General features: G+C 62.2%; 54 protein-coding genes (2 of these 54 only partly in view). 42 read left to right on the top strand and 12 right to left on the bottom strand.

Annotated elements, in window-relative coordinates; genetic code table 11:
- Both CXQ94_RS08080 and CXQ94_RS08075 read right to left on the bottom strand, forming a co-directional pair.
- Positions 1-564, bottom strand: the beginning of a protein-coding gene (locus CXQ94_RS08080; protein ID WP_258066849.1) for an alpha/beta fold hydrolase. Its footprint begins 2,181 nt before the window's first position; only the first 564 of its 2,745 coding nucleotides appear in the window; its start codon is at positions 562-564; its stop codon lies beyond the left edge, outside the window.
- The gene (locus CXQ94_RS08075; protein WP_104088528.1) at positions 558-1,583 is read right to left on the bottom strand and encodes a 3-oxoacyl-ACP synthase III; all 1,026 of its coding nucleotides are present in this window, start codon (positions 1,581-1,583) and stop codon (positions 558-560) included. Before CXQ94_RS08075 ends, CXQ94_RS08080 begins: the two co-directional genes overlap by 7 nt.
- Positions 1,584-1,837: 254 nt before the next feature.
- On the opposite strand from CXQ94_RS08075, the gene smc reads away from it, so the two are divergent.
- Positions 1,838-5,479 carry a chromosome segregation protein SMC gene (gene smc, locus CXQ94_RS08070; RefSeq protein ID WP_181034124.1) on the top strand — a complete coding sequence of 1,214 codons (3,642 nt, stop codon included), beginning with the start codon at positions 1,838-1,840 and terminating at the stop codon, positions 5,477-5,479.
- Here smc and CXQ94_RS08065 read toward each other — a convergent pair.
- Complete coding sequence (locus CXQ94_RS08065; protein WP_258066848.1) at positions 5,476-6,492, bottom strand: zinc-binding dehydrogenase; 1,017 nt, start codon at positions 6,490-6,492, stop codon at positions 5,476-5,478. The genes smc and CXQ94_RS08065 overlap by 4 nt on opposite strands.
- A gap of 72 nt (positions 6,493-6,564) precedes the next feature.
- Here CXQ94_RS08065 and CXQ94_RS08060 point away from each other — a divergent pair, with 72 nt between their 5' ends.
- On the top strand, positions 6,565-7,137 hold the full coding sequence (locus CXQ94_RS08060; protein ID WP_104088192.1) for a TetR/AcrR family transcriptional regulator: 573 nt from the start codon (positions 6,565-6,567) through the stop codon (positions 7,135-7,137).
- On the opposite strand, the gene CXQ94_RS08055 is transcribed toward CXQ94_RS08060, so the two are convergent.
- Together CXQ94_RS08055 and CXQ94_RS08050 are read right to left on the bottom strand one after the other, a co-directional pair.
- On the bottom strand, positions 7,134-7,592 hold the full coding sequence (locus CXQ94_RS08055; protein ID WP_258066873.1) for a GNAT family N-acetyltransferase: 459 nt from the start codon (positions 7,590-7,592) through the stop codon (positions 7,134-7,136). The two genes, CXQ94_RS08060 and CXQ94_RS08055, sit on opposite strands and share 4 nt — an antisense overlap.
- 86 nt (positions 7,593-7,678) lie before the next feature.
- Entirely contained in the window at positions 7,679-9,619 is a 1,941-nt protein-coding gene (locus tag CXQ94_RS08050) for an FAD/NAD(P)-binding domain-containing protein (RefSeq protein WP_104088187.1), read from the bottom strand.
- 246 nt (positions 9,620-9,865) lie between these two features.
- On the opposite strand from CXQ94_RS08050, the gene CXQ94_RS08045 reads away from it, so the two are divergent.
- The 7 genes from CXQ94_RS08045 to CXQ94_RS08015 are packed head-to-tail and all read left to right on the top strand — an operon-like array spanning position 9,866 to position 17,279.
- Positions 9,866-10,909 (top strand): amino acid ABC transporter permease, encoded by a 1,044-nt coding sequence (locus CXQ94_RS08045; protein WP_104088184.1) that lies wholly within the window; start codon positions 9,866-9,868, stop codon positions 10,907-10,909.
- Entirely contained in the window at positions 10,906-11,712 is an 807-nt protein-coding gene (locus CXQ94_RS08040; protein WP_104088182.1) for an amino acid ABC transporter ATP-binding protein, read from the top strand. Before CXQ94_RS08045 ends, CXQ94_RS08040 begins: the two co-directional genes overlap by 4 nt.
- Positions 11,713-11,725: 13 nt before the next feature.
- Entirely contained in the window at positions 11,726-12,715 is a 990-nt protein-coding gene (locus tag CXQ94_RS08035; protein WP_104088179.1) for an ABC transporter substrate-binding protein, read from the top strand.
- The gene (locus CXQ94_RS08030; RefSeq protein WP_104088177.1) at positions 12,712-13,878 is read left to right on the top strand and encodes an LLM class flavin-dependent oxidoreductase; all 1,167 of its coding nucleotides are present in this window, start codon (positions 12,712-12,714) and stop codon (positions 13,876-13,878) included. Before CXQ94_RS08035 ends, CXQ94_RS08030 begins: the two co-directional genes overlap by 4 nt.
- The gene (locus CXQ94_RS08025; protein ID WP_104088174.1) at positions 13,856-14,686 is read left to right on the top strand and encodes a DUF1684 domain-containing protein; all 831 of its coding nucleotides are present in this window, start codon (positions 13,856-13,858) and stop codon (positions 14,684-14,686) included. Before CXQ94_RS08030 ends, CXQ94_RS08025 begins: the two co-directional genes overlap by 23 nt.
- On the top strand, positions 14,683-15,828 hold the full coding sequence (locus CXQ94_RS08020; RefSeq protein ID WP_104088172.1) for an LLM class flavin-dependent oxidoreductase: 1,146 nt from the start codon (positions 14,683-14,685) through the stop codon (positions 15,826-15,828). The genes CXQ94_RS08025 and CXQ94_RS08020 overlap by 4 nt, the downstream gene beginning before the upstream one ends.
- An 8-nt stretch (positions 15,829-15,836) precedes the next feature.
- A complete protein-coding gene (locus tag CXQ94_RS08015) occupies positions 15,837-17,279 on the top strand; it encodes an NtaA/DmoA family FMN-dependent monooxygenase (RefSeq protein ID WP_104088169.1) in 1,443 nt (480 codons plus the stop codon).
- Positions 17,280-17,598: 319 nt separating this feature from the next.
- Here the strand turns inward: CXQ94_RS08015 and CXQ94_RS08010 are convergent, their stop codons facing one another.
- Positions 17,599-18,570 (bottom strand): ABC transporter substrate-binding protein, encoded by a 972-nt coding sequence (locus CXQ94_RS08010; protein ID WP_104088166.1) that lies wholly within the window; start codon positions 18,568-18,570, stop codon positions 17,599-17,601.
- 279 nt (positions 18,571-18,849) lie between these two features.
- Here CXQ94_RS08010 and CXQ94_RS08005 point away from each other — a divergent pair, with 279 nt between their 5' ends.
- From CXQ94_RS08005 to CXQ94_RS07995, 3 genes are all read left to right on the top strand, one after another.
- Positions 18,850-20,061: an LLM class flavin-dependent oxidoreductase gene (locus CXQ94_RS08005; protein ID WP_104088164.1), complete on the top strand. Its 1,212-nt coding sequence runs from the start codon at positions 18,850-18,852 to the stop codon at positions 20,059-20,061.
- A 140-nt stretch (positions 20,062-20,201) separates the two neighbouring features.
- Positions 20,202-20,717: a flavin reductase family protein gene (locus CXQ94_RS08000; protein WP_104088161.1), complete on the top strand. Its 516-nt coding sequence runs from the start codon at positions 20,202-20,204 to the stop codon at positions 20,715-20,717.
- Positions 20,714-21,235, top strand: coding sequence for an NADPH-dependent FMN reductase (locus CXQ94_RS07995; RefSeq protein WP_104088156.1), 522 nt, complete (start codon positions 20,714-20,716; stop codon positions 21,233-21,235). The genes CXQ94_RS08000 and CXQ94_RS07995 overlap by 4 nt, the downstream gene beginning before the upstream one ends.
- On the opposite strand, the gene CXQ94_RS07990 is transcribed toward CXQ94_RS07995, so the two are convergent.
- Entirely contained in the window at positions 21,232-22,500 is a 1,269-nt protein-coding gene (locus CXQ94_RS07990) for an MFS transporter (RefSeq protein ID WP_258066846.1), read from the bottom strand. The genes CXQ94_RS07995 and CXQ94_RS07990 overlap by 4 nt on opposite strands.
- Positions 22,501-22,567: 67 nt before the next feature.
- On the opposite strand from CXQ94_RS07990, the gene ftsY reads away from it, so the two are divergent.
- The 4 genes from ftsY to CXQ94_RS07970 all read left to right on the top strand — a co-directional run bounded on the left by ftsY (position 22,568) and on the right by CXQ94_RS07970 (position 26,741).
- Positions 22,568-23,755, top strand: a complete 1,188-nt coding sequence (gene ftsY / locus CXQ94_RS07985; RefSeq protein ID WP_104088151.1) for a signal recognition particle-docking protein FtsY — start codon at positions 22,568-22,570, stop codon at positions 23,753-23,755.
- 199 nt (positions 23,756-23,954) lie between these two features.
- Positions 23,955-25,316, top strand: coding sequence for an ammonium transporter (locus tag CXQ94_RS07980; RefSeq protein ID WP_104088149.1), 1,362 nt, complete (start codon positions 23,955-23,957; stop codon positions 25,314-25,316).
- The gene (locus tag CXQ94_RS07975; RefSeq protein ID WP_104088145.1) at positions 25,313-25,651 is read left to right on the top strand and encodes a P-II family nitrogen regulator; all 339 of its coding nucleotides are present in this window, start codon (positions 25,313-25,315) and stop codon (positions 25,649-25,651) included. The genes CXQ94_RS07980 and CXQ94_RS07975 overlap by 4 nt, the downstream gene beginning before the upstream one ends.
- Before the next feature lie 232 nt (positions 25,652-25,883).
- Positions 25,884-26,741: a hypothetical protein gene (locus CXQ94_RS07970; protein ID WP_146070252.1), complete on the top strand. Its 858-nt coding sequence runs from the start codon at positions 25,884-25,886 to the stop codon at positions 26,739-26,741.
- Positions 26,742-26,857: 116 nt separating this feature from the next.
- Here CXQ94_RS07970 and CXQ94_RS07965 read toward each other — a convergent pair whose 3' ends face one another.
- On the bottom strand, positions 26,858-28,258 hold the full coding sequence (locus tag CXQ94_RS07965) for a glucose-6-phosphate dehydrogenase (protein WP_104088519.1): 1,401 nt from the start codon (positions 28,256-28,258) through the stop codon (positions 26,858-26,860).
- Positions 28,259-28,648: 390 nt separating this feature from the next.
- Here CXQ94_RS07965 and ffh point away from each other — a divergent pair, with 390 nt between their 5' ends.
- Positions 28,649-30,223 (top strand): signal recognition particle protein, encoded by a 1,575-nt coding sequence (ffh, locus tag CXQ94_RS07960; RefSeq protein WP_104088141.1) that lies wholly within the window; start codon positions 28,649-28,651, stop codon positions 30,221-30,223.
- Between the two features lie 205 nt (positions 30,224-30,428).
- Here the strand turns inward: ffh and CXQ94_RS22555 are convergent, their stop codons facing one another.
- Positions 30,429-30,653 carry a hypothetical protein gene (locus CXQ94_RS22555; RefSeq protein ID WP_181034123.1) on the bottom strand — a complete coding sequence of 75 codons (225 nt, stop codon included), beginning with the start codon at positions 30,651-30,653 and terminating at the stop codon, positions 30,429-30,431.
- 7 nt (positions 30,654-30,660) lie between these two features.
- Here CXQ94_RS22555 and CXQ94_RS07955 point away from each other — a divergent pair, with 7 nt between their 5' ends.
- From CXQ94_RS07955 to CXQ94_RS07830, 25 genes are all read left to right on the top strand, one after another.
- Positions 30,661-32,277 carry an ABC transporter substrate-binding protein gene (locus tag CXQ94_RS07955; RefSeq protein WP_181034122.1) on the top strand — a complete coding sequence of 539 codons (1,617 nt, stop codon included), beginning with the start codon at positions 30,661-30,663 and terminating at the stop codon, positions 32,275-32,277.
- An 83-nt stretch (positions 32,278-32,360) separates the two neighbouring features.
- Complete coding sequence (locus CXQ94_RS07950) at positions 32,361-33,305, top strand: ABC transporter permease (protein ID WP_104088135.1); 945 nt, start codon at positions 32,361-32,363, stop codon at positions 33,303-33,305.
- On the top strand, positions 33,302-34,255 hold the full coding sequence (locus CXQ94_RS07945; protein WP_104088133.1) for an ABC transporter permease: 954 nt from the start codon (positions 33,302-33,304) through the stop codon (positions 34,253-34,255). Before CXQ94_RS07950 ends, CXQ94_RS07945 begins: the two co-directional genes overlap by 4 nt.
- 45 nt (positions 34,256-34,300) lie before the next feature.
- Positions 34,301-36,610, top strand: coding sequence for an ABC transporter ATP-binding protein (locus CXQ94_RS22865; RefSeq protein WP_219817001.1), 2,310 nt, complete (start codon positions 34,301-34,303; stop codon positions 36,608-36,610).
- 71 nt (positions 36,611-36,681) lie between these two features.
- A complete protein-coding gene (locus CXQ94_RS07930) occupies positions 36,682-37,461 on the top strand; it encodes an alpha/beta fold hydrolase (RefSeq protein ID WP_104088131.1) in 780 nt (259 codons plus the stop codon).
- Between the two features lie 43 nt (positions 37,462-37,504).
- Positions 37,505-38,017 carry a GNAT family N-acetyltransferase gene (locus CXQ94_RS07925; protein WP_104088128.1) on the top strand — a complete coding sequence of 171 codons (513 nt, stop codon included), beginning with the start codon at positions 37,505-37,507 and terminating at the stop codon, positions 38,015-38,017.
- A gap of 28 nt (positions 38,018-38,045) precedes the next feature.
- Positions 38,046-38,936: a VOC family protein gene (locus tag CXQ94_RS07920; protein ID WP_104088125.1), complete on the top strand. Its 891-nt coding sequence runs from the start codon at positions 38,046-38,048 to the stop codon at positions 38,934-38,936.
- A 64-nt stretch (positions 38,937-39,000) separates the two neighbouring features.
- Positions 39,001-39,453, top strand: a complete 453-nt coding sequence (locus CXQ94_RS07915) for a hypothetical protein (protein WP_104088123.1) — start codon at positions 39,001-39,003, stop codon at positions 39,451-39,453.
- Between the two features lie 229 nt (positions 39,454-39,682).
- Entirely contained in the window at positions 39,683-40,090 is a 408-nt protein-coding gene (gene rpsP, locus CXQ94_RS07910) for a 30S ribosomal protein S16 (protein WP_104088121.1), read from the top strand.
- A gap of 1 nt (position 40,091) precedes the next feature.
- Positions 40,092-40,334, top strand: coding sequence for an RNA-binding protein (locus CXQ94_RS07905; protein WP_104088119.1), 243 nt, complete (start codon positions 40,092-40,094; stop codon positions 40,332-40,334).
- Between the two features lie 147 nt (positions 40,335-40,481).
- The gene (rimM, locus tag CXQ94_RS07900; RefSeq protein WP_104088117.1) at positions 40,482-41,051 is read left to right on the top strand and encodes a ribosome maturation factor RimM; all 570 of its coding nucleotides are present in this window, start codon (positions 40,482-40,484) and stop codon (positions 41,049-41,051) included.
- Positions 41,051-41,851 (top strand): tRNA (guanosine(37)-N1)-methyltransferase TrmD, encoded by an 801-nt coding sequence (trmD, locus tag CXQ94_RS07895; RefSeq protein WP_104088114.1) that lies wholly within the window; start codon positions 41,051-41,053, stop codon positions 41,849-41,851. Before rimM ends, trmD begins: the two co-directional genes overlap by 1 nt.
- 126 nt (positions 41,852-41,977) lie before the next feature.
- Positions 41,978-43,561: a DHA2 family efflux MFS transporter permease subunit gene (locus CXQ94_RS07890; protein ID WP_104088111.1), complete on the top strand. Its 1,584-nt coding sequence runs from the start codon at positions 41,978-41,980 to the stop codon at positions 43,559-43,561.
- A 130-nt stretch (positions 43,562-43,691) separates the two neighbouring features.
- The gene (locus CXQ94_RS07885) at positions 43,692-44,210 is read left to right on the top strand and encodes a TetR family transcriptional regulator (RefSeq protein WP_181034121.1); all 519 of its coding nucleotides are present in this window, start codon (positions 43,692-43,694) and stop codon (positions 44,208-44,210) included.
- A gap of 296 nt (positions 44,211-44,506) precedes the next feature.
- The gene (gene rplS / locus CXQ94_RS07880; protein WP_104088104.1) at positions 44,507-44,866 is read left to right on the top strand and encodes a 50S ribosomal protein L19; all 360 of its coding nucleotides are present in this window, start codon (positions 44,507-44,509) and stop codon (positions 44,864-44,866) included.
- Positions 44,867-44,878: 12 nt separating this feature from the next.
- Entirely contained in the window at positions 44,879-45,538 is a 660-nt protein-coding gene (gene lepB, locus CXQ94_RS07875) for a signal peptidase I (RefSeq protein ID WP_104088101.1), read from the top strand.
- Positions 45,539-45,604: 66 nt separating this feature from the next.
- Positions 45,605-46,507, top strand: coding sequence for a signal peptidase I (gene lepB / locus CXQ94_RS07870; protein ID WP_104088098.1), 903 nt, complete (start codon positions 45,605-45,607; stop codon positions 46,505-46,507).
- Positions 46,507-47,184, top strand: coding sequence for a ribonuclease HII (locus CXQ94_RS07865; RefSeq protein WP_104088094.1), 678 nt, complete (start codon positions 46,507-46,509; stop codon positions 47,182-47,184). Before lepB (CXQ94_RS07870) ends, CXQ94_RS07865 begins: the two co-directional genes overlap by 1 nt.
- Positions 47,185-47,255: 71 nt before the next feature.
- The gene (locus CXQ94_RS07860) at positions 47,256-47,588 is read left to right on the top strand and encodes a DUF2469 domain-containing protein (RefSeq protein ID WP_104088513.1); all 333 of its coding nucleotides are present in this window, start codon (positions 47,256-47,258) and stop codon (positions 47,586-47,588) included.
- A 182-nt stretch (positions 47,589-47,770) separates the two neighbouring features.
- Entirely contained in the window at positions 47,771-48,127 is a 357-nt protein-coding gene (locus CXQ94_RS07855) for a YraN family protein (protein ID WP_104088091.1), read from the top strand.
- Positions 48,127-49,689 (top strand): YifB family Mg chelatase-like AAA ATPase, encoded by a 1,563-nt coding sequence (locus tag CXQ94_RS07850; protein ID WP_104088089.1) that lies wholly within the window; start codon positions 48,127-48,129, stop codon positions 49,687-49,689. The genes CXQ94_RS07855 and CXQ94_RS07850 overlap by 1 nt, the downstream gene beginning before the upstream one ends.
- Positions 49,686-50,936 carry a DNA-processing protein DprA gene (locus CXQ94_RS07845; RefSeq protein WP_104088086.1) on the top strand — a complete coding sequence of 417 codons (1,251 nt, stop codon included), beginning with the start codon at positions 49,686-49,688 and terminating at the stop codon, positions 50,934-50,936. The genes CXQ94_RS07850 and CXQ94_RS07845 overlap by 4 nt, the downstream gene beginning before the upstream one ends.
- Positions 50,937-51,070: 134 nt before the next feature.
- Positions 51,071-53,842 (top strand): AAA domain-containing protein, encoded by a 2,772-nt coding sequence (locus CXQ94_RS07840; protein WP_104088083.1) that lies wholly within the window; start codon positions 51,071-51,073, stop codon positions 53,840-53,842.
- Between the two features lie 118 nt (positions 53,843-53,960).
- Positions 53,961-54,896 carry a tyrosine recombinase XerC gene (locus CXQ94_RS07835; RefSeq protein ID WP_104088080.1) on the top strand — a complete coding sequence of 312 codons (936 nt, stop codon included), beginning with the start codon at positions 53,961-53,963 and terminating at the stop codon, positions 54,894-54,896.
- A gap of 227 nt (positions 54,897-55,123) precedes the next feature.
- Positions 55,124-55,627, top strand: a complete 504-nt coding sequence (locus CXQ94_RS07830; RefSeq protein ID WP_104088078.1) for a DUF3145 domain-containing protein — start codon at positions 55,124-55,126, stop codon at positions 55,625-55,627.
- Between the two features lie 171 nt (positions 55,628-55,798).
- Here CXQ94_RS07830 and fabF read toward each other — a convergent pair whose 3' ends face one another.
- From fabF to CXQ94_RS07815, 3 genes are all read right to left on the bottom strand, one after another.
- The gene (gene fabF, locus CXQ94_RS07825; RefSeq protein WP_104088075.1) at positions 55,799-57,058 is read right to left on the bottom strand and encodes a beta-ketoacyl-ACP synthase II; all 1,260 of its coding nucleotides are present in this window, start codon (positions 57,056-57,058) and stop codon (positions 55,799-55,801) included.
- A gap of 132 nt (positions 57,059-57,190) precedes the next feature.
- Entirely contained in the window at positions 57,191-57,436 is a 246-nt protein-coding gene (locus CXQ94_RS07820) for an acyl carrier protein (protein WP_062006972.1), read from the bottom strand.
- A 100-nt stretch (positions 57,437-57,536) separates the two neighbouring features.
- On the bottom strand, positions 57,537-57,671 hold the 3' portion of the coding sequence (locus CXQ94_RS07815; RefSeq protein ID WP_104088072.1) for a beta-ketoacyl-ACP synthase III. 927 nt of this gene lie beyond the right edge of the window; the window shows 135 of its 1,062 coding nt (coding positions 928-1,062); the start codon falls outside the window, past its right edge — the gene reads right to left on this strand; the stop codon is at positions 57,537-57,539.

The raw sequence follows: 57,671 nt of genomic DNA, 5'->3' as shown, positions 1-57,671 counted from the left end.
GAGAGCCGGGGGCAGCGAAAAACCTGCCGGATGAACGGCGGTGTTGGTCAGCACCACGGCGGCCAGTTGATCGCGGTGGCGGGTGGCCCAGCCCAAGGAGATGAGACCGCCCCAGTCGTGCCCCACCGTGACAACGGGTCCAGAGAGTGAAAGGGCTTCGCTTAGATCACCCAGATCGGTGATCCGGTCCTCCAAACGGCGGAAGGTGCCCGTGCGTTCTGAGAAGCCCATATCCAGCTGGTCGACGGCGATGACTCGCCAAGGGCCGCCGGCGGCAAGTGTGGTCGGGGCCGTTGCCCCGGCCAGGAGTGAACGCCACAGGTATGACCAGGTGGGGTTGCCATGAACGCACAGCAAAGTACCCGCCGGCTCGAGCCCGGTGGCGGCAACATCGTCGGCATTGTCCAAAAAATGCCATTGGTGGCGGGTTCCGGGGGCGTCGACCGCTGCACTGGAAGGCACCGAGAGGGTGCGCCGCCATCTGGCCCGCACACCCGGCCACGGGTCAGCGTAGCCGGGTGTAACCGAAAGCGAGGATTCCCCGGGAACGGCAGGAGCTACCACGCGATTTCCATCATCGCGGTGTTCAGCCCCGAGCCCACACCCATGCACAGCACACGGTCCCCGGGGTTGAGGGTCTGCGCTTCCTGTGCCAGAGTCATGGGCAGCGAAGCCGGCCCCACATTGCCCCACTTGGGGAACGTGATGGGCACCTTGCTGCGTACCAGGTCCACTGCCTTGATGATCGCGTTGGTGTAGGAGTTGGACACCTGGTGGGTGACGTAGCGGTCCATGGTGCGCCAGTCCCACCCGTTGCCGTGGGCCTCATGCCAGGCGTCGGTGACAAGCTCCAGGCCGTTATCCAGCAGGCCCTTAGTGTCGGTAAACATGCCGTCGGGGCCACCAACGCACAGTTCGTGGTGTGAGGTCCCGGCCCGTGAAACACCGCCCAGGATGCGGTGCCCGCCCGGATGCAGGTCGGCAGGGCCGATGACGGCGGCCGCCGCCCCCGATCCCAGGGTCAAGGTGGCAAACTCACGCAGGTAATCCGCGCGGGTGGAAGATTCCTGATTGAGCCGGCGGAAGGTGGTCTCCTGGGTGGCTTGGGCGTCCTCGCCGGCCACAATGAGTGCGTACTGGATTTGGCCGGAGTCGATCATGTTCGCGGCAAGCGTGATTCCGTTGACGAATCCCAGGCATGCATTAGCCAAATCAAAGTTCAACGCCGAGGAGGGCAAGCCCAAACCGTTGTGGATCTTCACAGCCACGGAGGGTTCCAGATTGCGCCGGGTGACGGAGGTGTTGATGAGCAGGCCGATCTGGCCGGCCTCAATTCCGGACTCGGCCAGGGCTTTGGCGCCGGCCTCGATGGCGGCGTCATCAAAGTCTGTTCCGGGAGCCCACCAGCGACGCTCCTGCACCCCTGCGACCCGTTCCAACATGCGCTTTGAAAGCCGCAACCGTTTCAGGCTGGGGGCCAATCGCTCATCGAAATCGGCGGAGGTGACAACTACCGGGGCTTCTACACTGGTGACGGCGAGTAAGGCGGTGTTGTGGTGACGAAATGTTGCGTTGCCGATCAAATTCCAGCCTTTTTCTTCTATGTTCCAAGGGTGCCCGGCGACCGAAAAAACGGTTCCCAAAGGCAACCACCTAAGGACACACAGCGGCAGCGTCCCCGGCCCGACATCTAGTCTCAGCCTTAACTATGCACCTTAGATGGGGTTTCCCGCACATACCCCGCCGCGCATACATGCATGGCGCGACCCCGTCGCGGAGTGATTCCACGATAGATTAACAACTGAAAACCTTTTCGCACGCAGGAGTATAAAACAGTTTGCATCTAAAAAGCCTGACCGTGCGCGGATTCAAATCATTCGCCTCGGCCACCACCTTCGACTTTGAACCCGGGGTGACGGCCGTGGTTGGCCCCAACGGCTCCGGCAAATCCAACGTGGTTGACGCCCTGGCCTGGGTCATGGGCGAGCAAGGCGCAAAAACACTGCGCGGGGGCAAGATGGAGGACGTCATCTTTGCTGGCACCTCGGCCCGCCCCCCTCTGGGCCGGGCCCATGTTGCCCTGACCATTGACAACGCCGACGGCGCCCTGCCCATCGAATACTCCGAGGTCACCATCTCCCGGACCCTGTTCAGAACTGGCGGCTCCGAGTACGCCATCAACGGCACAGGCTGCCGGCTCCTGGACATCCAGGAACTACTCTCGGACTCCGGTCTCGGCAAGGAAATGCACGTCATAGTGGGCCAGGGCCAGCTGGATAAAGTCCTGCACGCCAGCGCGGAGGACCGCCGCGGCTTCATCGAGGAAGCCGCCGGCATTCTCAAGCACCGCCGCCGCAAGGAAAAGACTTTGCGCAAGCTCGAGGCCATGGCCGCCAACCTGGCCCGCCTGAGCGACCTGACCGGTGAAATCAGACGCCAGCTAACCCCCTTGGGCAAGCAGGCCGCCGTGGCACGGCGGGCGCAGACCGTCCAGTTCGACGTTCGCGATGCCAGGGCACGCCTGCTGGCCGATGACATCGTCACCCTGACCACCGCCGTCGAACAGGATGTGGCCGATGAACTTGCGCTGAAGGCCCGGCGCGAACACGTGGAGGCGGAGCTGCTCAAGGCCCGCACACAACAGGCTGTGCTGGAACAGGACGCCGCGGCGGCCGCACCCGTGCTGACCGCCGCCCGTGACACCTGGTATCAGTTGTCGGCCACCCGGGAAAAGTTCAGGTCGCTGGGCGTGCTCGCCACTGAACGGCACCGCCATCTGGGAACCGCGGAAACGGCGGCCGATCCCAGCAGGGACCCCGACAGGTTGGCCCAGCAGGCTCTTCGAGTGCGTGCCGAGGAGGCCGCGCTTGAGATGGATTTGGAGGAACGCCGTTTCGGGTTGGAGACGGCCATGGAGATCAAAGAAGACGTTGAGGCGGCGGTGCGGGCTGAAGAGCAGCGCGTCCGTGAACTATTGAAGGCCACCGCTGACCGCCGGGAGGGGCTGGCCAGGCTCGCCGGGCAGGTTGCCTCGGCACGCTCCAAGGTGGAATCCGCCGAGGCCGAGATCGGGCGCCTGCACCAAGGCAGGGCAGCCGGTTCCCAGAGGCACGGCGCCGCCGCCGCCGAATTTGCCGCGTTGGAGGCAAAAGTTGCCGGCGTAGAGCAGGGCGAGGAGCGCCTCGATGCCGACTACGAGGAGGCCGCCGCCGCCCTGGCCGCCATTGACGCCGTCGTTGAGGAGCTGACGGCCGCGCAATTGACTGCCGAACGTGAGAAGGATTCGCTGTCCGCGCGCAGGGACGCCCTCGCTGTGGGGCTGCTGCGCAAGGACGGCTCCGCGGAACTGCTCGCCTCGGGGCAGCCCGGGGTGCTGCGCGCCATGGCCGATCTGTTGACGGTGGAAGCAGGGCATGAGACGGCCATCGCGGCAGCCCTGGGCGCAGCCGCCGAAGGTGTTGCGGTGGCCGACGCCGATGCCGCCGTGGCCGCGCTGGAACGGGTCAAGGCGGACGACGGCGGACGGGTCACCTTGGTGGTGGCCGGGAATGCCGGCCCCGGGCCGGAGCGTCCCGGAACGGCCAACGGGATGCCTCTGCGGGGGCTGTTCCAGGAGGTGTCCGCCGCCTGCGCGGCAGTGCATGGTGCCGCCGTAGCCCGGGCACAAGTGAGTGGCCCGGCCGAGTTTTCCGTAGCTCTTGACGTTCTCCTCGACGGTGTGGTGCTGGTCCCCGACCTCGCAGGTGCGGCAGAGGTACTCAGGCGCTTTCCGTCCCTCACCGCAGTCACCAGCGACGGCGACGTCCTGAGCGTGTATGCGGTGCGGGGCGGCTCGGCGAGTGCCCCGTCCCTGCTGGAACTGCAGGCGGCCGTGGATGAGACCGAGGCGAAACTTCAGGCGGCAACGGCCGAGGGTGAGCGGGCCCGCTTTGCCCTGGCTGGCGCAGCAGCACAGCGCGTGCCCGCCGCGGCCGCAGAAAGCGCCGCTCTTGCGGCCCTGCACGATTCCGACGCCCGGCTTGCGGCCGTATCGGAGCGGCTGGGATCGTTGGGGGCAACCCTGCGGTCGGCGGCTGGGGAATCCGAGCGCCACGAGTTGGCGCTGGGTGTGGCAACAGCGAACCTGGAGAAGGAATCACACGCTCTCGTTGAGATCGCGCAGAGGCTGGCCTTAGCCCAAGAGGCGCCGGCGGAAATCGACCCCTCCATGGATGACAGGGATGCCCTGGCAGCCCAGGCCAGCGCGGCACGAGTTGTTGAGATGGAATCCCGCCTGTCATTGCGCAGCACCGAGGAACAGCTCAATACGGTGCGGAACCGGGCGGCGTCGCTGGAGCGGGCTGCCGCAACCGAGCGTGTGGCCCGGGAGCAGGCAGCGGTGCGTGCCGAACGGCGTCGTTATCAGGGGCTAAAGGCCGCCGCCGTTGCTCAGGCGGCGGCGACTATCCTGGAGTTCATCGAGGCGTCCATTGAGTTGGCAGAACGCGAACGTGATGCCGCTGAGGAACTGCGTGCCCAGCGCGAGGTGGAGCTGATGGCGGTGCGATCGGCCACCATGGAGCTGGATAAAGAGCTGGCAAAGCTGGTCGACTCCGTACATAAGGACGAGTTGGTCCGGGCCTCCCAGCGCTTGCGCATTGAAACGCTGGAAAACAAGGCCATCGAGGAACTGGGACTCACCGTTGACCACCTCATCAAGGAGTACGGGCCCACGACGCTGGTGCCGCCAAGCCCCGGCGAATCTGGTGACAAGTGGGCTGAGCTGCGGGTTTCCGTCGATGACTCCGGCGCAGAAATCCCGGAAGGCTCCCCGTTTGTCCGGGCCGAACAGGAGAAGCGCCTTAAACGCGCCGAGCGTGACCTGGCGGCGTTGGGGAAGGTGAACCCGCTGGCTCTGGAGGAGTTTGCCGCGCTGGAGGAACGCCACCAATTCCTGTCCACGCAGCTGGAAGATTTGAAATCCAGCCGCAAGGACCTGATGGACATCATCAAGGAAGTGGATGCGCGCGTGGAGGAAGTGTTTACCTCCGCCTATGCCGATACGGCCGTGCAGTTCGAACGTGTCTTTGGCAGGCTTTTCCCGGGTGGAGAGGGGCGGCTGGTCCTGACCGACCCCTCCGACATGTTGACCACCGGCATTGAGGTGGAGGCGCGCCCGGCCGGCAAGAAGATCAAGCGGCTCTCCTTACTCTCTGGCGGCGAGCGATCGTTGACGGCGGTGGCGCTGCTGGTGGCCATTTTCAAGGCCCGGCCCTCGCCCTTCTACGTCATGGACGAGGTCGAGGCGGCCCTGGATGACACCAACCTGGGCCGGCTCATCACCCTCTTTGAGGAGTTGCGCGAATCCAGCCAGCTCATCATCATCACGCACCAAAAGCGCACCATGGAGGTGGCCGACGCCCTCTACGGGGTGTCCATGAGGGGCGACGGCGTCTCCCAAGTGATCAGCCAGCGTCTGGACCGCGCGAACTCGGCTTAGAAGGTCACCACCACTTTGTCCGCGGCGCCGGGAGTTGCTGCCAATGTCAGTGCTTCCTGGACACGGTCAAAGGGCACGGTGTCACTGATGATCAGGGCGTAGCGTTCCCACGCGGCGATGATGTCGTTGGTGACCTCGAAAATCTCGGTGGGATAGCCACGCGAGAGCGTGATGGTCAGTTCGGTGGACAGCAGGGCACCGAAATCAAGCTCGACGGGCTTCTTGTGTACGGCGGGGATGCTCAGCCTGGCACCATGCTTGGCAATCTTCTGCACCGTTTCGATGACGGCCGGGGCGCCGGCGGCGTCGATATAAATGTCAGTTCCGGGCCGGGAGTCTCCCGGTCGCAGGGGGATGTCACCATGTAGTTCGATCAGTCGCGATGCCACATCTTCCTCGGCAGAGTTGATGACGGCACTGGCGCCAACGGCCAATGCCTTCGCCAATCGGGCGGGCTGCACATCGATGACGATAGTTTCTACGCCGCGGAGTGTGAGATCGATGACTGCGCCGAGGCCAATCGGGCCGGCGCCAAAGACCACAGCCTTCTCGCCCGACGTCGGATTGGCTCGGTTGACGGCATGGCGTGCAACGGCCATCGGCTCATTGAGTGCGGCCACCTCCCAAGGGATATGTTTGGGCATGATGGCCAGGCTCTCGCCCACGACGGCGTTTTCGATGAGAAGGTACTCGGCGAGACCGCCACTCGATCCACCATTTCCGATAATGCCGGTCGGTGCCGCCATGGGATTGATGACAACATGGTCGCCAACCGAAAGTCCTGAAACGTCGGGGCCAAGTTCGATGATTTCGCCAGCGATCTCGTGGCCTAGGGGAGTGTGGCCCTGCCTCGGAGGAATGCCACCAATCTGGATGTAGAACGTATCCGATCCGCAGATGCCGCAGGCCTTGACCTGTACTAGTGCATCTGCGGCCTCGATGGTGGGTTTTTCGACATCGAGTACGGTGGTCTGGTTCACTCCGGTCACGACGACCGATTTCATGGTTGGCATGGCTTGCTCCTTTGCGCCAAGCAGTGGGATATATTTTAAGTAGTCGCTCGGCTAGTTAGAGGAGCTTACCTCATGAATATCAACGAAGTGCCGGCAGTTCGTCGTCGGAGTCCACGCGGCCAGGGAAAGTCGAAAGTCATCGAAGCTGCGTCAGGGCTGTTTGCAGAACAGGGCGTCAGTGGCACTTCTCTACGGGAAATCGCCGACCGCATGGGTGTGACAAAGGCTGCCGTTTACCACCAATTCGCCTCCAAGGAAGAGATTGTACTGGCGGTGGCGGAGCCAGTGATCGCTAGGCTGCAGGCGATTGCAGATCACGCCGATTCACTTTCCCCTGGCCCAGCACTCACAGCGACCGTTGAGGGCCTGGTGGACCTTGCGTTGGCCGAACGTGGCACTGCGGCGGTCATCCGGCGGGATCCGGTCATGGCCCGGATACTGGATTCGCATGTGCCGTACAGTTTGCAGATTGCCCGAATTGACGCGCATCTGCTCGGGCATGATCCTTCCGTTGAGCGGCGCGTCGCCATGGCATTTGCTGGTGGCGGCATCATGGCACTGGGTGCCCTGCCAGACTTCGATGTTCTACCGGAGCAACTGCGCGCCGGTCTGGTCTCCGCCATGATCCGCGCACTAGCCGTCTAGGGGAGCAATACCTTACTGAACGCCAGAAAGGGGAGCGTTTCCGGGGCGGCCTCAACGTCGAAGTGTGGTTCGTAGCCGGTGTTCAGGTACAGCCCCCGTGCCTCTGGCTGGCGGGGTCCTGTGGTCAAGTACACGCGGGTGTATCCCAGGGCTGCGGCGTGGGCCTCCAGCTCGGCCAGAACCAGCCTGGCCAGACCACGACGGCGGTGCCCGGAATGGGTCCAGATCCGTTTGAATTCGGCCGTGTCCGCGCCGTATCGGCGGAAAGCACCGCCGGCCACCGAGGCCCCCTGTTCCTGCAGGATCAAGACGGCACCGTCCGGGGCGGTGAACTCGTGGGCAGGGTACTTGTTGAGTTCCTGCGCCGCGGAGCCGCTGCCGAAGAGGTCCGCATAGCGGGTTTCGTACTCAACGGCCAACTCATCGAGCAAAGGTCGCACCCTGGAATCGTCCATGGGCAGGGAGAGCACTTTCAGATCGGCCGCGACGGCGGGATTTGGTGTGGTGGCAGCGCTTGGCTGGTGCCGGGCAGTAAAAAGGGTCATGACTGTGTCCTTCCATAGAGGGCCGAGACGGGGGTTTCATCTGCGTGGGGAACCAAGGCGTGCAGAAGTGATCGCGCCAGTGCGTCGTTTTCTCGAAAGGGCGCGGCGTTGCTGCGGGGCCGGGCGAAAGCGCCAGCACCCCAGGCCGAGGTGCCCGGTCCCACCGCAAAGAGATGCTTCGCGAGTTCACCCCGGGGACCCACCACCTGATGGGTGTCCGAGACTAACAGTCGTCCGGTAGACACTGTACCGTCGGCGGAGAGCAGCTGCTGTTCAGAACCGATCCCGCTTCTCTGCAACTCCTCGAGCACCGGGTTGGCTGAGCGCACCACGGTCGGCTCCGGCAATCTGGCCTCAATAAAGGCGCTGGCCCGGAACTTGACGGTGCCATGGGCGGAGGTCGCGACGAACTGCCCCGTTGACTCATGGGCGGCAACGGTCAGGCCCGGACCAAGAAACTGCAACAGCCCTGCCCGGTGAAGGGCCAGTATCTGGCGCAGACGGTGCGGCGGCGGGCCAGAGTCGACAAAGCTAAAGAAGCCATGCCACCAGCCTTGGAGCGCCGCTTGGGACGCGGCCGTGAGCCGGTCTGCAGGAACAATGGCACCCAGGTCCATGTAGGCGCGCAAGAATCCCAGAAACAATGCCAGCGTTTCGGGGTTGCCCCCACCAGCCCGCAGCCTCAGGTCTTCGGTAATGTAGCCGGCCACGGCGTCCTGGACGGCCGCTTGATCGGCAAAGATGTGCCCGGTCAAGGGGTGATCGAGTCGTTCAAAATCCAGCCACAAGCTCGCCTCCGGAACGGCGGCAGCCACCAGGGCCGCCCGCTCCGGGCTATACCAATCCAGCTCCTGGAATTGGGTAGCGAACGCTTCCCAGCCCATGGAAACTCGATCGGGGCTGCCCGTGAATAGTTCGCGAAAATACGTGTAGGCGGCGTCCTTGGCAATAAGTGGCCACAGCTGCGTGCGGAAATCGAGTTCGCTGTGCCTCGCCAAAAGCTTGGCCACCGCATCGGCGGTGAAGAACAACGGCTCCCCGGGGGCCTCCCCGCGCAAGGTGCCTGTGATCTTTGAATGATAGGGAACCCCGCGGCGTGAGCCGGCCCAAAGCCTGGGCTCCGCTCCGGAAGGCACATAGCCAAGGCCGCCGTCGTCGTTCTCGACAAACCGGCCACCGCGGCCCTCCATCAGCAAGACCACCAGATCAACAAAAGCCAGACCCATACCAGAGACGATCGTGTCCTGGCCGGGAGCCAGGGCGGAGTAGTCCACGTCGGTGGTGTAGGCCGGTGCCGCGTGAAAGAGCCCGTGCCGCTCGGCAAAGTCTGCGTAGAGCGCGGAGGTGCCATGGGTCTGCGCATCCGTGTGGCCTACGGCAAGTACGACGGCGTCGGCGGCCAAGGCGGTGCCGTGGGCCAGCCTTACCGCCCAGGCCTTGCCTGCAGGCGAGGCGTCGATCGAGACGACGCTGTCCTTGTGTACCGTCACGGTGCCGTGCGGTGCCAGGGAAGCAACGGCATGGCGGAAGAACCATTCCAGGTAGGCGCTTTGGAGTTGCCGGGTGGGGAAGGATGCACGCGTCAAGGCGGCAGCCTGCGCCACCAAGTGCTGGGGCAGATTCGGTGCATCGGGCAGCGTACCTGCAACGACTGCGGCGGACCACTGGGCCAGGTCGGGCCCTTCCGCAACGGGCCCTGTGCAGGTCACCGAGGGGTCGGTGAACATGGTCACGTCCCCTGCCATGGAATTGAGCATGAGCCCCGGGTCTTGGTCAAAACGCCAGATCCGTCCGGAGCCGGGTTCGAACGGTTCAACCACATGGATCGATAAGGGCCCGGCAAGCAATTCGGGCAGGTTGGCACCAAGCCGTTCCAAGAGCCCGGCCGTGCGTGGGCCGCCGCCAACAAAGACGACTGTGGGGATGTGTTCTGACATGGTGACTCCTGAACAGGACGGGGTGGAGAACCCCATGTTAGGGCCGGCTCAACGCCACCGAACAGGCGGCTGTCACGCCCTGTCACGGTTGGTCACGGCACGTCAATGAAGGAAATGAGGCGACATGTGACGCCGTGCTACCGACGGTGACGCAGTGCAACGGCCGCCTTTGAATGGGTCAGTGTGGGCACCTAGATTTGCAGCCATCGAACACCCAAAAATCTATGTGAAGAAACGAGGTGGAGCATGAGCACTACATCAACCCACGTGGCGCAACCGGTTTCAAATCCGATGGCCAACGGTACTGTAAGCGACGAGGTACCGGACCCCGGGACGCTTGCAAACCAGCAGCCGGCAACCACGCCGCCGGAGCGGGCAGTCACGGACTACTCCGGCTACAAACTGGTGGCGGCCAAACACCCCTGGCGCTGGGTGGGCACAGCCGTAGTTGCCCTTGGCTTGGCAGCCATCATTTACTCCCTTGCCACCAACCCGCGATGGGAATGGGGGGTGGTGGCACAGTGGTTCACGGCCGAATCTGTGCTCCGTGGACTGGGTGAAACCCTGAAGCTGACAGTCATCGCCGGGGCCCTGGGCTTTGTGCTCGGTTTCATTCTGGCCCTGATGCGCCTCTCCGCATCCCCGCTACTGTCCTCGGTCTCCTGGACCTTTTCCTGGATCTTCCGTTCCACACCGCTGCTGGTGCAAATGCTGCTTTGGTACAACCTTGGGTACCTGTACGAGAAGATCAGCCTGGGCATCCCTTTCACCAGCATCAACTTCTTTGAGGTGCAAACCACCACACTGATCAGCCAATTTGCTGCCGCAGTCCTTGGCCTGACCTTGAATCAGGCGGCCTATTCGGCGGAGATTATCCGCGGCGGCATCCTTTCCGTAGACCAAGGCCAGCTGGAGGCCGCGGCGGCGCTGGGAATCCCGGCCTGGCGGCGGTCCACCCGGATCGTGCTGCCACAGGCCATGCGCTCCATCCTGCCGACGGCGTTCAACGAGATCATCGGCCTGGTCAAGGGCACCTCCATTGTGTACGTGCTGGCCTATTCGGAACTGTTCTACACCGTTCAAGTCATTTACAACCGAACCCAACAGGTCCTGCCGCTGCTGCTGGTTGCCACCCTGTGGTACATCGTGATCACCTCCGTGCTGAGCGTTTTCCAGTACTACATCGAACGGCACTACGCCAAGGGAGCGGTGCGGACCCTACCGCTGACGCCGCTGCAAAGGGCCCGGAAATTCTTCACCCTCCGCACCACCATTAGGGAGCAGCGATGACCATCACCGAAGCCCGCACCGAAACCCGCGGACTGGTCCAAATCACCGACGTCCACAAAAGCTATGGCGCACTCGAAGTTCTTAAGGGTGTCTCGCTGACCGTGGAACCCGGAGGCGTGGCCGTCATCGTGGGCCCCTCAGGGTCCGGCAAATCCACGCTGCTGCGGACCATCAACCACTTGGAAAAGGTCGACGCCGGCTACATCACCATCGACGGCAGCCTGGTCGGGTACCGGCAGCGCGGACGCACCCTGCATGAGCTCCGTGAAAAGGAAATCCTGAAGCAGCGCACCGAGATCGGCATGGTATTCCAGAACTTCAACCTGTTCGGGCACCTGAGCGCCCTCGAAAACGTCATCGAGGCTCCCATCGTGGCATTGCGAGCAAGCAAAGCCGAGGCGCGGCGACGCGGGCTGGAGCTTCTGGACAGGGTGGGGCTCAAGGACAAGGCGGAGGCCTACCCGAGGCAGCTTTCCGGAGGCCAGCAACAACGAGTGGCCATCGCCCGGGCACTGGCCCTTGAGCCCAAGATCCTGCTCTTCGACGAACCCACCTCCGCCCTTGACCCGGAACTTGTCAACGAGGTCCTGGACGTTATCCGCGAACTTGCCACCTCCGGCACTACCTTGATCATCGTCACCCACGAGATGGGATTCGCCCGCGACGTGGCGGACACCGTGATCTTCATGGACCAAGGCCGAATCGTGGAGCGTGGAACCCCGGCGGAGATCTTCAGCAACCCGCAAGAGGAACGTACCAAGAGTTTCCTCTCCAAAATCATCGAACCAGCATTCAACATCTAAAGGAACACCCCCCATGCCACACCACAACTTGGCACTGCGCACCCTGGCCGTGCTGCCCGCCGTCGTCCTCGCAGGAGTAGCGGTACTGACAGGCTGCTCCGACCCCGGGGCCCAGGCCTCACTTAATCAACCGACGACGCCGGCCAACGGCGTCACTTACAACAGCTCGCCCGAGCAAAACCGGATCCGCGCCTCAAAGGACCCTGCGCTTGCTGCCGAGGTACCAGCGTCCATCTCCAAGGACGGGAAACTGACCGTGGGCACCACCGCAGGTTCGGTGCCGCTTTCCTACTACGCGACGGATAACAAAACGCCCATCGGCTCGGAGATTGACATAGCGCAGCTGGTGGCGGACAAACTGGGCCTAACCCTGGACGTCCAGGTCACCTCGTGGGAGAACTGGCCGCTGAAAACCCAGTCCGGAGACTTTGAGGCGGTGTTCTCCAACGTGGGGATCAACAAGGACCGGGTGAAGCTGTTCGATTTCTCCAGCTACCGGGCAGCGTTCATGGGCTTTGAGGCCAAGAAGTCTGCCGGCTATGACATCAGGGGCGCCGATGACATCTCGGGGCTGAAGATTTCGGTGGGCTCCGGAACCAATCAGGAAAAGATCCTGCTGGCCTGGAACAAGGAACTGGAAGCCAAGGGCAAGGCCCCGACCGTGTTGCAGTACTACTCCTCCGACGCCGACACCATCTTGGCGCTGGCCTCTGGGCGTACCGATGCGAACCTGGCACCGTACCCGTCGGCCGTGTACCTGGCCAACACCCGTGAAGACCTCAAGATTGTGGGCAAGGTCAACGCCGGCTGGCCCAACGAGACACTGGTTGCAGCCACCACCTTGAAAGGGAACGGGCTGGCACCGGTCATCACCGACGCCTTGAACTCGGCCATCAAGGACGGCAGCTACGGCAAAGTCCTGGCCCGTTGGGGGCTCAGTGATGAGGCTGTCGCGGCCGCCACCACCGTCAACGAAGCCAACTATGTTCCGGGTGCAAAATGAAATTCCAGGTCCTTGACATCATTCCCCACCTGAAGAACCCGGTGACGGGGGAGATCGTTTCCACCGCAGATCGACTCAACCAGGTGGTTGCCACGGCACGGCTGGCCGAGGAACTGGGATACGACAGTTTCTCGGTGGGAGAGCGCCATGCAGGAGAGTTCATCTCCTCCTCACCCACCACGGTACTGGCGGCCATCGCGGCGGTAACCTCCTCAATCCGCCTGCAAAGCGGGGTCACGGTGCTCTCCGTGCTAGACCCAGTCCGGGTGGCGGAGGACTACGCCACCATCGACCAACTCAGCCGGGGACGGCTGGAACTGGTCATCGGCAAGGGCAATGAGGCACTTCAATACCCGCTGTTCGGGCTGTCACTGGATGACCAGTGGGAGTTGCTAGCCGAAAAGTACGGGCTCCTGCACCGCCTCTGGCGCGAAGAGAACCTCACCTGGTCGGGTCGCTTCCGGGCACCTTTGGAGGATCCAACCACGACGACGCCGCGCCCCTTTGCCGGGGCACCGCGCGTCTGGCACGGCTCGGCAACCTCCCTGGCCTCCGCCGCGCTCGCCGCCCAATGGGGTGACCCACTCTTCACAGCGAACGCCATCCAGCCCCGGGAGAACTACAAGGTGCTCATTGACCACTACCGCCAAGAGTATGAGCGCCATGGCCATGACCCCCGGTATCAATACCTGGGTTCTGGCAGTGGCGCCGGGGGAGTGTTCCTTGCCGACACCACGCAGGAAGCCAAACGCCAGTTTGGTCCCGTCTATGAGGCGCTGACGGTGGGCAGGAACGTGCCGGGTAACAATTCCCCGTACCGCGACATCGACCACGCAGTGGCCCAAGGCCCGTCCCTGGTGGGCAGCCCCCAGCAGGTCGTCGAAAAAATCCTGAGCTATCACGAACTCTACGGACACGATCTGCAGTCGATTTCGCTGCCCACCACGCTGCCCTTTGGTCAGCAATTGTCCCTGCTTGAACGCTTCGCCACCGACGTCATCCCGGCCGTCAAGGCTGCGGCGCCCACAACGCTTTGGGAAGCGGGGGACCCTTACGCTCTGCGCCCGGCATTCGCTGGCGCACAGGAACCGGACGCCGCCACCACCATCGCCACAGACCACGCAAACCATAGGAGTGACCATGTCCTTAGCACCACACACTGAAACAGCTTTCGCCGCCGACTGGCAGCAGTGGCACACAGAGCACGAGGCACAGCGTAGCGACCCCCACGGTTTCCTGGCCGTAACCCACCTGCACTGGCTCACCGAGAACCCCGCAGCGCTCGCAGGTGTCCCGGGCACCTGGCGGGTTCAGAACGACGTCGTTCACGTAGTTTTAGCCGCCGGGGAAAGCCTGCGACGTGACGGTGTGGAACTCAACGTAACAGGGGGCGAGCTCGCTTTTGGCCCCATTGAAGAACGCGACGGCTTCAACCTCTCCGCCGGCACTTCGGTGGTGGAGCTGGCCAAGCGCGGAGGCGAATATATTATCCGCCCACGCGACCCGGACAACGCGCTGCTACGCAACTATCGGGGAACCCCGGCCTACGCCCCGGATGAAAGCTACGCCGTGGCAGCGCACTACGTGCCGTTCAGGCAGCCGCGGGAGACAACCGTGGGGGCCGCCGTGGAAGGAATCCACCATGTGTACCAGGCGCCCGGGCAGCTCCGCTTCCGGCTGGGCGGCCAGGAACAGGAGCTCACCGTGTTCAACGGGCATGCTCCCGGCACGTTCACGGTCTTGTTCACCGACGCCACCTCCGGTGTGAGCACCTACGCGGCCAACCGGTCCCTGACGTTCGCTGCCCCCGAGAGGGGAGGGGCCGTGGTCATTGACTTCAACCGGGCCGTGAACCTGCCCTGCGCCTACACGGACCTGGCCACATGCCCGCTGCCGCCGGCGGAGAACCGCCTCAGCGTTGCAGTTGAAGCCGGCGAGAAGATTCCTTTTGAAAGGGAGGGCTCCCTATGAGCACCAACGAGCAAGAACGGCCGGGCTTCCTTGTCCTTGAGCTGGACGGGGACGGCGCCCACCCTGCCGCCTGGCGAGCCGCCAGACACGCTCCGCGTGAGCTACTGACGGGGGCCAGGATCCGTTCCACAGTCCTAGCCGCAGAATCGGCTGGCTTCCACGGGGCCACATTTGCCGACGGATCGCTGGCTCAGGGAGAAACCGATGTCGGGGGACGCCTTGACGCCATACAGCGGGCAGCGTTTGCCGGCCCACTGACGCGCAGCATCGTGCTGGTGCCCGAGGTGGACACGGTATACACCGAGCCCTTCCACGTGGCGACGCAACTCGCAAGCCTTGACTACGTTGCCGGCGGACGTGCTGGCTGGCTCGTAGCCGCCGCCAACAGTGAGAGCGCGGGCGCCGCCGTCGGACGCGAGACTGTTCACGGAACTGCCCTGGCGTTGGAGGCGGAGGCCTCCGTGGAGGTCAGCCGACGGCTTTGGGACAGCTGGGAGGATGATGCGGTGATTCGCGACGTTGAAACCGGGCAGTATCTGGATGCGGACAAGCTCCACTACGCCGACTTTGAAACCGGCCCGGACTTCCCAGGAGCCGGTTACACCGTGAAGGGCCCGGCCATCATTCCCCGCCCACTTCAAGGCCAGTTGCCCGTAGTGGCTCCGGCATCCCTGTTCGGTGAGCACCTATACGACGCCGGCGCGCTGGCCGGGATCGACGCCGTGCTGGTCACCGCACCCACGGCCCAGGCGCTGGCGGCGTCGGTGGCCAATTTCCGCCACCGACTCGGGACAACCGTTGCCATCATCGCTGAACTGGATGTTGTTGTGGATGCTAGGGGCCAAAGCGCCGAAGAACGGGTGGCTTACCTTGACGCACACACGTCCTGGCTCAGCCCCCGGGCACGTTACACGGGGGGTGCCGACGGCCTCGTGGAGCTGCTCACCGAAGTCTTAGCCGTGGCAGACGGTGTCCGCCTGCACCCGGCCGTCCTGGACGTGGAACTCGACGAGCTGTCTCGGCTGGTCCTGCCCGCCCTACGGCGACGCGGTGCGCTGGCACCGCAAACCCCGGACGCCACGTTCCGGGACCTGCTGGGGCTGGCACGTCCGGCCAACCGGTTCGAACTTGCAGGAAACTAAGGAGAACAATGAGCGAGAATAGCGAGATTGGCAACGGCTTCATCCCCAGCGGGCAGCTGCAATTCGGCGTCTTCTTTCAAGGCGTCAACTCCGGCACTATCTGGAAATCACAGGACTCCGGTTCGCAGACAGACTTTGAAACCTTCCGCACGCTGGCCCAGACTGCTGAACGCGGCCTGTTCGCAGCCTTCTTCCTGGGCGAAGGGCTGCGGCTCCGCGAACACCTGGGGCGTCCCCACACCCTGGATGTTGCCGGCCGGCCCGATGCCCAGACAATGCTGGCCGCGCTCGCCGCCGTGACCACCAAAATTGGGCTGGTAGCCACCCAGAACACCACCTACAACGACCCCGCCCACCTGGCCCACAGGCTCTCCAGCCTGGATCTGCTCTCCGCCGGGCGGGCCGCCTGGAATGTTGTGACCACGGACAACGCCTGGACTGGCGCCAACTTCCGTCGTGGCGGCTACCTGGACCATGAGGATCGATACACCCATGCGGAGGCCTTTGTGGAGACGGCCAAAAGAATCTGGGACAGCTGGGACGACGACGCCATCGCCGACTCCGAGACGGCTGCCGCCTGGCAGACGCCCGGCTCCGTGAGGCGGGTGCTCCATGACGGCCAGCACTACAGAGTTGACTACACGCCGCGGCTACCCCGCAGTAGCCAGTACCGCCCGGTATTGTTCCAAGCCGGGGACTCCCCGGAAGGACGGGACTTCGCAGCCCGGCAGGCGGACGTCATCTTCTCCGCCCACCCGGCCTATGACGATGCCCTGACCTTCCGCCGCGACATTGTCGCTAGGGCTGTCAAAGCTGGCAGGGGTGCCAACGACGTCCAGATCATGCCCGCCAGCGAGTTCATCCTTGCCGCCACGGCGGGTGAGGCGCAGGAGAAGAAGGCCTGGGTGCGCAGCCTGCAGATCGGTCCACAACAGGCCCTTGCCTATTTGGAGCAGTTCTGGGGCCGGGAACTGTCCAGCTATGACCCCGATGGACCCCTGCCAGAGATCGACCCGGTGGTGGCTGAGACCTCCGAGACCCGCGGCAGCGGATTTCATGGGGCCAAAGCCCGCCAGCTCGCCGACCAATGGCGGGCCGAGGCCAAGGACAAAGGGCTATCGATCCGGCAATTCGTGACAGGGAAAACCAACAGGGTCGATGCAACATTTACAGGTTCCTACACCGACGTTGCGGATACCCTGGCCCGCTATGCCAGGACGGGCGCCGTCGACGGTTTCAACATTTCCCCCTGGCTGGTTCCCACGGGGCTCGATGACATTGTCAATCATCTGGTGCCCGCCCTGCAGGAACGAGGCGTGTACCCCACGGAGTATGCAGGCACCACGCTGCGGGAGCATTTGGGGCTGCCTGTGCCGCAGCGGTCCCCAGAAACAATCGCTGACGACGGCGAGATCCGGCTCGAACTGGCCGTTCACCAGCAACAGCTCTAGATAATTTCGAGAAAGGGGCGGGCCCACCAACGCACGTTGGCGGACCCGCCCCTTCTTCTGCCTGGGTGTTGATCCGCCCTGCCCTGACGCCGTATCACTTTCGGCACCTTTTCTGCAGACGCGGTATCACCTTTGGCAGTGAATTCAAGAACGCCGTATCACTTCCTGTAAACCAGCTCGGACGCTGCGTGTTCTGGTGATACTGCGTCGCGGGAAAGTGAACCAAAAGTGATACCGCGTCGGCGGACAAAAGCGCCCGGCTGAACGTTTCAGCCGGGCGCTTGAGCCTGTGATGGGCCCGCCCCATCTTGTGAGGCGGCTAGCTTGCTGGTAGCCCGGGAGGGTTGAGCTCTGACTTTGTCACGGCCTCGCTACTCAGGCCCCAAGTGTCAAGGATTTTGGCATAGCTTCCGTCCGCGATCAGGTGGTTCAGGCCGGCCTGCGCGGCGACGGCGAAGCCGTTTCCTTTCGCCGTGGTCACCGCAATGCTCGCACTCAGCGGCCAACCGCCGTCGACGGTTCCCACCAACTTGGTCTTGCCGTCTGTGGCGGCCTTGTACGCGCCGGTTGGATTGGGTCCGAAGGTCAGGTCTGCACGGCCGGACTGCAGGGCCAAGGTGGAGGCCGAGTCGTCGTCGTAGTACTGGAATTCGACGGGGGCCAACCCCTTTGCCACGTTTTCCTTGTTCCACGCCAAAAGGATGGACTCCTGATTGGTCCCCGACCCGACAATCACCTTCTTGCCAGCGACGTCCGGGGCCGATTGCACCTTGGTGATGGGGCTGGCAGTGGTCGCATAGAAGCCCAATTTGTCTTCTCGGTACGTGGCGAAGTCAAACTTTTGCTTGCGCGCCTCTGTCACTGTCACATTGGTAATGGCGGCCTCATACTTCCCGGAAGAGACACCCAAGGGCCAGTCGGCCCAGGCGGTTGGCACAATGTCCGCCTCGAGTCCCAACGATTGAGCGAGTGCGATGGCGATGTCCACCTCGTTGCCAATGGGCGTCTTGTTGTCGGTGGCGTAAAGGCCGAGCGGGGCGGTGCCCAGGGAGACGGCCACTGTGAGCTTGCCGTCCTTTTTGATCTCCGCCGGAACGAGCGCCGCTGCGGCCGGATCGACGGTAACGGCCACGCGTTGCTGGTTCGGAGCTAGATTGAACACCTTGGCGCTGGAGGCCACAGACGGTGCCGGGGCGGCACTGGCCCCAGGGTCCGAGCACGCGGCCAAGCCGAGTACAGTGCTGGCTGCCAGGGCAACGGTGAGAGCTGATTTTACGGTGAGACTGGCCATGATTTCCTCTTGAGATCGTGTGGGGGTTAACGGTGGTGAGAGCAACTATCCAGTAGCGCACCAGTGCCCTCCAAGGCCCAAGAAATCCGCGGATACATGGGGACATCGCGGTTAGTGGGGCGTAGCACCGCGCAACAAAAACCGGTGCCCTGATGGCCCGAATTTCCGCAACTACGGCACCCGATCAGCGCAGGAACATTACGGTTTGCAACGTCCGTCACAAGGCCATGTGAAACGCTCTAATGATGTACCAAAACCACCACCTTTGAGGAATAGGCCATGAACCACATCCCAGCAGCACCTCGCGGGTTCACACCCACCGGCAGGCTCCACTTCGGCGTTAATCTGGTGGGCCCGGCTGCCGATCTCACGTTCGAGCAACTTCGCGGCCTTGCACAGACGGCGGAGCGGGGACTGTTTTCCCTGTTGACGCTGGATGAACGGTACTGGCTGGGCGACGACCCCGGTGCCTCATCCTCCTCGGATCCTGCCGGGTCAAGCGACGTGGCTGCCCTGCAGGCGGCACTGGCGGCGGTGACCGGCAACATCGGATTGGCGGTAGCAGCCGCGCCGGACTACGACGACCCCGCTTCCTTGGTTCACCGGATCGCCTCCTTAGACAAGATTTCGGGGGGCCGGGCGGCATGGAATCTGCTCGCCGACGGGGCCCGGCACGGTGAAGCCAATTCCGGATCCGCAGACCACAGCCAACGCGAAGAGTTCCTGGCGGCGGCGCAGCGCATTTGGGACACCTGGGGAGCCGCCACCGATTTTTCACTCCCCGCCCGCGGACCGGTGGAAACGCTAGGCGCATTCCAGCGCGACGGCCAGCTATTCAGCGTGGGCGTGGGGGCGCTGCACCAGCCAGGCCCGCGCTACCGTCCCGTCGTCATCCACGCCGGCGATACCCTCGGCGATCGTCGCTTCGGCACCCGTCACGCCGACGTGCTGACCACAGCCCCGGCAGGAATCAGCCAGGCACTTGCGTTGCGAAAAGACATAGCAGCCAGCGTCATGGGCGCGGGCCGCAGCGCTAATGACGTCAAGATCCTCCAGGGTGCAACGTTCATCCTGGCGGAAACAGCGGGGGAGGCGCGGGAGAAGGCGGAATGGTTGAGGGGGCAATTGCCGCAGTCGGCATGGGACGACCAAGCGTTTGTGGGTTCCTATTCGGGCGTTGCCGATCTGCTGCTGGACTTTGCCCGCTCCGGGGCAGTGGACGGATTCAACGTCATGCCGTGGCTGTATCCCACCGAGCTCGCGGAGATTGTGAACCATCTTGTCCCCGAACTGCAGGAACGCGGAATCTATCCCACCGACTATGCCGCCGACTCGCTCCGAGACATTCTTTGCCTGCCCGGTTCGGCACGATCCGCCGCCGCACCAACGGCACATGCCCTGCCTGTCATTGAGGTCGGCGACCTCAATGACATCCATCTCGACCTGGACCTGCGGATGGAACTGATTGTGCAGAAAATGGGCGCTTCCTAGGGCTACGCCCGAGAGGGATTTGTTACGCCCTGTCACGGCATATTGAGCGTTGTTGAGCCGTGTTGCAGAGCATTGCAGCCGCCTTGGAAACCCCGCAAACATGGTGATTGTGTGGCATTACTGCTTCGAAAGGACTTGCCATGACAACCCACCCACCCGTGACCCCGAGCCAACTTCGGAACGTTTTGGGTCACTTCGCCACCGGCCTGACAATCATCACCGCGGCCACGCCTACCGGGCCTGTCGGGTTTACCTGCCAGTCGTTTGCCTCACTATCTTTAGAACCGGCGCTAGTGACTTTCAGCCCCGCCAAGACCTCGGCCACCTGGCCGCTCCTGCGGGCCGCCGGCCGCTTCACGGTGAACATCCTGCCCGCCGAACACCAGCACCTCTCGGGCCAGTTTGCCCGCTCGGGCACCGACAAGTTCGCCGGCGTCAGCTACACCGACTCGCCCTTGGGCAATCCGGTTCTGGATCAATCACTGGCCTGGGTCGACTGCGAGTTCCATCAGGAGTACGACGGCGGCGACCACACCATTGTGGTGGGCGCCGTCCACGCCCTGTCGGCCCGGGCCGAGGCCGAACCTTTGCTCTTCTACAAGGGTGCCTACGCCACAGTCCATCAGGCACCGGCACTGTTGGGAGCACTTTCGTGAAAATTGTTGGTGTGGACGGCAGCCCGTTTGGCCCGGGCAAAACCGCTGCCGCCATCGCGGCAGTCCTGGCCGGGGCGGCAAACCGTGGTGCACAAACCGAGCTGATCCGACACGACGATCCCGCGGCCGTTGACAGGATTGCCCGGGCCGACGCCGTCGTCTTCGGCAGCCCCACTTACAGGGCCTCGCACACGGCAGCCTTGCGCGCCCTGCTGGAGAAGATCGACCGTAAACAGGGCGAGGAACCGTTGGCCGGCACGCCCGTCGCCGTCGTCATGACGGGTGCCTCTAGTGCCCACTTCCTCGGGACAAGGGACCTTGCCAACACGCTGAGCGGCTTCTTCGGCACCCAGGTTTTAGCGCCGGATCTGTTCTTTCAGGGCAGGGACTTCGACGACGCTGGGGCTCCCAGCGGGAGGGCCGCTGAATTGTGTCAGCTACACGGCGCAGCACTTCTTGAACTGGCTGCAGCGGTCCAAGCGTCAACTGCCCTGCGGGCACTAAGGCCTGTTGTCTAACCCTGAGGTCCGCTGGCCGTTTTAGTCCCTGGCACCTTTTCCGACACCAACTCCACTTCCCGGTGGGTGTCCTTGGCGGAGAGCCAGAACGCCATGCTGATCACCGAAACCACGGTGGCCATGGCGAACGCCAGCCCATAGGAGAAGAAATCAACCAGGACGCCTGCGGCAATGGGGCCGATGATTGCACCCAGGTCCGAGCTCATCTGGAAGGTGGCCAGCACCTTGCCCCCGGAGCGTTTGTTGCCGATCACATCGGCCACGCTTGCCTGCTGGGCCGGGCCCATCAACCCGCTGCCCAAGCCAGCAATGGCGGACACCAGGAAGAACCAGAATTCGTTGCCCGTGAACCCCAGCACGCCCATGGCAGCACCATTGACGGCCAGCCCTGCCAGGATCATGGGTTTGCGGCCCCACGAGTCGGCAAGCCTTCCCGAAAAGGTCAGCGCAATAGCGGTTCCGATGGCGAAGACTGCCAGTGAAATGCCTGCCACCTCCGGTCCGGCACCCAAGGCCACGGTGGCAAACAACGGCACAAGCGCCATCCGAATGCCGAAAGCCGACCAGCCGTTGGCGAAGCCTGAGGTCAACACGGCACGGTAGGCGGGTATCCCCAAGGCCGTACTCAAGGGCAACGCTGCGGCTTTGGCTGGTGCGGCGGTCCCAGCACTAACCGCGGTGGCCTTCATGGCAGGGAGCTGTGTGGCCACCAAGATGGCGACCACCAACAGCGCCCCCGCGTACACCAGGAACGGCAATTGCATGCCGAAACCGGCCAAGAGACCACCCACAGCAGGGCCGGCGATATTGCCCAGCAGGAATGATCCCGCGTAGAGGCTGGAAACTTTGCCGCGGGCCTGCGGGGGAGCCAGCCTGATCAGCAGGCCCATGGCGGCAACCGTAAACATGGTGGACCCGATGCCGCCTAGGCCGCGGAAGAGTAGTAGCTGCCAATAATTTTGCGCAAAAGCGCAGGCGGCAGACGACGCCCCCACAATGAGGATGCCCACAACGTAGGTGCTGCGTTCGCCCCACCTCTCAACCAACACACCGCTGAGCGGGGCAAAGATCAAGCGGGTAAAGGCAAACACGCTCACCACCACGGCGGCAGCACTGACGCTGACATCAAAGCTTTGGGCGAATTGGGGCAGGACGGGGGCCACAATGCCGAAACCGATGGCAATCAGGAATGCGGCGGCAATCAGAACCTTGATTTCTCGAGGAACTCTGACAACGGCTTTGTGCGGGAGATTTTTTGCGGACATCACCATCGAGTTTGTCACAGCTAGAGCTCACCCGCCCAGCGCAAACCCCTCGTGAGAGACTGGGGGAGTGAATGAAACTCTTGCCATCATCTTGACCATCGTCGTTGGGCTTGCCGTCATTGGCGGCTTCATCCCCGTCTTCCTGAAGGCACGGCGCAACAGCCAAAACTACACGGGCCCGCGCGACGCCAACGATCCCGCGCCCCTTGATGGGGACGGCTCAGCCGCCTCCGCAACGGGAACCTTGCTTGAGGATCGCCCCGAAACCATTGCTCCGGCGTCGGAGGCTGCCGTTGAAGTGGCGGAAACGGCTCCCGAACTGGAGAAGCCGCTGCCCGTGGAGGGACGCCTGGTCCGCCTGCGCGCCCGCCTGTCCAAGTCAAACAATGCCTTGGGCAAGGGGCTGCTGGCGTTGCTGGCCCGCGACACCATCGATGAGAACGTGTGGGAAGAGGTCGAGGAAACGCTCCTGCTGGCCGACATCGGCACCGACTCCACTATGGAGCTCGTTGATACTCTGCGCGAGCGGGTCAAGGTTTTGGGCACTCGCAGCCCCGAACATGTCCAGGCCATGTTGCGTGAGGAATTGATCAAGCTTGTCGATCCCACCATGGACCGCTCCTTGAACATTGACCGTCACGATGATCGCCCGGCGGTCCTGATGGTGGTGGGTGTCAACGGCGTCGGTAAGACCACCACGGTTGGCAAGCTGGCCCGCGTGCTGGTTGCCGAGGATAAGGATGTGCTCTTGGGTGCGGCGGACACCTTCCGTGCGGCAGCGGCCGAGCAGTTGGCAACCTGGGGTGCCCGCGTTGGTGTGCCCACCGTGAAGTCCGACGTCGACGGCGCAGACCCGGCGTCCGTCGCCTTTGAGGCCGTGAAGGCAGGTATCGACCAAGAAGTAGACGTCGTCATGATTGACACGGCCGGCCGCCTGCAAAACAAGGTGGGCCTGATGGACGAGCTCGGCAAGGTCAAGCGCGTCATTGAAAAGCAGGCCACAGTGGATGAGGTGCTGCTGGTACTGGATGCCACCACCGGCCAGAACGGCCTGACCCAGGCCAAGGTGTTCTCGGAGGTTGTGAACATTACCGGCATCGTGCTCACTAAGCTCGACGGCACCGCCAAGGGCGGAATCGTGGTGGCCATCCAGAAGACCCTGGGCGTGCCGGTGAAACTGATCGGCCTAGGCGAAGGCGCCGACGATTTGGCACCCTTCGATGCCGAGAACTTTGTGGACGCACTGCTCTCCTAAAAGGGAATGGTGCCCGGCGTGTAACGCGCCGGAAACATGGCGGCGACAGGAAGTTAACCTGTCGCCGCTTTTTGTAACGTCACCGAAATTATTGCCGTGTCCGGTCGAAACACTGCTGAACCATCGTTATGAGTGACCAAATTGCCCCAGCCCTTATGAAGCGGTGCGCAACTCCACTCGGAACGAAAGGCCAGAGCACATGAACACTGGCGATACAGCGTGGGTCCTCGTCTCGGCAGCCCTGGTGCTGCTGATGACACCCGGCCTGGCATTCTTTTACGGCGGCATGACCCGGGCCAAGGGCGTGCTGAACATGATGATGATGAGCTTCGGCGCCATGGCCGTCGTCGGCGTCCTGTGGGTGCTATTTGGCTACTCGGCCTCCTTCGGCACCGACATCGGCGGTGGCCTGTTGGGTAACCCGTTTGAAAAGTTCGGCCTCCAAGGCGTCCTGGACACCGGTGAAGGAGCGCCCCTGGTCGGGACCATCCCCGAGATCGCCTTTGTCGGCTTCCAGGCAGTCTTCGCCATCATTACCGTGGCCCTGATCACCGGCGCCATTGCCGACCGCGCCAAGTTCGGCGCCTGGATGACGTTCGCCGCCATCTGGGTCACCGTGGTGTACTTCCCCGTTGCCCACTGGGTCTTCTCCTTCACCAAGGACGCCGCCGGCAACCCGACAGGTGGCTGGATTGGCCAGGGGCTGGGCGTCATCGACTTCGCCGGTGGCACCGCAGTGCACATCAACGCCGGCGCTGCGGCCCTGGCATTGGCCCTGATCCTCGGCAAGCGCAAGGGGTTCGGCAAGGACCCCAGCCACCGCCCGCACAACATGCCGTTCGTGATGCTTGGCGCCGGCCTGCTCTGGTTTGGCTGGTTTGGCTTCAACGCTGGCTCCGCCCTCGGCGCCAACGCGGTGGCTGGTTACGCCTGGATCAATACGCTGGCAGCTCCGTGTGCGGCCATCCTCGGCTGGCTCCTGGTGGAGAAATTGCGTGACGGACACGCCACCTCCCTGGGTGCAGCGTCCGGTGCAGTGGCCGGCCTGGTCGCCATCACACCGGCATGTTCGGCCATCACCCCCATGTGGTCGCTGGTGCTGGGTCTGCTGGCTGGAGCCGTCTGTGCGCTGGCCGTCGGCCTGAAGTACCGGCTTGGCTTTGACGATTCCCTGGATGTGGTGGGCGTCCACCTTGTGGGTGGCATCTTGGGCACTTTGTTCATCGGCCTCGCCGCCGATCCCAATGCACCGGCGGCCGGAAACGGATTGTTCTACGGTGGCGGGCTGGAACTACTGGGTAAGCAGTCAATCGGCGCCTTCGCCGTGATGATCTACTCCTTCACCCTGGCCTACATCATTGGCTGGATCATCAACAAGACCATGGGCTTTAGGATCTCCAACGACCACGAGGTGGCAGGAATCGACGTCTCGGTCCACGCCGAATCGGCCTACGACTTTGGCGGCCGCATCTCCGGTAGCTTCTCGCCGCACAGCGAAACCTTCGCCACGGCGCCAAGCCCGGTCGAAGCCAGCCACCTAGATGAAAAGGTTGAAGCATGAAACTGATCACCGCCATCATTCGCCCCGAACAGCTCGACGACGTGCGGGCAGACCTGGAAAGCTACGGCGTGCAGGGCCTGACCGTCAGCAGCGCCCACGGCTACGGGCGTCAACGCGGTCACACGGAAATCTACCGTGGCGCCGAATACACGGTTGACCTTCACGCCAAGGTCCGGATCGAGGTTCTGGCAACGGATGAGCAAGCCTACGACCTCATGGACACCATCGTGGCCAGCTCCAATACGGGCACTGCCGGTGACGGCAAGGTCTGGATGGTGGAGGTGTACGACGCCGTTCGCGTCAGAACAGGTGAACGCGGCGTAGCAGCCATCTAGTATTTCCCGTTCCGGACGACGCCGGCACCTAAGGTGAGCTATTGACTCGCCTTAGCTGCCGGCGTCGTTCGCTTATGCGCAGGCTGGGCACCCCGGCACTGCGCCAGTGGCCGAGTTGCGCAAGCCACGCCCGGCACGCTCGCGCATAAGAGAACTCCGTTGGCTCCTCCACAGGACATGCCAGGGGCGTAGCCATGCAGAACTTGTCCGCCGTGGCTGCCGCGGACCGGGCTTGACGGGAACACTGGATGGCATGGACATCCAGGGCACACGAAAAACACCTTCAGTTGAGCGCACCATTGCAGAGTTAGGCACGGTGGCGCGACGCAAGGACCTGCTGGAACGCGGGTACACTGCCTGGAATTTGAAACAGGCTGTGGACGAGGGAACCATCAGGTGCGTTGCCCGCGGTTACTTCGCACTGCCGGATGCCGATCCGCTCGCTGTCCTTCTTGCCCAGCACCAGGGACGGAAGACGTGTTTTACGAAGGCAGAGGAACTGGGACTGTGGATTTTGCGGCCTATGCCGATGCCACATATGGCGGTGGCGCACGGCCGGCCGGTGCCTGGATTCGTGGTCCATCGGGTCAAGGGAAAACAGTTCCTGGTAGATATTTTGCGCCAGTGTGTGCGGTGTGGGACGGAGCTAGAGGCACTAACTGTCCTGGAATCCGCCGTCGTGCTCAAGAAATGCACCATTGCCCAGTTGCGGCGTGCCTTCTTGGGGAGTAGCGGCGCGGCTGGAAGGGCCATAGTGGAAATGATCGACCCGCAGGCACAATCAATTGTTGAAACGGTGGCACGCTACACCCTGAAAATGGCCGGCTATAACGTGCAGAGTCAGGCTGCCATCAGGGGTGTAGGGCACTTGGATCTTCTGGTGGAGGGTGTGCTGGGATTGGAAACAGACGGGGAGCGCCATCACAACACGCCACAGGGCTGGGCTGAGGACCTGCGCCGGGACAATCTGCTGGTGATCAAGGGCGTGTGGAAGTTACGGATTCCGGCCAACGTGGTCCTTTACAACCCGGAGTTGATGCTGCGGTGGGTCAGGCAAGCCCTCCAACGGATAGATTCGACGACGAAATGACCGCAGTCCGTTCCCTTATGCGCAGGCTGAGCACCCTGCCACTGCGCCAGTGAACAAGATGCGCAAAGCTAGCAACTTGGCCCTGCGCATATGGGAACGGCGATGGCGCCTCAGCTTCAGTCGTTGCTCGTGGTCCAATTCGCCGGGCCGGTGGAGCCGGCGGCGTATTCTTCCATGGGCACGGCGCCGGACTTCCAGGCTGCAAAGGCTGGTTCCACGATCCGCCAGCATTCCTCGGCCGTGTCACCGCGCACTGACAGTAGGGGGTCGCCGTTGAGCACGCCCTCGAGTACTTCGCCATACGGTAGGAGCGGATCGCTGGCCAGATCGGTTTCCAGCTGAACGCGGTCGAGGGTGAACAAGTCGCCGGGGCCGTTCACATCCAGGTCCAGGGTCAAGGTTTCCGGGCCAAAGCCAATGTGCAGCCGGGTGGGGGAGTCAGTTCCCGTGAAGCCCACAGGTAGGTGCGGGACGGGCTTGTAAGTGATGACAGCTTCCTTGCGGGTGCGGCCCAGGGCCTTGCCCGACCTCAGAATGAAGGGCACCCCTGCCCACCTCCAATTGTTGACGAATACCTCAACCTCGGCGAGAGTTTCGGTGTCATTGACGGGGTCTACGCCTTCCTCGGACAGGTAATCCGGTACGGGACGCCCCTCAATCGCGCCGCTCGTGTACCGGGCGCGGCGGGAGGCGGTGCCCGGGTCCGTGTCTGCGGTGCGGCCCACCGTGCTGGCTCGGAGCACCGCGGCAATGCTGGATCGCACGTCTGTCTCACCCAGTGTGGCTGGTGGTTCCATCGCCACGATCGCCATGATTTGCAGCAGATGGCTTTGGATCATGTCGCGCCCGGCGCCGGCCTGATCGTAGTAGCGGGCGCGGTTCTCCAAGGCCAGGTCCTCGTCGAAAATGATCTCCACCTTGGCAATGTGTTCACCGTTCCACAAAGGCTCCAGCAGCCTGTTGGCAAAGCGGAGGCCCATGATGTTCAGGACAGTGGACTTGCCCAAGAAATGATCCACCCGGTGGATATGGTCCTCGGCCACCAGGCTCGCCAGCGTTTCATTGAGGGCGTGGGCGGATTCGGCGCTGGAGCCAAACGGCTTTTCCATCACCAGCCGGGTGCCGGCAGGCAGTTCCTGTTTCTTGAGCACCTCGCAGGCCTTTTGGCTGATGGCCGGGGGTAAGGCGAAGTACACGGCGACCGGTCCCTCCACCGTGGCCAAGAAGGCTCCCAATGCTCCCGGTGCGGTGACGTCCAGCTGTTGGTAGTGGCTGTTCTTTTGCACCGACGCCAGTTCCTTGATGCCGCCAGCTGTGGATTGCCCGCCGGGGGCAAGCGCATCGGCAAAACTGCCGGTGAGTCGCTCCTGCCACTGTTCCGGCGACCAGTCGTCGCTGCCCGCACCTACCAGGGCCAGCCCCGCAGCCCGCCCCGAGGAGATGAGCCGTCCGACGCCGGGCAGCAACAATCGCCCCGTCAGATCACCTGAAGCGCCAAGGATGACGAGTGTCTTGATCCTCGCCTCGGGGGCCTTGCCGGTGTCAGCGGGTGGGCCGCCGTCGCGCTTTGAAGTGGTGGTGTGATGGCTGGGGAGTCGCGTGGTCTTGGTCACTTCACCAGCATGCCACTTTGGTGCGCACAAATCCTCACCACCGCGCAGCAAAGCAAAACCGGTCCGGGCAAAAAATTATTCTGCGCCGCCGGGCCAAACGTGCACCTCGCGGTGCCTTGCAGTTGATACCCTTGATAGTTGAGTCCCACAGGAAAGGGAGTGGACTGGCCATATTTGGCTGTCCGCCGTTCTCATCCTGCAATTAGATGCCGCACCCGTAGCATGCGGTTTGGTCCATAAGAGGCCAAACCGCGCGGGTGTTGGCGGTACCCAGACGAAAGAAGTACACGGCACGTGTTCAACTCCCTATCTGACCGGCTGACAGCAACTTTCAAGAACCTGCGCGGCAAGGGCCGGCTCAGTGAGGCCGACGTCGACGCTACGGTGCGGGAAATTCGACGCGCCCTGCTCGACGCCGATGTGGCCGTACCCGTCGTGCGCGAATTCACCGCTAAAGTTCGTGAACGTGCTTTGGGTTCCGAGGTCAACGAGGCCCTGAACCCGGCTCAGCAGATCGTCAAGATCGTTAACGAAGAACTCGTCACGATCCTCGGTGGTCAGACGCGCCGCATCAATTTGGCAAAGAACCCGCCCACCGTGATTATGCTGGCCGGTTTGCAAGGTGCCGGTAAGACCACTCTGGCGGGCAAGCTGGCTAAGTGGCTTAAGGGTCAGGGTCACAGCCCCCTACTGGTGGCTGCGGATCTGCAGCGTCCCAACGCCGTCAAGCAGCTCCAGGTCAACGGTGAGCGCGCTGGTGTTCCCGTGTTTGCCCCGCACCCCGGTGTCAGCAGCGAATTCGAGTCAGCTACCGGCGATCCCGTAGCAGTGGCCCAGGCAGGTATTGCCGAGGCGAAGTCCAAACTGCACGACGTGGTCATTGTTGACACCGCCGGACGCCTCGGTATCGACGCCGAGTTGATGAAGCAGGCCGCGGAAATCCGCGCCGCCATCAACCCCGACGAAGTCCTCTTCGTCATCGACGCCATGATCGGCCAGGACGCCGTCAACACGGCCCAGGCTTTCAACGAGGGCGTGAACTTCACAGGCGTGGTGCTCACCAAGCTCGACGGCGACGCCCGAGGTGGTGCCGCACTTTCCGTTTCCTCGATCACCGGCAAGCCCGTCATGTTCGCCTCCACCGGCGAGGCCCTTGACGATTTTGAACTGTTCCACCCGGACCGTATGGCCAGCCGTATTCTTGACATGGGCGATGTTCTGACGCTCATTGAACAGGCTGAAAAGAACTGGGACAAGGGTGAAGCCGAGCGGATGGCGAAGAAGTTCGCCGACCAGGAAGACTTCACCCTGGATGACTTCCTTGCCCAGATGCAGCAGATCCGCAAAATGGGATCCATGAAGAAAATGCTGATGATGATGCCCGGTGCGGCAAACATCCGCCAGCAGCTGGAGAACTTCGACGAGCGCGAGATTGACCGCGTTGAGGCAATTGTTCGCTCCATGACCCCGCACGAGCGCATGGCCCCGAAAATCATGAACGGTTCACGCCGTGCACGTATCGCCAAGGGTTCAGGCGTTCACGTCTCTGAAGTTAACGGGTTGCTGGAGCGTTTCAGCCAGGCTCAGAAGATGATGAAAAAGATGGCACAGGGCGGCGGCATCCCAGGGATGCCCGGCATGCCTGGCCCCGGCGGCTTCGGCAGTGCCCGCAAGGGTAAGACGAATCCCAAGAAGAAGGCCCGCTCCGGTAATCCGGCTAAGGCAGCCGCGGAATTGAAGGCCGCACAGGAAAAGGCCAACGCACCCAAGGCACTTCCTACGGGCGCCGCATTTGGCGCCGGTGCCGAGGACTTCGACCCATCAAGCCTGAACCTGCCCAAGGGTTTTGAGAAGTTCCTGGGTAAATAAGCGAGAAAACGCTTTGCCATAATCCTGGTGAAGGGCCGGTCGAAATCACAAAAAGTGAATTCGGCCGGCCTTTTCCATTTTTCACTCAAAGTTCCTCTTGCGGTCACAGACTTCGGGTCTAGAATGACCCTCGGAGCCACCTGCTGACCAGATTGATCCACGCCGGGGACTCTGCCAGGAGGCGCACGATGAAATTTTTGCGAACTCATGGGGGGAGTCGGAAGCAGATCTTCCGATTATTGGGAATTCTTGCAGTTGCATTCTTGGCCCTGACCGGTTGTTCATCAAACAACGGTTCAGGGTCCAACAGTTCCTCGGACACCGCACCCGGTAAGGCGGCCAATACCGCCACCTTTGCGGAACCGCCGAACACCGTACCAAATTGGATTTGGCCATTCGCACCCATCGCCGATTTTTCCGTTTCAAACATCTCAGATTTGCAAGCTCTTTTATTCCGTCCGCTTTATTGGTTCGGAAATGACGGCAAGGCCGAGGTCAATGATTCTCTGAGTCTGGCTGCTGAGCCAACCTACAGTAATGATGGAAAGACAGTCACCATCAAGCTCAAGGACTACAAGTGGTCCGACGGCACCGCCGTCACCTCGGCCGACGTGATGTTCTGGTTTAACATGGCCAAGGCGGAAAAGGCCAACTATGCCGCGTACGTTCCGGGACAATTCCCGGATAACGTCGTTTCGGCGTCGGCGCCGGATGCTCAGACAGTGGTTTTCAACACTGACCAGGCCTATAGCCAGCAATGGTTCCTTTACAACCAGCTAGGCCAGATCACACCGATGCCAGCGGCCTGGGACATGAGCGCCGCCAACACCAAGGCCGACTGCTCCACCAATGAAGCCAGCTGCCCGGCGGTTTACAACTACCTGATCAGCCAGTCAAAGGACCTTCCCACCTACGCAACGAATCCGCTGTGGCAGGTGGTTGACGGGCCATGGACGTTGAAGAGTTTCAATGCCGACGGGCACATCACCTTTGTCCCCAACACCAAGTACTCGGGGCCGGTGAAGGCTACGCTGAAGGAATTCATTGAGGTTCCATTCACCACCGATTCGGCTGAGTTTAATGTCCTGCGGGGTGCCTCCACTATTGATGTCGGTTACATACCCACTCAAGATTTGGCGTCGCCACGGCCGGCTAGCACCACCCCCGACCAAGCAGGTCCGAACCCGCTCAGCGCCAACTACACGCTGGCGCCGTGGAATCTTTACGGCATCAACTACTTCCCAATCAACTACAACAATCCAACTGTGGGGCCCATCTTCAAACAGCTCTACTTCCGGCAAGCATTGCAGTCGGTGGTTGATCAGAATGGCATTCTGAACTCCGCGGCGAAGAACTACGGCTTTGCGACCACCGGGCCTATCCCGTTGTTCCCCTCTGGACCGCTGATTTCCTCCGTGGAGACCTCCAACCCGTACCCCTTCAACATTGACACGGCCAAGAAGTACCTGACCGACAACGGTTGGAGTGTTACCGCCGGAGCTGCAGCCACGTGCGTGAAGCCGGGGACTGCGGCAGGTGAGTGTGGCGAAGGGATCACCTCCGGAGAGGCCCTGAACTTCACTTTGCAGTATGCCAGTGGTCAGCAGACCATCACCACGGCCATGCAGTCATTGAAGTCCAATGCGGCCGAGGCAGGGATTGTTTTGAACATCACCCCTGCACCGTTCAATACCGTGACCGGGACTGCCATTCCTTGCTCGGGTGCTACGTGCACCTGGGAAATGGGCAACTGGGGCGGTGGCTGGGTCTACGCACCCGACTATTACCCGACAGGTGAAACCCTGTTCCAGACCGGCGCAGGTTCTAATAGCGGAAGCTATTCAAACCCCGCCATTGACAAGCTCATTTTGGACAGCACCACCCAAAGCGGCACTGCCGTGATGCAGGCATACGAGAATGCCCTTGCCAAGGACGTCCCCGTCGTGTGGCAACCGAACTACACGTACAGCCTGACCATGGTTGCCAACGCGTTGAAGGGTGTCACCCCGCAAAATCCCTACGCAAACATCACACCGGAGGCATGGCATTACTGACCGTAGGGAACTAACAATCACCTAAGTGAGCAGGCGGTGAAGGGCATGAAAATACGCAGGGTCCGGACAGGACGGCAGACGTCATGATTGGCTACATCCTTCGCCGCCTGTTGCAATCCATTGTGGTGGTGCTGGTGGTGACGATCATCGTATTCATCCTCCTGCACCAACTGCCCGGCGGGGCCGCGCGGGCCATCCTAGGTCCGCGGGCCACGGCCGAGCAGGTTGCGCAGTTCAACGTACAAAATGGTTACGATCAGCCATTGTTCATCCAGTACTTCAGACAGCTGGGCCAGTGGGCGACGGGCAATTTTGGCTTCTCTATCAAACTGAACCAATCGGTGAGTTCACTGCTGGTGCAGCGCATGCCCAAGACCATCATCTTGGGTCTGCTCTCCCTAGCGCTGACCGTCATTGTGGCTGTTCCGCTGGGCATTTACCAGGCGGTGCGGCGCAACAAGCCCGTTGACTACTTTGCCACCGGGTTGTCGTTCATCTTCTACGCCGCACCGACGTTCTTCATCGGCCTGATCATGATCGAAATCTTCTCTCAAAACCTCGGCTGGTTCCCGCCAGAAGCACCCCAATCGGACGGGGTTGGCCCCATTTTTGAACAATTCGATGCCATGGTGCTGCCTATAGTCACCTTGGCGCTGCTAAGCATTGCAGGGTTCTCCCGGTACATGCGCTCCTCGGTTCTGGACAACATTGATCAGGACTATGTGCGTACGGCCCAGGCGAAAGGTGCCCCGCCGTCGCGAGTTCTCTACCGTCATGTGCTGCGCAATGCCCTGATTCCCATCGTCACACTTCTGGGGCTCTCCATTCCAGCCGTTTTTGCCGGAGCCCTTATTACCGAATCAATTTTCAATTTCCCCGGCATGGGCCTGCTGTTCTGGCAGGCGGCCCAGGCCTCCGACTATCCGGTGGAGCTTGGCGTAGTCATCATCACCGCTTTCGCCACCGTGGTCGGAAACCTTCTGGCCGATATTTCCTTGGCCGTGTTAGATCCGAGAGTGAAGCTATGACCATCATCCGCCCAGGGGCCGGTGAACCGGCTTCGGATACCAAAATTGACGGGCACGGCGCCGCGTTGCCCGCATCGGCAACCGGGCTGCCCGTTGGCAAGGCCAAAAGCATGTTTCGCCTCGGCTTTGAGGTGTTTATCCAGAACAAGTTGGCAATAGTCGGCCTCATCGTGCTTTTGCTAGCCGTGCTGTTCTGTTTTCTGGGTCCCGTGCTGTACCCCACGGACCAGGTCACGGTGAACCTGCTCAACGTCAACCTGCCACCTGGCCCCGGCCACCCGTTAGGCACCGATGAAACCGGCTATGACCAGCTGGGTCGCCTGATGACTGGGGGCCAGGTGTCCTTGATCATTGGGTTCTCCGCGGCCATCATTGCCACGATCGTGGGCACCATCTGGGGCGCCGTGGCAGGGTTCTTTGGCGGCTGGGTTGACGGGGTGATGATGCGCATCGTCGATGCCATCTTGTCCATCCCCATCTTGTTCCTGCTGTTGTTTCTGGTCACCATCGTCAAACCAAGCGTCCCCGTCATGATCTTTGTGTTGGGTCTTACGGCCTGGCTGGTGCCGGCTCGTCTGGTGCGTGGCGAATCCTTGACGCTAAGGGTTCGCGAATACGTTCAGGCAGTGCGTGTGATGGGCGGATCGTCATGGCATTCAGTGCTGCGCCACATCATGCCCAATGTTATTGGGACGGTGATTGTCAATGCCACCTTCCAAGTGGCTGACGCAATCTTGCTGATCGCCTACCTTGGCTACTTGGGTCTGGGAATTTCCCCGCCTGCCACCGACTGGGGCGGCATGCTCAGCAATGGCACGGCGTTCGTGTTCACCAACTACTGGTGGCTCATTTACCCGCCGGGGTTCGCCATCATCATTGTGGTTGTCGCCGTCAATTTGGTGGGTGACGGACTCCGCGATTCTGTTGAAGTCAGGTTGCAACGGCGTTGACGTCCACCGTCCTCAAAAGCCACACCACCAGAAGGAGAAACCGCCATGGCGTTGTTGGAGATTCGTAATCTCACCACGGACATCAGGCTGAGCAAGTCCGTGGTGCATGCCCTCGATAACGTGAACTTGCACGTTGATGCAGGGGAATGTCTGGGTTTGGTGGGAGAGTCCGGTAGCGGAAAAACCATGACAGCAATGTCCATTGAGCGCCTGCTCCCTCCGGGGGGCCACATCACCAAGGGTGAGATCCTCTTTGACGGCGAGGATCTGGTCCAATTGAGTGAACAGCGGCTGCGCGAAATTCGCGGCGGTGACATTGGCATGATCTTCCAGGACCCCATGACCTCGCTAAATCCCGTGGTTACCATAGGCGAACAGGTGGCTGAACCGCTCATCCTTCACAGCGGCATGAGCAAGTCGGCCGCCATGAAACAGGTCGTGGAGATGTTTGGGCTGGTCGGCATCCCCAACCCCACCCAACGCATCAAAGACTTCCCCCACCAGCTCTCTGGTGGTCAGCGTCAGCGCGTCATGATCGCAATGGCCCTGATTTGCCAGCCGAAACTCCTCATCGCCGACGAACCTACCACCGCCTTGGACGTGACGGTGCAAAAACAGATCCTCGAATTGGTGGCACGGTTGCGGGCCGAATTTCATATGGCCATGATCCTGGTGACCCACGACCTTGGGGTGATCGCCGGAAGCGCCGATCGTGTGGTGGTCATGTATGCCGGCAAGGTGGCCGAAATGGCTGATGTGCACACCTTGTTCGCCTCGCCCAAACACCGTTACACCGACGCGTTGTTCGAGGCTCTCCCTGAAAGGGTGGCGGGCACGGGGGAGCGACTGTACTCCATTCCCGGGCTTCCACCTGATCTGACCGAACCCCCGCCGGCCTGTCGGTTTGCCCCACGTTGCCGGTTCGCCGTGGCCACCTGCCGGGCGGAGGTACCGCCCATGACAGCCATCGCCACACCGTACGGGGTGCAGGAGTACGCCTGCTTCGTGCCGCGCACCACGCCCCTGAACATGCCAGAACCCCGCGATCTGCGCACCACCATACCGGAGCTTGCCCGCGTGGAGGCCGCCGACCTTGAGGCCGGCATGGATCTGTCCTTGGTGACGGACGACGCCGAACCCCGGGTTGCGCTGCCCCTCGCCTCCGCGCCCGCAGAGAAGGAGGCGCCGCCGATCACTGTGGGAACGCCGTCGGACGCACGGAGCTGGGTGGCCCCGACCACTTTCATCCCGGACGACGGGGTACCGCTGCTGCAGGTCAAGGACGCCGTGAAAGACTTCCCCGTAACGGCCGGGGCCATCCTGCGCCGCCACGTGGGCGATATCAGTGCCGTGTCCGAGGTGAGCGTCGCCATCCCGCGTGGGAAAACCCTGGGTTTAGTGGGTGAGTCCGGTTGTGGGAAAACCACACTGGGGCGCCTGGTGGTGGGACTGGACACCCCCACTTCCGGTTCGATTCTGTTCCGCGGCAAGCGCATCAGCGCCCTGCGCGGCAAGGAAGCGAAGGAGGGGCGCCGGAACGTGCAGTTTATGTTCCAGGATTCGTACGCGTCCCTTGACCCTCGAATGCGTGTGCGCTCCATCCTGCGCGAACCTCTGGACATCCAGCGCGTAGGCACCCGGGAAGATCGCAACGAACGCGTTGATGAGCTGTTGGCGGCTGTGGGGCTGCCTGCCCGTGCTGCCGAACGGTACCCCCACGAGTTCTCCGGCGGGCAGCGTCAACGGATCGGCCTAGCCCGGGCACTGGCACTGCAACCCGGGCTGATCGTGGCCGACGAGCCAGTCTCCGCGTTGGATGTTTCGATCCAGGCGCAGGTGCTGAACCTGATGAAGGAACTCCAACGCGACAGGGAACTGACATACCTGTTCATCAGCCATGACCTTTCGGTGGTCCGCTATCTTTCCGACATCATTGCCGTCATGTATTTGGGCAAGATGGTGGAGATAGGACCGGCGGCCACCGTCTACTCCCACCCGCAACACCACTACACCCGCGGCCTCATAGACACCATTCCCATCCCCGACCCGGTCGTTGAGAGGGCCAAAGCGAAATTGGGGGTCAGGGGCGAACTGCCCTCAGCGATGAACCCGCCTAGCGGTTGCCGTTTCCGCACCCGGTGTCCCATGGCACAGGAGATTTGCGCCAAGGTGGTGCCGCCGCTGCAACCTGGCGGAGGCTCGGTGCAGGTTCCCGCCGCGGAAGTGGAGGCTGCAACGGCCGCCGCGGCAGCCGCCGGAACGGTCCCGCACTTGGTGGCCTGTCACTTTCCCATCAATGGCCACCGCGCCGTGGACACTCTCCTTGACGAGAGTGTCACGCCCGGACTGGGGTGAGGTGCACTAGAGAGAACGCCGCACCGACCCCGTGGCACCAAGCTGTCAGTGACATCGGATAACCTGCTGAAATGACAAAAACCCGGATTGTGTTGGTGCACGGACTTGACGGCTTCGGGGCCGCTGCTTGGCCTGCCCAGCACCGACTGGCCGGTCGCTACGACGCACTCTTTCTGAAACGAACGGGTTTTGACACCGTGGCACCCCCGCAAGCCACCGACTTTGAGGCCGATACCGCCATTGTCATCAGTGCGCTGGGAACCGGTGGTCACCTGGTGGCGCACGCACAGGGTGCGGTTGCTGCCATGATGGCCGCCGTGGAGCGGCCGGATCTGGTGAAATCGTTGGTGCTGGTGGAACCGGCACTGCTGTCTTTGACAGCCGAGCTGCCGGCAACGCTGGCATACCGTGAACATCTCGAGCCGCTGTATGCCAAGCGGGCCGAGCTGCGCGATACTGAGTTCGCCGTCGAATTCCACCGTCTGACAGCGTCCAGCGCAGGATCGACCACCGGCCTGGTGCCGGGCACCGCATCCGCAGGCACAGCGTCCGGCGCCGGGCTAGCCCACACCCAAGGAGAATCAGCGCAGCGGCGTGCAGCCCGCACCCGCATGCAAGCACCGCCCTGGGAGGCTCCGCTGCACATTGTGCCTGGAGTTCCCACCGTTGTCATCACCGGGGGATGGGAGCCGCTGTACGAGGAAATTGCCGAGTACCTGGTGACGACAGGCGCCCGCCATGTCATTACACGAGGCGGGCACAGGCCCCAGGACGGCCCGGACGGCGCAGCCTTGATCGAGCACTTTCTTGCGGAGTTCGCAGGACGCCCTGGAGAACCCGGGCCGGATTGATACCCGCCAGGACGGTGTCGGTGCCCCCCACTAGACTGGATTTATGTTTGAAATCCGCCCGGTAGCACTGAGTGAGTTTTCGCTGCTACCTTCCTTGGAGGCGGACGCCGACGAGGCGTTCGGCACCCTGGATCCTGCCGTGACGTTCGGGGACTTTCCGCCCCCAGCCACGGCTGCCGAGTATGCCGGGGCCTTTCACATCATGGTCGCCGGGCGTCCACCGGTCGGTTTTGTACGCCTTGAAATTGTTGACGGCAACGCACACCTGGAACAGCTGGCGGTTGCGCCCGAGTATGCGCGGCGTGGAGTCGGGAGGGCCCTGGTGACGGCGGCCAAGGCCTGGGCGCAGGAAGCCGGCTTCCACACCATGACGCTCTGCACTTTTGCCGATGTCCCCTTCAATGCCCCTTTCTACGCCAGTTGCGGGTTCCTCGAGGTGCCCCCGGATGCTTTGACGCCAGGTCTGGAGAGGTTGCGTGCGGGGGAAGCCCTGGCGGGCCTGGATTCCATCGGCAGACGTGTCGTAATGAGGGTCTCCCTGCACTCCCGGGAATAACTTGAAGCTTCAAGTAGTTAGGTGAAGTATGACGACTAATAAAGACCAGCTTTCCGCCAACCTTCGCATGGGTACCGTAATGCTGAAGGTAGGAAACATGAACCTCATGAGCAACTACTACCAGAAGGCACTCGGCCTCGACATTGTGGCCGAAGCTGACGGCGGCCAGTACCTGGGCCGTGGAACCGAGCCACTGGTTCACCTTCAGCCTGCCGGCGGTCTCCACATTCCTGCGCGCGGCGAAGCTGGCCTCTTCCATACCGCCCTGCTCTTCACCGACCAGGCCTCCCTGGCCGCCACCGTCGCCAGCGCCGCCCAGTACGACCCCCAGCTATTTGCCGGAAGCGCCGATCACCTGGTCTCCGAGGCGTTCTACTTCACGGACCCCGAAGGCAACGGCATCGAACTGTACTGGGACCGCCCCCGGGACGCCTGGAACTGGAACGGCTCCTCCGTAGTCATGGATTCCCTGGCCCTGCCGCCACAGCAATTCCTCACCCAGCACCTGACCGAGGAATCGGTGACCGGACAACGCCAGGCCGTGGCCGACGTCGGACATATCCACCTCCAAGTGGGTGACGTGCAAACTGCCGAAAAGTTCTATGTGGATACCCTGGGCTTTGCCAAGACCGCAGGCTGGCACGGGCAGGCGCTGTTTGTCTCCGCCGGCGGATATCACCACCACATGGCCATGAACGTGTGGAACAGCCGCGGTGCCGGACCCCGCAAAGACACCTTGGGGCTAGGTGAGGTGCTCATCCAGCTCCCGGCCAAGGACGACGTCGGTGCCCTCTCCGAGCGCTTGTCCCACCACCGGATTGCTGTCGCCGATGATGGGGCGGAGATTCGTTTTGAGGATCCGTGGCGGAACCAAATTCGCGTTAGTGTTGAAGTAGCGCCCGGCAACGTCCAGAGCTGAGCCCCTTGGCCGAGCTTTGACTGACCGGGATACCCGAATGTTCCCTCCTCCGAAAGGCATCCGCGTGGCCATCTACTCAGAGTTCTTCATCGCCGACCACCATCAGGCCGTAGCCCGCGCCAAGGCCCGCGAGGCCGGCAAGTCGCCCGCCATCGACGTCCCGGTGCTGCCCACGCCGGGGCTGAGCGACTTTGAAATTGAGGTGTTGGGGGAGTTGGCCGTAAAAAAGGTCCACGCCACAGGTGTAGCCGCAGTACTCAGCCTGGTAGACATCGAACTCGATACGCTCTTTGCCATCCCGGACGCCCTCCTGGAGATCTTTGCCGAACTCAACGACCCCGAAGATCCCGAAGACGTTGCCGAACTGGCTGCCGAATGGGCGGCCGCTGAGGAAATGGAGTCGACCCCCGAGGTGACCGAGCCGCTACTGCGCGCGCTCACCGCCATGGCCGCGGCCGCCCTGAAGGCGGCAGAAGGCAACGCGAAGATGTCTCTGTTCTTCTTCTCCGCCTCCTAGCGGGCCACCGCCTCGCGGTTTTTTAGTTCACATGACGCACAACACATGTCATGTGGCGACCGCCGCGTAGCGGGGATGGTGCAACGTCTGGCATAATGAGTGGGTACTCGATCCGCGCGGCCCCTCTCTCCGCGTGATGGTCCTGTCCTTAGAAATCCGTCTATCGGCCCGCCCCACGGGAGCGTGAAACGGAATTCGCCCCTTTTTCGAACCAGGAGTAACCACAAAAGTGGCCGTAAAGATTCGCCTTAAGCGCTTTGGTAAAATGCGTGCACCGTACTACCGCATCGTCGTCATGGACTCACACTCAAAGCGTGACGGCCGTGCCATCGAGGAAATCGGTAAGTACCACCCGACCGAGCAGCCCTCATTCATCGAGGTCGACTCCGACCGTGCCCAGTACTGGCTCGGCGTTGGCGCTCAGCCGTCTGAGCCTGTTGCCAAGATCCTGAAGATCACCGGTGACTGGCACAAGTTCAAGGGCATCAAGGGCGCCGAGGGCACCTTGAAGACCAAGGCTGCAAAGGTTGCTTTCGTAGCACCCGAAGCCAAGAACCTCATTGTCAAGGAAGCCATCACCAAGAAGGCCAAAAAAGCTGACGATGATGCTGCTGTAGAGACCACTGAGGCTCAGTAAGTTGCTGGCTGAAGCGCTGGAGCACCTTGTTCGCGGGATAGTTGACTCTCCCGAGGACGTTAAGGTGAGCGTCAAGAACAACCGCCGCGGGGAATCCCTCGAAGTGCACGTTCATCAAGACGATCTGGGCCGGGTCATTGGCCGCCAGGGTCGCACTGCCCGCGCTTTGCGCACGGTGGTTGCCGCCCTGGCTAACGGCGAGCCGGTTCGTGTAGACGTTGTCGACACGGACCGCCGCCGCTAAGCTACCGGCCGGATACTCGTGATCCGCTTGCGGATTGCGTAGTCTTCAGCAGTGAAGCCAAAGGTTTGGCCCCGGCACCATAATGGTGTCGGGGCCAAATTTTTTTCCAGTGGTACCCAAATTAACAAGCACGTACTAGGAGTTCTCATGCAGGTTCAGGTTGCCCGAATTGGCAAGCCCCACGGCATCCGCGGCGAAGTGACAGCACTTGTCCTCACCGACGCCCCCGATTCCCGTTTTGCCCCAGGCACCGAATTTGTGGTTGAGCCGGCCAGCTTGGGGACTTTGACCGTCCGCAGCTCACGCTGGAACAAAGACATCTTGCTCCTTGGATTTGAAGGCACCAACACCCGCAATGACGCCGAACTGTTGCGCGGCGCCACCTTGTTCTTCGAGTCCGACGACGACGAGGACGACGACGCCTGGTACGAACACGAACTGCTCAACCTTGAGGTTCGGGTTGGCACCAAGAAGGTCGGCAAGGTGACCGGTCTTCGCACCCAGGCGGTCCAGGACCTGCTCATCGTTGAGGACAACGACGGCGATGAAGTTCTGGTCCCCTTCGTTGACGAAATCGTCCCTGAAGTCAACATTGAGCAGGGGTATGTGCTGCTGACCCCGCCAGCGGGCCTTTTCAGTGTCAACAAAGAAGTGAGCGCCAGCGACGAGACCGGCGAGGCAGCCGACACCGACGGCACAGAAGGTGTACAGGACTAATGCGCTTTGACGTTGTCAGCATTTTCCCGGAATACCTGGCCCCGCTGGAGCTGAGTTTGATCGGCAAGGCCCGCACCGACGGCCTGCTGGAACTAAACGTCCACGATTTGCGCTCGTACACGGCCGACCGCCACCGCACAGTGGATGACACCCCATATGGTGGCGGCGCTGGCATGGTGATGAAGCCCGAACCATGGGCGCAATCGCTAAGCGACATTGCAGAAAAGTCACCGGCAACAGCGGCCGGTCGCAAACCCGTCCTCATTGTTCCCTCACCTGCCGGAGAAGTGTTCACCCAGGCATTGGCCTACGAGCTGGCTGAGGAAGAGCATCTTGTGTTCGCTTGTGGCCGCTACGAGGGCATTGATGAGCGTGTGCTTGAATGGGCGGAAGAGCAGTACACGGTGCGCCCCATCAGCCTTGGTGACTATGTACTCAACGGTGGGGAAGTGGCCGTGCTGGCCATGGTTGAAGCCATTGGCCGTTTGGTCCCCGGTGTTGTGGGCAATCCAGAGTCCCTCGTTGAGGAATCGCACTCGGATGGACTGTTGGAGTACCCCGTGTACACCAAGCCCTCCGTATGGCGCGATCGTGAGGTCCCCGAGGTCCTACTCAGCGGAAACCATGGCAAGATCGCAAAGTTCCGCAAGGAGCACCAGCTGCGCCGCACTGCCGCCCGCCGCCCAGACCTCATTGATGCCCTGGATGTTTCAAACTTCAGCAAGACGGAGAAGAACATGCTCTGGGAGCTGGGCTACGCCGTCGTTGATGGTAGGGCTGTGCGCCGGGAAGACGCTTAAGGCTTCGTTGCCGTAGCAGTTTCTTTAGTTTGCCGGCTCTATTGTCCTGGGTAAATTCTGGGACTAACATTCATTTTGGGGGCAACTTCCACTCCGAAGGTTGCCTTCAAAATGGAGGTGACTGTCATGAATGTGACTGCCATTAAGGAAAATCCCGCACGCAAGTGGTGGGCGCTTGGCGCCCTCAGTCTCGCCGTCGTAGCGGTGAGTCTGGACTCCACGGTGCTCAGCGTGGCACTTCCAACGCTTGCCGGGGCTTTCCATGCCTCGGAATCGCAGTTGCAGTGGTTCACCTCGGGCTACCTGCTCGTTTTGGCCGCCGTCATGCTGCCCGCTGGCCTACTCGGGGACACCTTCGGGCGCAAGCGGCTGTTGCTCGTCTCCCTGGCCCTGTTTGGTGTCGGCTCGGCCGCATGTGCTTTCGCCGCCAACGCCACCGAATTCACCGTCGCCCGGCTGCTTCTGGGACTCGCCGGTGCCGCCATCGTGGTTATGGTGCTGGCCGCGTTCACTGTCCTGTTCAACGACGAGGAACGCCCCCGGGCTATCGGCATCTGGGCCGCCGCGAACTTCTTGGCCCTTCCACTGGGGCCCATCCTGGGCGGCTGGATGCTCACCAACTTCTGGTGGGGCTGGGTCTTTTTGATCAATGTCCCGGTGGCCGCCGTGGGAGTAGCCGTCGCCGCCGCGCTGGTGCCGGAGTCCCGTGCAGCCGTGGGGCCTGGCCTTGACCCTGCTGGCATCGCATTTTCCACCGCAGGTCTCGTGTCCCTGGTCTATGGGTTCATTCGCGCCGGTCAGGACGGCTGGGGTGATGTCCCCGCCTTGGCCGCCATGGCCGCTGGCCTGGTGCTGCTGCTCGTGTTCTTCCTGTGGGAGACCCGCCTGGGCCGCCGCCCGGGCGGCCAGCCACTGATCGACGTCGGACTGTTCAAGTTCAGGTCCTTCACCTGGGGTGTGGTGTTGTCAGCCGTCGCCGGCCTAGCCATGATTGGCTCGCTATTCACCATGCCGCAGTACTTCCAGGGTGTGCTGGGCGTGAACGCGCTGGGCTCCGGCTTGAGGCTGCTGCCGCTGGTGGGTGGCCTGCTGATGGGGACGCTCCCCGCGGCCTGGGTGGTCAAGGCCGTCGGTGCAAAGGTGGCTTCCGTTGCTGGCTTTGCGTTCTTGGGCGGCGGAATGGCTGTGGGAACGCTGACCGGCACCGCGTCGAGCAATTGGTTCCTAGGATTTTGGCTGGCCCTGGTTGGCATCGGGATGGGGTTGGTCATGGTTACGGCCAGTTCGGCAGCGCTTTCCCAGCTCGACGCCGACCGCAGCGGCGTGGGATCGGCCGTCCTGCAGGCGGTTGCCAAGGTGGGTGCACCGCTGGGTGCGGCTATCCTCGGCAGCGTGCTGCACTCCCAATACCTGGCCGGGCTCCAGGCCCAGGCACTGACCCACACTGTTTTGTCGCCGGGCGTCTTGACCTCCGCGCAGCAAAGCGTTTTTGCCGGCGTTGCGGCAGCCAGCAGCGTTGGGAGAGGTGCAGTCCAGGCCGTGCGTGAGGCCTTCGTGTCCGGGCTGACCTCCGCCCTGTGGGTCTCCGTAGCCATTTCGCTCGTAGGACTGGTGCTCGCGGCACTGTTTATGCCGCGAGGCGCCACTGAGCGGGATAAGCTCGGAAAAGACCACGGAAAGGGTGCACGCCTTGTCGGATCCGACTCATAAACGGGACAGCCAAAAAAATGCAGCCCACCCGCCTGAAGGGGGCCACCCGCCTGAAGGGGGCCACCCGCCTGAAGGGGGACTGCGCGAACGCAGGCGGGCCAAGCTTCGCCGTGAGATCCAGACCCAGGCATTGCAACTGTTCCGTATTCAGGGCTACGACGGAACCACTATGGGGCAGGTTGCTGCCGCATCACTCGTCTCCGAGAGCACCCTATACCGCCACTTTCCCAGCAAGGCAGATTTAGTGCTTTCGGACGAACTGGATCCGCTGCTGGACGCCGCCTTCGCCGCACAACCCCCGGGGCTCACCACCGCGCAGGCCATTAGCGGAGCGCTCCGATATGTGGCCAGCCAAATCTCCAGCGGCGACATGGAAGACGTGCGTGAGCGGGTGCAACTGTTCTGGACGCTTCCCGAGCTGCGCGCCGCCGCCCTGGAACAGATGCTTGGCGCCTTTGACCAGGTAGCCGCAATGGCAGCAGCCAGGACCGGGAGACCCCTTGGCGACCCTGCGCTCAGAACGCTATCCGGTGCGCTTGTGGGCGTGGCAATGGCGGCACTTTTCACCGTTGATCGTGCCCCGGAGGCGAAGGTCCTTGACGTCGTCTCCACCTACCTGGACGGACTTGAGGCGGCGCTGCGGCTCTGACCCCGGCCCCGGCGTCGTGCTCATCGCCAAGAGTTCATACAAGGCGAGGGACCCTGGCAGCCATATTCGGCTGGCTAAATTAGTTGTTGCACCGCAAGCTGTGGCAAAATAGACAGATGTGTCTACTGGGCGCGTTCCTGCCGCAGGGGGAGCGTTAGTCAACAGAGCGGCACACCGGCAAACCATCCTAGGCAAGCCGGTCTTAAAACTTTCGATTTCCATGACTGGCCAGCGTGCCGTCCATGAAAATCGTGACACAAAGTAAATGACCTGTGGCGTTTACCTGGAGTGAGAAAATGCATCTTCTCGATTCTGTTGACGCAGCCAGCCTGCGCAGCGACATCCCCGCCTTCCGTGCCGGCGATACCCTCAACGTTCACGTGAACATCATTGAAGGTACCCGTTCACGTGTCCAGGTATTCAAGGGCTTTGTCCTTGGCCGCCAGGGCGACGGCATCCGCGAAACCTTCACGGTTCGCAAGGTCTCCTTCGGCGTCGGCGTAGAGCGTACCTTCCCGGTACACTCCCCGGTTCTGGACAAGATCGAGGTCGTTACCAAGGGTGACGTTCGTCGCGCCAAGCTGTACTACATGCGTAACCTGCGCGGCAAGGCTGCCAAGATCAAGGAAAAGCGCGACAACCTTCCTGTCAAGTAAGGTCTTCGCACTTTGAATCAAGTGAAACGCCGGTCCAGGAAACTGGGCTGGCGTTTTGTTGTTCTGGCCGTGGTGACGGTCTTCCTTTTCACCGCAGTGGTTCGCAATGTGTGGGTGGATGTCTACTACATCCCGTCCGAATCCATGGAACCTTTACTGCTCACAGGCGACCGGGTTCTGGTCTCCCGCACGGATTTCGCCACGGCTCCCATTCAACGCGGTGACGTGGTGGTCTTTGACGGCAGGGGATCTTTCACGCCCCTGGATAGCGGCCACGGCGAACTCATGGACGCCGCCATTGGCACCGGACAGTGGCTGGGCATGGTCCCCAACAACAACATCTACGTCAAGCGTGTGCTGGGCGTGGCGGGCGATACCGTTAAATGCTGCTCCGAGGCCGGGCTTTTGGAGGTCAACGGTGTTCCTATCACCGAAAGCTACCTGTATCCCGGGGACGCGCCCAGCGCGTTGAAGTTCGAGGTCACAGTTCCACAGGGTAAATTGTGGCTTATGGGCGACCATCGTGATGTGTCCTTGGATTCACGCTCGTTGCTGGGCATGCCCGGCGGGGGCCTGATTTCCACCAGCAAAGTCATTGGCCGCCCGTGGGCCACCGTGTGGCCGTTGGGTCGGATCCATGTTTTAGAGCGCGACGCCGTTCGCGCCCCTTAAGTTCGGCTGTCCCGTTTTCGGGCGGGCAATGGAATATTACTTTTTTGATGTGAAAGAAGCGCTTTTATGCAGCAGAACGTGCCTGGGGACTCCGGTACAGCCGAACCCGACGACGGCGGTCATGTTCCCAACGTACCGGGTCCGCAACCGCCAGCGGCCAAGGTTCCGCAGGATCACCGCCCCCGCCATTTCCGCGAGCCGAGGCACAGTGAGGAAGGCCCCGAGCCTGGTCACGAGACAACTGCCGTGGAGCGCATCAGCAACGGCGCCTGGGCGTGGGGCAAGGAAATTGTCACCATTTTGGTCATTGCCCTGGTGCTTTCCTTCCTCATCAAGACGTTTCTGTTCCGGGCCTTCTACATCCCGTCCGGATCCATGGAGAACACCCTTCAAATCAACGACCGGATCTTCGTGAACTTGTTGGTTCCCGAGCCGTTCGCACTCAAACGCGGAGACGTGGTGGTCTTCAAGGACACCCAGGGCTGGCTGACCCAGAAACCAGCGGTTGAGGGCCCCTTCAGCTGGGTTGGTGACGTGGCCACGTTCATCGGTCTCGCCCCGGATTCCTCGGAGCAGCACCTGGTCAAGAGGGTTATCGGTTTGCCCGGTGACAAGGTCAAATGCTGCACCTCAGAAGGCAAGCTGAGCGTTAATGGCGAGCCCATTACCGAACCGTACCTGTTTCCCGGGGCGGCGCCGTCGGACACTACCTTTGAGGTCACCGTCCCCGAGGGCCACATGTGGGTCATGGGGGATCACCGGAACAACTCCGAGGACTCCCGCGCACATCAAGCGGAGAACGGGACCGGATTTGTCCCCATCGCCGACGTTGAGGGCAGGGCAGTGGTCATAGCCTGGCCCCTGAGCCACTTTGGCATTCTTGGCAACTACCCCGACGTTTTCAATGACGTTCCGGCACCGCAAAGCACCAGCCAGGGTTCGCCGTCGGCCGTGCCGGCGGCAAAGTAGTGGCCGCGGCGCCTCCCACCTTGGAGTGGGAACGCGAACTCGCCGCACAGGGATACACTCTGGTGGCCGGTTGCGATGAAGTCGGTCGCGGCGCCTTGGCAGGGCCAGTCAGCGTGGGTGTGGTGGTCATCAACGCCGCTACTGCCGCCGAACTGCCAGGGGTCAAGGACAGCAAGTTGCTGCGCGAACCCGTGCGCCAGGCGTTGGTACCAGCCATCCAGGACTGGGCTGTCGCCCATGCCGTGGGACATGCTTCCTCGGCCGAAATCGACGCTGTGGGCCTAGTGTCGGCCCTGCGCCTGGCCGGGACGCGCGCCCTGGCCGCCGTGGCGGCAGAACTGACTCCCGACTTTGTTATTTTGGACGGGAACCAGGACTGGCTGTCGGTTCCGGTGCAGCCCGATCTTGGCTTTTTTGGTGACGGCGGCACCGAGCTGGCTGCCGCGGACCCGTGGCGGATCCAAACCCGAATTAAGGCCGATATGACCTGCCTCTCGGTGGCCGCTGCCAGCGTGTTGGCCAAGGTGGAACGCGATTCCATCATGGCCGCTTTGGCCCTGGACTTCCCGCAGTTCGGCTGGGAGGGCAACAAAGGCTATGCCACGGCCTCCCATCGTGCGGCCATCGCCGCCCACGGGGCCACCGATTTCCACCGAAAGACGTGGCGCCTGGTCTAGTTTTCGGCAAGTTTCCCGCCTACCCATGGCCACGTTGGGTAACAAGGCATCCGGTGATGGATGATGGAAGCATGAGCGCTGAGGACTTAGAGAACTACGAGACCGACATGGAGCTTCAGCTCTACCGCGAATACCGCGATGTGGTGAATCTCTTTAGCTACGTGGTGGAGACAGAACGCCGTTTCTATCTCGCCAACCACGTGGACTTGCAGGCCCGTTCAGCTGATGGGGAGGTCTACTTTGACCTGACACTCCAAGACGCGTGGGTGTGGGACGTTTACCGTACCGCCCGCTTCGTTAAAAACGTCCGGGTGATCACCTTCAAGGACGTCAACGTTGAAGAGCTGATTAAATCCGATGACCTGCAGATCCCCAAGGATGGCGAATTGGGTTCACTGGGTTAGTCACCTACCACCTGTCGGGAGGACGACGGCGGAACTAATGTTCCGCTGTCGTCCTCCTTTTTTGTGCCCAAAAGTCTCTAACGCCCCTCCACAGCCAGTACAGGGCACCAGGCAATCCACAATCTGGGCCCGGGTACTGCCGCCGCCCGGCAAAGTTCGCCACGCTGGAGGAGGAGGTTGCGATGAAGGCGAAAGATGCGCTGGGACAAAGCGGTGAAAGAGTGGCGGCGGACTACCTGGAAGATCACGGCATGCGGGTCATCGACAGCAATTGGCGATGTTCGGCGGGCGAAATTGACCTGGTGGCTCTTGACGGAGCCTCCCTGGTGATTGTGGAAGTCAAGACTCGGCGGTCGCGGCGCTACGGAGACCCGCTGGAGGCGGTGACCGCTGCGAAGCTGCAGCGGCTGCGCACGCTGGCGGTTCTGTGGGCACGCGAACACCGGCACGTGATGGGTGCGTTGCGGGTTGACGCCGTCGGCGTCATCATGGACGGGCATTCGGCGCCAAGCATCGACCACCTCAAGGGCGTGGCTTGATGGGGATGGGGAGGGCGCTGGCGGTGGCCCTGGTGGGACTCAATGGCCACGTGATCGAGGTCGAGGCGGACATCGGCCAGACACTTCCGGCCTTTGTCCTGCTCGGACTTCCCGACGCTGCCTTGAGCGAGGCCCGGGAACGGATCAGGTCCGCCGCGCAAAATTCGGGGATCCCCTTGAGTCGACGCAAGATCACCGTCAACCTGGTGCCCGCATCGCTGCCAAAAAAGGGCTCGGGCTTTGACCTGGCGATCGTCATGGCCGCGCTGAATGCCGCTGGCGATGTGCGCCGCACCGGCGGCACGGTGTTTCTGGCCGAGCTGGGCTTGGACGGGCGGCTACGCCCAGTCCGGGGTGTCTTACCGGCGGTGCTGGCCGCCCTCGCTGCCGGGTGTCAGGAGTTTGTCGTGGCGCAGGCAAATCTGGCTGAGGCGGAGCTGGTTGCCGGCGCCAAAGTACGCGGCTACGAATCACTGGCCCAGGTTGCAGCAGACTTTGACGCCAATCCGGAACATCTGGTGCTCTCCGCTCCGAACGCACCCGGCGCCGAGGGCGGGGGAGTGCCGCGTTCGATCCCGGGGGCCGGACCGCCCGGGGCAGCCCCCGCGGATTTGTCTGAGGTGGCAGGGCAGGGTGAGGCCAGGCTGGCGTTGGAGATTGCCGCAGCCGGGGGTCACCACTTGATGATGGTGGGCCCGCCCGGCTCGGGGAAAACCATGCTGGCCGAGAGACTGCCCGGGTTGCTCCCGGAACTCAGCGATGACGAAGCCCTGGAGGTCACGGCCATCCACTCCCTGGACACCAGCCAAACCGGGATCACCGCCCTCGTGCGGCGACCTCCGTACGAGCGCCCGCACCATTCGGCCAGCACCGCCGCCATCATTGGTGGGGGCAGCGGCATTCCGAGGCCGGGAGCGGCATCCCGTGCGCACCGGGGCGTGCTGTTCCTTGACGAGGCCCCGGAGTTCGACAAGCGCGTCCTCGATGCCCTGCGCCAGCCACTGGAAAGCGGCGAACTGGTTCTGCACCGTGCCGCCGGAACCGCCGCCTACCCGGCCAGGTTCCAACTGGTCCTGGCCGCGAATCCTTGTCCCTGCGGCAAGGCCACGGGAAAGGGCATCGCCTGTGAATGCACTGCCATGGCTCGCCGACGCTACTTCGGCAAGCTATCCGGGCCCCTGCTGGACAGGGTTGATATTCAGCTGCAGGTCGACCGGGTGCAGCTTTCACAATTCTCGGACACCGGACAACGCGAATCCTCGGCTCAGGTAGCGGTGCGGGTCCAAATGGCGCGGGCCATCCAGCAGCAGCGGTTGCGGCCCTTCGGCCTGGTTCACAATGCCGATCTGACCGGCCGAATCTTGCGTGGCCCCCTGCGATTGGGCAGCAAGGACACTCATTTGCTGGACCGGGCAATGGGTGCGGGCACGCTGAGCGCCCGCGGCTACGACCGCGTCTTGCGTCTTGCGTGGACAGTGGCCGATCTCCAGGGCAGGGATACACCAGGGGTTGACGACGTCGGGCTGGCCCTGACGCTTAGACAACGAGGAGAAGGACTATGAACGGAACAGTTGCAGAAAGCTACCAGGGCAAGGCGAGTATCAGAGTTGCCCGGGCGGCTCTGACCAGGCTCATGGAGCCATCGGACATGGCGGGAATGGCCTTGATTGCCGTGGCGGGACCCGAAGACGCACTGGCCTTTATTCGGAGCGGGGCCCAGTCGAGTGCTGTTCTGGAACAGGAGATGACAGGGGTGCTGAACATTTCCGGAACCGGGCGGTGGCCGGGACTGGCGGAGGCTTTGACTCGTTGGCGCCCCCGGCTCGGGGACTTGGCACCGGAGCGAGATCTTTACGTGGTGGAGCGCCTGGGTGGTGGGCTGCTGATTCCGGAGGATCCGCACTGGCCAGCGGCGTTGGCCGAACTGCAATTGGGCGAACCTATAGCCCTCTGGGTGCGCGGGCAGGTGGCCCGCATTCCGGAACAGAATCGCTGCATCGCGGTGGTGGGATCCAGGGACAGCACCAGCTACGGTGCCAATGTGGCGGTGGAGATGGCCGGGTCGCTGGTACAGCGCGGCTTCACGGTGGTTAGCGGCGGCGCCTACGGAATAGATGCCCAGGCGCATCGTGGGGCCTTGGGCGCCGCCGTGCAAGGTGGTGGCCGGATAGGGCCACCGAGGGCCGTGGAGGCCTCACCGCCTACCTTGGCGGTCATGGCCGGGGGAGTAGACAGGTTCTACCCCTCGGGCAACGAGGACCTGTTACGGTCCATCACAGAGAAGGGAGCCATCATTGCCGAGGTGCCCCCGGGTACCAACCCCACCCGGTACAGGTTCCTGCAGCGCAATAGGCTCATTGCCGCTCTTTGCGAGGTGACGGTGGTGGTGGAGGCGCGGTGGCGTTCGGGGGCGCTGAACACTGCGCACCACGCGGACACGCTGAGCAGGTCGGTGGGGGCGGTCCCCGGGTCTGTTTACTCCGCGAATTCGGCGGGTTGCCACCGCTTGCTTCGGGAGGGGGCGGCTGTGTGCGTCACCGACGCCGCCGATGTTGCCGAGCTTGCGGGCGCTGCAGGCACCAACCTAGCTGCAGAACCAGAAGGCGCCCCAGCACTGCATGACGGATTAGGGGTAGAAGATCTGCTGCTCCTGGACGCGTTGCCGATGCGTTCGGCCACCACCGTGGACAAGCTCAGCGTGGTAGCCGGATTAGGAGTGGCGTCGGTGCTGGCCGGACTTGGACGGCTAGAACTTTTGGGTCTGGCCCAGCGGGCAAACAGTGGGTGGAAGCGAAACGGCGCCGGCTAAGCCCCTAGGCACTCGGCGGGCCATAGTATGGAACAAGCTGTCCAGGGTAGCCCTGGAGTCGAGCGCGTGCCGACATTCTAGTACTGACGCACTAAGCCCGAACAGATCATCGGAATGCCACTGGGGGACGTACCATGATTGACCCGCGCCACGAGGCCATTTTTGTCCGGCCCTCTACCGGTGGGGCATTCGAAGACAAGACTGCCGTCGTCGTTAGGTACCGGATGGACCCGAACCACGTTTGCGTCACGTTCAAGTCCGGGCAAGGCGAAAAAGAGTATCGCTACGGCCTGGGAAAGGTGGTGATCGTTCGGGCGCCAGCCCGCATCCAGATCGGCAAGGACACTCAGGTCGCGGTCCGGGGCAACACTTGGGCCAGGGCCACTGAGGCATGGCGTTTCGATGGACCCGACGGCGCTTGGTGGCGGATTTTCTACCCTACCCAGACGGGCCCGGACTCCTATCGAAGCTATCCGGGCTGCGAGGTTGAGTTTCGGCAAAACGCCACCAACTCAACTGGGGCATCGGGCGTTCTGAGCCATTGGAAGGGCGTCGTAGCTGGGTTGTCCGCCGATGACCCACTCCAGCGGTCATACAACGATTTGCACTTCGTCGACAGGGCGAGCGCGTTGGGGAGGTACCTCAATGCAGAACCCATTGAATCATCCAACGGACCCGACCAGTTGATCTTCCCGTTCTCATCAAACCTCAGCCAGCGCGCGGCCGTCCAGACGTGCCTGAGCAACCCTGTCTCGGTGATCGATGGTCCGCCGGGAACCGGGAAGACACAAACCATACTGAACCTGATCGCCAACATCATTTCCACACCTGGGGCAACTGTCGGTGTTGTTTCATTCAACAACGCGGCAGTCGACAATGTCCGAGAAAAACTCGAGAAGGCAGGATTTGGCCATGTGGTTGCGGGGCTGGGCCGCAGCGAGAAGAGGGCGGAGTTCTTCGCCGAGCAGTCGCCAAGGAACGCGCAGGTTGCTGCCCTCGCTAACAGTCCCAAGGTGCCGATGCCGACTGACGAGCAGATCGCCGACGTCGACCGGCGCCTACAACTGTTGCAGGAAACAGAGAGGCAACTGGCACAACTACGGCAGCAAAGGGACGCGTATCAGCTCGAGCTAAGACACTTCAGCCAGCATCTCCTTCGCCATGAGCCGGCCAACCTTGAGGGACTTCCGCTCCTGAAGCAGTCATCGGGTCTCATCCTTGACTACCTGGCCGAAACCGCGCAGTGGAGGGAGGGCGACGGCCCGTTCCGGCGACTATTTCGTCGGGTCAGAGGCTACTTCCGGTATGGATCCACCAAATCTATTGATCCCGGTGACACGGACACAGTGCTTGGACTGCAGCGCGCGTACTACAGCAACAAGATCGGCGAGCTACAGCACCAGATCGAGCAGGCCGAGCGCACCTTGACAGCGGGAGGGCTTGCGTCGCTGGCCCAGGAGCACCAGCTACTTTCAGTCCAGGCATTTCGAGCAGGCCTCCATCAGCGCTACTCCAAGTTGTCGAGGCAGATCTACGAGCCGACTTCATACAAACGCCTTTTCGCAAGTTTCGCCCAGGACTACCCTGTAATACTCAGCACCTGCCACTCCCTGGGAAGAAGTCTTCCAGATGGCTACTTGCTCGATTACCTCATCATTGATGAGGCGTCCCAGGTTGACCTTCTCGCCGCCGGCCTTGCGCTCAAGAGTGCACGGAATGTGATTGTCGTTGGCGATCTTCGCCAAATCCAGCACATCTCCAACCAAAGCGCATACGACGGAGCCGCAGCGGCGCCCGCCCCCGCCTACGACTATCTCCACCACAACATCTTGTCTTCCATGATTGCTCTCTATGGTGACACCCTTCCCAGAACGATGCTGCGGGAGCACTACCGCTGTGATCCGGCGATCATCGGCTTCTGCAATAAGAAGTACTACAACGGACAGCTCGTTCCTTTCACAATGACTGAACCCGGTGAACACCCGCTGCGAGTGGTGCGAACCGTTGCCGGCAACCACATGCGGGCACACCGTGAAGGCGGGCGGTCAAACCAGCGTGAGATCGATGTAGTGGCACAGGAAGTCATTCAACAATTCTTCGCTGAAACAGACCCTGAGGCGATCGGTATTGCGACCCCATATCGGCTCCAAGCCAACAAATTGAACCAGCAGCTGGTGGGGATAGAGGCCAGCACTGTCCACAAGTTCCAGGGCCGTGAAAAGGACGTGGTCATCATGAGCACGGTCCTGGACGAGACCACTGACGGGAGGCAGGGCCTACAATTCGTTGACGACCCCCACTTGGTCAACGTGGCTGTCTCGCGTGCTGCGAAACAGTTCGTGCTGGTCACCAATCGGGCCATGCTGCCCAAGAGCCGACACCTGCGGGACCTGATCGACTACATCCGATATCACGACCCCGAGCAGGAAGTCTTCGACAGTTCCGTCGTCTCCATTTTTGACCTGCTGTACCGCGATTACTCGCCGCGCCTGAGGCCGCTGGCGGACCAGCTGCAGAAGCGGTCCGAATTCGCTTCGGAAAACATTGCCTGGACCTTGCTCAACCGCATCTTGGCCGAGGAATCGTATGCTGACTTCACCGTGGTGGACCAGGTGGTGCTACACAACTTACTGCCGGATCTCTCCAAGCTCACTCCCGAGCAGGCCGCCTACGTCAAGCGCCGTGCAACGATCGACTTTGTCGTTTACAACCGCATCTCCAACAAACCGGCCTTTGCCGTTGAGGTCGATGGGTTCGCTTTCCACGAAAACAACCCCGCGCAGCTGATTCGGGATGCACTCAAGAATGCAATCTGCTCCACTCACCAGATTCCCCTACTGCGATTAACCACCACTGGCAGCGGGGAAGAAGACCTGATCCGCAAGTGGCTGGACTCCAGCGCCTAGAGTAAAACGCCGCCGAGGTGGCGTGTGATCGGTAGCTGACGGGCGTTCGACGGGCGCCTTACACTCCCCTCCGGCGGGTCAACTTGCCCTAGTACCGGCAACAGCGCACAGTGGGTGTGTGGATCATGAAGAACGTACCCGGATACCGGGGGAACTGGCGCAGGCGGCCGACGGTTTTGAGCGCTACCTGCTCGCCGAACGCGGGCGCTCTGCCCATACAATTCGGGCCTATCGTGGCGATGTAGACGCCCTTCTCATCCACGCGCTCACGGAGGGTGTCACCACACTGTCCGGGTTGGATCTCAGTCTGCTGCGGCGTTGGCTCGGTGATCAAAGCGCCGCGGGACTCTCCCGCTCCACTCTTGCCCGGCGTGCCGCCACCGTCCGCAGTTTCACCGCCTGGGCAATGCGGGAAGAGCTCCTGGAACTAGATCCTGCTTTGAGGTTGAAGGCCCCGAAACGGGACCACACCTTGCCTGCGGTATTGCAGCAACAGCAGATCCAGCGCCTCATGGAAGCACTAGAGGACCACGCCGGTGACGGGGATTCGATAGCACTGCGCGATCACGCCATGGTGGAATTGCTCTATGCCACCGGTATTCGAGTCGGGGAACTGGCCGGAGCGGACATCGACGGACTCAACCAGGAACGGCGGACGCTGACGGTGTTAGGCAAAGGCAACAAGGAACGGGTGGTCCCCTACGGGGTGCCCGCCGAACAAGCCCTTCAGAAGTGGCTCTCGGCCGGACGACCGACCCTCGTCAAGTCAGACAGCGGACCCGCGCTCTTCCTGGGTAAGCGCGGTTCACGGATAGACCAGCGGGCCGTACGGACCGTCGTCCAACATGTATTTGGAGACCTGGGAGACACCTCCGCCACGGGACCGCATACGCTGCGCCACTCGGCCGCCACGCACCTTTTGGACGGTGGTGCCGATCTTCGCGCAGTTCAAGAAATACTGGGTCACAGCTCACTGGCCACCACGCAGCTGTACACGCACGTCTCCGTTGAAAGGCTGCGCGAAAGCTATAAGCAAGCGCATCCACGAGCCTAAAACAAACCGTTTAGCTCAAGTTTGGCTTTACGGTGGCGCAATTGCCCCAGCTACGGCACAATGAGAGGGAGTCAACGCACCGTCGAGTTAAATCAGCGGCGCCGGCTATATCTGTCTAAAAAATTGGCCAGACATTTTGGGACGGTTCACACCCGCTCCGCGCAACACAAATTTTCATCCGTTTGAAGGTCGTTGGGGAAGACGCACCTACTGCAATGGAGGATGGAATGAAGGTCGTTTTGACGCGCGGTGTCTTGTTTGTGCACTCAGCCCCGGCTGTCATGTGCCCACATATCGAATCATCCATCGCAGGCGTGATGGACCAGCGCACGAGCTTGCAGTGGACTGCACAGCCCGCGGCGCCCAATGTGCTGCGCACAGAATACGTGTGGCATGGACCCGCAGGTACGGGCGCACGCCTTGCCTCAGCTCTTCGAGGCTGGGCCAATGTCCGCTATGAAGTCACCGAAGAGCCCAGCGCCGGGGTCGACGGATCACGCTGGTCTCATACCCCCGAACTTGGTATCTTCCACGCCGTGACGGATGTCCACGGCAACATCATGGTCTCCGAGGACCGGATCCGCTACGCCTACGAGGCTGGCAAGGGTGAACCCGCCGCCGTCTATCAGGAACTATCTTTGGCACTCGGTGAGGCCTGGGATGAAGAACTTGAACCGTTCCGTCACGCCGCTGCCGGGGCCCCTGTCCGCTGGCTCCACCACGTGGGCTAGCCGCAAAAATCTTCCACTATGCGCCGGACTCAGTGTGGGTTTTCCTCATCTTGCTTGGTGGCAGCAGACTCGCAATGAGTTATGCGCATGACGGCATCAGAAAAATTGAGCGCCAGAGACAAAAGAGCGGCGCCCACCAAAGGTGGGCGCCGCTCTTTTAGGCAACCAGTCCTAGCTCATTTCGACCTTGGGGCCAGTGCTGCGGATGGCAACAACGGCATTGTGGCCACCGAAGCCAAAGGAGTTGTTCAGGGCCATGATCTGCCCCTCGGGCAGTTCACGCGGGGTGCCTGTGACAACATCCAGGGGAATATCCGGGTCCTGGTTTTCCAGGTTGATCGTGACAGGTGCCAAGCGGTGGTAGACGGCTAGGACCGTCAGTACCGACTCAACGGCCCCTGAAGCGCCCAACAAGTGACCGGTTTGCGACTTCGTGGCAGAGACACACACCTTGTCCAGATGATCGCCCAGGGCCGCACGCAGCGCCGTGTACTCCGGGCGGTCGCCCACGGGAGTGGAGGTGGCGTGGGCGTTGACATGGACCACGTCTTCGGCCAGGGCGCGGGCATCGAACAAGGCCGCTTTCAGCGCGCGGGTGGCGCCCAGGCCCTCGGGGTCCGGGGCAGTGATGTGGTAGGCGTCTGCCGTGACCGAGGTGCCGGCAAGCTCGCCGTAGATGCGGGCGCCGCGAGCCAGTGCGTGCTCCTCGGCCTCCAGGACCAGGGCACCGGCGCCTTCACCCATGACAAAGCCGTCGCGGCTGATGTCGTAGGGGCGTGAGGCGCCTTCCGGGTTGTCGTTGCGCTTGGACAGCGCCTGCATGGCAGCAAAGGCGGCCATGGGCAGCGGGTGGATGGCGGCTTCGGCGCCACCGGCCACTACGACGTCGGCCTTGCCGGAACGGATCAGTTCCAAGGCAATGTGCATGGCTTCAGTGCCGGAGGCGCAGGCGGAAACGGGGGTGTGGGCGCCAGCTCGGGCGCCAAGGTCCAAACTAACCGCCGCGGCGGGGCCGTTGGGCATGAGCATTGGCACCGTCATCGGCAGGACACGGCGCGGGCCCTTCTCGCGCAGGGTGTCCCAGGCGTCGAGCAGGGTCCAGACACCGCCGATGCCGGTGGCAAAGGCCACAGCAAGGCGGTCGTGGTCGATGTCTTCTAGGCCCGAGTCTTTCCAGGCTTCGCGGGCAGCCACAACGGCGAACTGTGTTGAGGGGTCCATACGCTTGGCTTCAACGCGGCTGAGGACCTCGGAGGCGGGAGTCGTGACCCGGGCTGCGAAATGTACGGGGATGTCGTACTTTTCCACCCACTCGTCGGTGAGTGTGTGAGCGCCGGAAACACCCTTGAGGGCGTTATTCCACATGGTCGGGACGTCGCCGCCGATGGGCGTGGTAGCTCCGAGTCCGGTGATGACTACTTTGCGGGCCATGGTTCAACTCTTCCAAAAAATAAGGGGGTACTGGACGGAATCCAAAAGGCTATGGGTGGCCGGCACCTGGGGTGCCGGCCATCCATCATGCCCGGCCTAGCGTGAGCGAAGCCGGGGCAGGGGTGGAGCTAATTACGCCTGTGCTGCGGCGATGAAGCTGACAGCGTCGCCAACGGTCTTGAGGTTCTTGACTTCCTCGTCCGGGATCTTCACGTCGAACTTCTCTTCGGCGTTGACCACAATGGTCATCATGGAGATCGAGTCGATGTCCAGGTCGTCGGTGAAGGACTTATCCAGTTCTACAGCCTCAGGGGCGAGACCCGTCTCTTCGTTGACGATTTCGGCCAAACCGGCCAGGATTTCTTCGTTGCTAGCCATTGATGGCTCCTTTTCTTGTTTTTTCTTTGCGACCAAAACGCTTGATCTTTTCAGGCAGTGTTGATCAAACCATGTTTCTGGCTTGAAGTGCTATCTGAATCTAGGGGAGGCGCACCACTTGGGCGCCAAACACCAGTCCGGCGCCGAAGCCGATCTGCAGCGAGAGTTTACCGGAAAGCTCCGGGTTCTCCTGCAAAAGCCGGTGTGTCGCCAGGGGGATGGAGGCCGCGGAGGT

Origin of the sequence: Arthrobacter sp. GMC3 (genome assembly GCF_002929305.1) — a bacterium.
GTDB lineage: Bacteria > Actinomycetota > Actinomycetes > Actinomycetales > Micrococcaceae > Specibacter.
The sequence above is the reverse complement of the archived record's forward strand: the minus strand, read 5'-3'. Positions and strand labels throughout refer to the sequence as shown.

Bases quoted from the DNA above. Each gene is read 5' to 3' on its own strand.
- CXQ94_RS08065 (WP_258066848.1), bottom strand. From the start codon at position 6,492: ATGCCAACCATGAAATCGGTCGTCGTGACCGGAGTGAACCAGACCACC.
- CXQ94_RS08060 (WP_104088192.1), top strand. From the start codon at position 6,565: ATGAATATCAACGAAGTGCCGGCAGTTCGTCGTCGGAGTCCACGCGGC.
- CXQ94_RS08055 (WP_258066873.1), bottom strand. From the start codon at position 7,592: ATGGACGATTCCAGGGTGCGACCTTTGCTCGATGAGTTGGCCGTTGAG.
- CXQ94_RS08050 (WP_104088187.1), bottom strand. From the start codon at position 9,619: ATGTCAGAACACATCCCCACAGTCGTCTTTGTTGGCGGCGGCCCACGC.
- CXQ94_RS08045 (WP_104088184.1), top strand. From the start codon at position 9,866: ATGAGCACTACATCAACCCACGTGGCGCAACCGGTTTCAAATCCGATG.
- CXQ94_RS08040 (WP_104088182.1), top strand. From the start codon at position 10,906: ATGACCATCACCGAAGCCCGCACCGAAACCCGCGGACTGGTCCAAATC.
- CXQ94_RS08035 (WP_104088179.1), top strand. From the start codon at position 11,726: ATGCCACACCACAACTTGGCACTGCGCACCCTGGCCGTGCTGCCCGCC.
- CXQ94_RS08030 (WP_104088177.1), top strand. From the start codon at position 12,712: ATGAAATTCCAGGTCCTTGACATCATTCCCCACCTGAAGAACCCGGTG.
- CXQ94_RS08025 (WP_104088174.1), top strand. From the start codon at position 13,856: ATGTCCTTAGCACCACACACTGAAACAGCTTTCGCCGCCGACTGGCAG.
- CXQ94_RS08020 (WP_104088172.1), top strand. From the start codon at position 14,683: ATGAGCACCAACGAGCAAGAACGGCCGGGCTTCCTTGTCCTTGAGCTG.
- CXQ94_RS08015 (WP_104088169.1), top strand. From the start codon at position 15,837: ATGAGCGAGAATAGCGAGATTGGCAACGGCTTCATCCCCAGCGGGCAG.
- CXQ94_RS08010 (WP_104088166.1), bottom strand. From the start codon at position 18,570: ATGGCCAGTCTCACCGTAAAATCAGCTCTCACCGTTGCCCTGGCAGCC.
- CXQ94_RS08005 (WP_104088164.1), top strand. From the start codon at position 18,850: ATGAACCACATCCCAGCAGCACCTCGCGGGTTCACACCCACCGGCAGG.
- CXQ94_RS08000 (WP_104088161.1), top strand. From the start codon at position 20,202: ATGACAACCCACCCACCCGTGACCCCGAGCCAACTTCGGAACGTTTTG.
- CXQ94_RS07990 (WP_258066846.1), bottom strand. From the start codon at position 22,500: ATGTCCGCAAAAAATCTCCCGCACAAAGCCGTTGTCAGAGTTCCTCGA.
- CXQ94_RS07980 (WP_104088149.1), top strand. From the start codon at position 23,955: ATGAACACTGGCGATACAGCGTGGGTCCTCGTCTCGGCAGCCCTGGTG.
- CXQ94_RS07975 (WP_104088145.1), top strand. From the start codon at position 25,313: ATGAAACTGATCACCGCCATCATTCGCCCCGAACAGCTCGACGACGTG.
- CXQ94_RS22555 (WP_181034123.1), bottom strand. From the start codon at position 30,653: ATGTTTGAAACGGAAAAATCGGCGATGGGTGCGAATGGCCAAATCCAA.
- CXQ94_RS07950 (WP_104088135.1), top strand. From the start codon at position 32,361: ATGATTGGCTACATCCTTCGCCGCCTGTTGCAATCCATTGTGGTGGTG.
- CXQ94_RS07945 (WP_104088133.1), top strand. From the start codon at position 33,302: ATGACCATCATCCGCCCAGGGGCCGGTGAACCGGCTTCGGATACCAAA.
- CXQ94_RS22865 (WP_219817001.1), top strand. From the start codon at position 34,301: ATGGCGTTGTTGGAGATTCGTAATCTCACCACGGACATCAGGCTGAGC.
- CXQ94_RS07930 (WP_104088131.1), top strand. From the start codon at position 36,682: ATGACAAAAACCCGGATTGTGTTGGTGCACGGACTTGACGGCTTCGGG.
- CXQ94_RS07925 (WP_104088128.1), top strand. From the start codon at position 37,505: ATGTTTGAAATCCGCCCGGTAGCACTGAGTGAGTTTTCGCTGCTACCT.
- CXQ94_RS07920 (WP_104088125.1), top strand. From the start codon at position 38,046: ATGACGACTAATAAAGACCAGCTTTCCGCCAACCTTCGCATGGGTACC.
- rimM (WP_104088117.1), top strand. From the start codon at position 40,482: ATGCAGGTTCAGGTTGCCCGAATTGGCAAGCCCCACGGCATCCGCGGC.
- trmD (WP_104088114.1), top strand. From the start codon at position 41,051: ATGCGCTTTGACGTTGTCAGCATTTTCCCGGAATACCTGGCCCCGCTG.
- CXQ94_RS07890 (WP_104088111.1), top strand. From the start codon at position 41,978: ATGAATGTGACTGCCATTAAGGAAAATCCCGCACGCAAGTGGTGGGCG.
- rplS (WP_104088104.1), top strand. From the start codon at position 44,507: ATGCATCTTCTCGATTCTGTTGACGCAGCCAGCCTGCGCAGCGACATC.
- lepB (WP_104088098.1), top strand. From the start codon at position 45,605: ATGCAGCAGAACGTGCCTGGGGACTCCGGTACAGCCGAACCCGACGAC.
- CXQ94_RS07860 (WP_104088513.1), top strand. From the start codon at position 47,256: ATGAGCGCTGAGGACTTAGAGAACTACGAGACCGACATGGAGCTTCAG.
- CXQ94_RS07855 (WP_104088091.1), top strand. From the start codon at position 47,771: ATGAAGGCGAAAGATGCGCTGGGACAAAGCGGTGAAAGAGTGGCGGCG.
- CXQ94_RS07850 (WP_104088089.1), top strand. From the start codon at position 48,127: ATGGGGATGGGGAGGGCGCTGGCGGTGGCCCTGGTGGGACTCAATGGC.
- CXQ94_RS07845 (WP_104088086.1), top strand. From the start codon at position 49,686: ATGAACGGAACAGTTGCAGAAAGCTACCAGGGCAAGGCGAGTATCAGA.
- CXQ94_RS07840 (WP_104088083.1), top strand. From the start codon at position 51,071: ATGATTGACCCGCGCCACGAGGCCATTTTTGTCCGGCCCTCTACCGGT.
- CXQ94_RS07830 (WP_104088078.1), top strand. From the start codon at position 55,124: ATGAAGGTCGTTTTGACGCGCGGTGTCTTGTTTGTGCACTCAGCCCCG.
- fabF (WP_104088075.1), bottom strand. From the start codon at position 57,058: ATGGCCCGCAAAGTAGTCATCACCGGACTCGGAGCTACCACGCCCATC.
- CXQ94_RS07820 (WP_062006972.1), bottom strand. From the start codon at position 57,436: ATGGCTAGCAACGAAGAAATCCTGGCCGGTTTGGCCGAAATCGTCAAC.